This is a genomic window from Gordonia sp. PDNC005 (assembly GCF_016919385.1).
Classification (GTDB): domain Bacteria; phylum Actinomycetota; class Actinomycetes; order Mycobacteriales; family Mycobacteriaceae; genus Gordonia.
On sequence record NZ_CP070351.1, the window covers coordinates 1,026,931 to 1,084,601 of the forward strand.

General features: G+C 65.4%; 50 protein-coding genes and 1 tRNA gene (2 of these 51 only partly in view). 38 read left to right on the forward strand and 13 right to left on the reverse strand.

Features of this window, described 5'->3' with window-relative positions:
* The 5 genes in view from JVX90_RS04855 to JVX90_RS04875 are tightly spaced (at most 49 nt apart) and all read left to right on the forward strand, a layout consistent with a single transcriptional unit that may run on beyond the window.
* A protein-coding gene (locus JVX90_RS04855) for an extracellular solute-binding protein (protein ID WP_240194059.1) crosses the window boundary here: on the forward strand, positions 1-86 show its 3' portion. It extends 1,339 nt beyond the left edge of the window; 86 of the gene's 1,425 nt are visible here — the last part of the coding sequence; its start codon lies off the left edge, out of view; it ends in the stop codon at positions 84-86.
* The gene (locus JVX90_RS04860) at positions 83-1,519 is read left to right on the forward strand and encodes an ABC transporter permease subunit (RefSeq protein ID WP_275889943.1); all 1,437 of its coding nucleotides are present in this window, start codon (positions 83-85) and stop codon (positions 1,517-1,519) included. The genes JVX90_RS04855 and JVX90_RS04860 overlap by 4 nt, the downstream gene beginning before the upstream one ends.
* 7 nt (positions 1,520-1,526) lie before the next feature.
* Complete coding sequence (locus JVX90_RS04865; protein WP_205331304.1) at positions 1,527-2,357, forward strand: carbohydrate ABC transporter permease; 831 nt, start codon at positions 1,527-1,529, stop codon at positions 2,355-2,357.
* Positions 2,358-2,360: 3 nt separating this feature from the next.
* The gene (gene ugpC, locus JVX90_RS04870) at positions 2,361-3,575 is read left to right on the forward strand and encodes a sn-glycerol-3-phosphate ABC transporter ATP-binding protein UgpC (protein WP_205331305.1); all 1,215 of its coding nucleotides are present in this window, start codon (positions 2,361-2,363) and stop codon (positions 3,573-3,575) included.
* 49 nt (positions 3,576-3,624) lie between these two features.
* Complete coding sequence (locus JVX90_RS04875) at positions 3,625-4,215, forward strand: suppressor of fused domain protein (protein WP_240194060.1); 591 nt, start codon at positions 3,625-3,627, stop codon at positions 4,213-4,215.
* Between the two features lie 67 nt (positions 4,216-4,282).
* Here JVX90_RS04875 and JVX90_RS04880 read toward each other — a convergent pair whose 3' ends face one another.
* Positions 4,283-5,398 (reverse strand): magnesium and cobalt transport protein CorA, encoded by a 1,116-nt coding sequence (locus JVX90_RS04880; protein ID WP_205332278.1) that lies wholly within the window; start codon positions 5,396-5,398, stop codon positions 4,283-4,285.
* A 58-nt stretch (positions 5,399-5,456) separates the two neighbouring features.
* Between JVX90_RS04880 and JVX90_RS04885 the strand changes: the two genes are divergently transcribed.
* Positions 5,457-6,071 carry a MarC family protein gene (locus tag JVX90_RS04885; RefSeq protein ID WP_275889944.1) on the forward strand — a complete coding sequence of 205 codons (615 nt, stop codon included), beginning with the start codon at positions 5,457-5,459 and terminating at the stop codon, positions 6,069-6,071.
* Positions 6,072-6,093: 22 nt separating this feature from the next.
* Positions 6,094-6,957, forward strand: coding sequence for a glycine betaine ABC transporter substrate-binding protein (locus tag JVX90_RS04890; RefSeq protein WP_205331306.1), 864 nt, complete (start codon positions 6,094-6,096; stop codon positions 6,955-6,957).
* Between the two features lie 3 nt (positions 6,958-6,960).
* Here JVX90_RS04890 and JVX90_RS04895 read toward each other — a convergent pair whose 3' ends face one another.
* On the reverse strand, positions 6,961-7,794 hold the full coding sequence (locus JVX90_RS04895) for an SDR family NAD(P)-dependent oxidoreductase (RefSeq protein WP_205331307.1): 834 nt from the start codon (positions 7,792-7,794) through the stop codon (positions 6,961-6,963).
* Between the two features lie 31 nt (positions 7,795-7,825).
* Positions 7,826-9,343 carry an NAD(P)/FAD-dependent oxidoreductase gene (locus JVX90_RS04900; RefSeq protein ID WP_205331308.1) on the reverse strand — a complete coding sequence of 506 codons (1,518 nt, stop codon included), beginning with the start codon at positions 9,341-9,343 and terminating at the stop codon, positions 7,826-7,828.
* 79 nt (positions 9,344-9,422) lie between these two features.
* On the opposite strand from JVX90_RS04900, the gene JVX90_RS04905 reads away from it, so the two are divergent.
* Positions 9,423-10,025: a TetR/AcrR family transcriptional regulator gene (locus tag JVX90_RS04905; protein WP_240194061.1), complete on the forward strand. Its 603-nt coding sequence runs from the start codon at positions 9,423-9,425 to the stop codon at positions 10,023-10,025.
* 225 nt (positions 10,026-10,250) lie between these two features.
* Here the strand turns inward: JVX90_RS04905 and JVX90_RS04910 are convergent, their stop codons facing one another.
* The 3 genes from JVX90_RS04910 to JVX90_RS04920 form a co-directional block, all read right to left on the reverse strand.
* Positions 10,251-13,994, reverse strand: a complete 3,744-nt coding sequence (locus JVX90_RS04910; protein ID WP_205331309.1) for a multifunctional oxoglutarate decarboxylase/oxoglutarate dehydrogenase thiamine pyrophosphate-binding subunit/dihydrolipoyllysine-residue succinyltransferase subunit — start codon at positions 13,992-13,994, stop codon at positions 10,251-10,253.
* A 154-nt stretch (positions 13,995-14,148) separates the two neighbouring features.
* Positions 14,149-17,748 (reverse strand): ABC transporter ATP-binding protein, encoded by a 3,600-nt coding sequence (locus tag JVX90_RS04915; protein ID WP_240194146.1) that lies wholly within the window; start codon positions 17,746-17,748, stop codon positions 14,149-14,151.
* An 8-nt stretch (positions 17,749-17,756) separates the two neighbouring features.
* A complete protein-coding gene (locus JVX90_RS04920) occupies positions 17,757-18,518 on the reverse strand; it encodes a hypothetical protein (protein ID WP_240194147.1) in 762 nt (253 codons plus the stop codon).
* 227 nt (positions 18,519-18,745) lie between these two features.
* On the opposite strand from JVX90_RS04920, the gene JVX90_RS04925 reads away from it, so the two are divergent.
* Positions 18,746-20,239, forward strand: coding sequence for a DHA2 family efflux MFS transporter permease subunit (locus tag JVX90_RS04925; protein ID WP_205331311.1), 1,494 nt, complete (start codon positions 18,746-18,748; stop codon positions 20,237-20,239).
* On the opposite strand, the gene JVX90_RS04930 is transcribed toward JVX90_RS04925, so the two are convergent.
* Entirely contained in the window at positions 20,231-20,896 is a 666-nt protein-coding gene (locus JVX90_RS04930; protein WP_240194062.1) for a TetR/AcrR family transcriptional regulator C-terminal domain-containing protein, read from the reverse strand. The two genes, JVX90_RS04925 and JVX90_RS04930, sit on opposite strands and share 9 nt — an antisense overlap.
* Positions 20,897-21,022: 126 nt before the next feature.
* Here JVX90_RS04930 and JVX90_RS04935 point away from each other — a divergent pair, with 126 nt between their 5' ends.
* The 3 genes from JVX90_RS04935 (at position 21,023) to JVX90_RS04945 (ending at position 26,123) form a co-directional block, all read left to right on the forward strand.
* Positions 21,023-22,189: a serine hydrolase gene (locus JVX90_RS04935; protein WP_205331312.1), complete on the forward strand. Its 1,167-nt coding sequence runs from the start codon at positions 21,023-21,025 to the stop codon at positions 22,187-22,189.
* An 83-nt stretch (positions 22,190-22,272) separates the two neighbouring features.
* Complete coding sequence (locus JVX90_RS04940) at positions 22,273-23,535, forward strand: metallophosphoesterase (RefSeq protein ID WP_205331313.1); 1,263 nt, start codon at positions 22,273-22,275, stop codon at positions 23,533-23,535.
* Positions 23,532-26,123, forward strand: a complete 2,592-nt coding sequence (locus JVX90_RS04945) for an AAA family ATPase (protein ID WP_205331314.1) — start codon at positions 23,532-23,534, stop codon at positions 26,121-26,123. Before JVX90_RS04940 ends, JVX90_RS04945 begins: the two co-directional genes overlap by 4 nt.
* An 8-nt stretch (positions 26,124-26,131) precedes the next feature.
* Here JVX90_RS04945 and JVX90_RS04950 read toward each other — a convergent pair whose 3' ends face one another.
* Together JVX90_RS04950 and JVX90_RS04955 are read right to left on the reverse strand one after the other, a co-directional pair.
* Positions 26,132-26,572, reverse strand: coding sequence for a hypothetical protein (locus JVX90_RS04950; protein ID WP_205331315.1), 441 nt, complete (start codon positions 26,570-26,572; stop codon positions 26,132-26,134).
* Positions 26,573-26,601: 29 nt separating this feature from the next.
* Positions 26,602-27,864, reverse strand: a complete 1,263-nt coding sequence (locus JVX90_RS04955; RefSeq protein WP_240194063.1) for a DUF6745 domain-containing protein — start codon at positions 27,862-27,864, stop codon at positions 26,602-26,604.
* 106 nt (positions 27,865-27,970) lie between these two features.
* Here JVX90_RS04955 and JVX90_RS04960 point away from each other — a divergent pair.
* Positions 27,971-28,043: transfer RNA gene (locus JVX90_RS04960), tRNA-Arg, on the forward strand.
* A gap of 209 nt (positions 28,044-28,252) precedes the next feature.
* On the opposite strand, the gene JVX90_RS04965 is transcribed toward JVX90_RS04960, so the two are convergent.
* Complete coding sequence (locus JVX90_RS04965; RefSeq protein WP_205331316.1) at positions 28,253-28,621, reverse strand: VOC family protein; 369 nt, start codon at positions 28,619-28,621, stop codon at positions 28,253-28,255.
* 183 nt (positions 28,622-28,804) lie between these two features.
* On the opposite strand from JVX90_RS04965, the gene JVX90_RS04970 reads away from it, so the two are divergent.
* The 5 genes from JVX90_RS04970 to JVX90_RS04990 all read left to right on the forward strand — a co-directional run bounded on the left by JVX90_RS04970 (position 28,805) and on the right by JVX90_RS04990 (position 32,691).
* The gene (locus JVX90_RS04970; protein WP_205331317.1) at positions 28,805-29,845 is read left to right on the forward strand and encodes an FAD-dependent oxidoreductase; all 1,041 of its coding nucleotides are present in this window, start codon (positions 28,805-28,807) and stop codon (positions 29,843-29,845) included.
* Positions 29,842-30,702, forward strand: coding sequence for an RNA polymerase sigma-70 factor (locus JVX90_RS04975; protein ID WP_205331318.1), 861 nt, complete (start codon positions 29,842-29,844; stop codon positions 30,700-30,702). The genes JVX90_RS04970 and JVX90_RS04975 overlap by 4 nt, the downstream gene beginning before the upstream one ends.
* A 79-nt stretch (positions 30,703-30,781) precedes the next feature.
* Entirely contained in the window at positions 30,782-31,612 is an 831-nt protein-coding gene (locus tag JVX90_RS04980) for a shikimate 5-dehydrogenase (RefSeq protein ID WP_205331319.1), read from the forward strand.
* Between the two features lie 9 nt (positions 31,613-31,621).
* Positions 31,622-32,008 (forward strand): DUF1304 domain-containing protein, encoded by a 387-nt coding sequence (locus JVX90_RS04985; protein ID WP_205331320.1) that lies wholly within the window; start codon positions 31,622-31,624, stop codon positions 32,006-32,008.
* The gene (locus JVX90_RS04990; protein ID WP_205331321.1) at positions 32,005-32,691 is read left to right on the forward strand and encodes a haloacid dehalogenase type II; all 687 of its coding nucleotides are present in this window, start codon (positions 32,005-32,007) and stop codon (positions 32,689-32,691) included. Before JVX90_RS04985 ends, JVX90_RS04990 begins: the two co-directional genes overlap by 4 nt.
* Positions 32,692-32,701: 10 nt before the next feature.
* Here the strand turns inward: JVX90_RS04990 and JVX90_RS04995 are convergent, their stop codons facing one another.
* Positions 32,702-33,289: a maleylpyruvate isomerase family mycothiol-dependent enzyme gene (locus JVX90_RS04995; protein ID WP_240194064.1), complete on the reverse strand. Its 588-nt coding sequence runs from the start codon at positions 33,287-33,289 to the stop codon at positions 32,702-32,704.
* Between the two features lie 127 nt (positions 33,290-33,416).
* On the opposite strand from JVX90_RS04995, the gene JVX90_RS05000 reads away from it, so the two are divergent.
* From JVX90_RS05000 to rho, 7 genes are all read left to right on the forward strand, one after another.
* On the forward strand, positions 33,417-34,772 hold the full coding sequence (locus JVX90_RS05000; protein WP_205331323.1) for a hypothetical protein: 1,356 nt from the start codon (positions 33,417-33,419) through the stop codon (positions 34,770-34,772).
* Between the two features lie 49 nt (positions 34,773-34,821).
* Entirely contained in the window at positions 34,822-36,474 is a 1,653-nt protein-coding gene (argS, locus tag JVX90_RS05005; RefSeq protein ID WP_205331324.1) for an arginine--tRNA ligase, read from the forward strand.
* Positions 36,471-37,895, forward strand: coding sequence for a diaminopimelate decarboxylase (gene lysA / locus JVX90_RS05010; protein WP_205331325.1), 1,425 nt, complete (start codon positions 36,471-36,473; stop codon positions 37,893-37,895). Before argS ends, lysA begins: the two co-directional genes overlap by 4 nt.
* Complete coding sequence (locus JVX90_RS05015; protein WP_205331326.1) at positions 37,892-39,202, forward strand: homoserine dehydrogenase; 1,311 nt, start codon at positions 37,892-37,894, stop codon at positions 39,200-39,202. The genes lysA and JVX90_RS05015 overlap by 4 nt, the downstream gene beginning before the upstream one ends.
* Positions 39,195-40,280, forward strand: a complete 1,086-nt coding sequence (gene thrC / locus JVX90_RS05020; RefSeq protein ID WP_205331327.1) for a threonine synthase — start codon at positions 39,195-39,197, stop codon at positions 40,278-40,280. Before JVX90_RS05015 ends, thrC begins: the two co-directional genes overlap by 8 nt.
* A 5-nt stretch (positions 40,281-40,285) precedes the next feature.
* On the forward strand, positions 40,286-41,251 hold the full coding sequence (gene thrB, locus JVX90_RS05025) for a homoserine kinase (protein WP_205331328.1): 966 nt from the start codon (positions 40,286-40,288) through the stop codon (positions 41,249-41,251).
* A 164-nt stretch (positions 41,252-41,415) separates the two neighbouring features.
* Complete coding sequence (rho, locus tag JVX90_RS05030; RefSeq protein WP_205331329.1) at positions 41,416-43,395, forward strand: transcription termination factor Rho; 1,980 nt, start codon at positions 41,416-41,418, stop codon at positions 43,393-43,395.
* Positions 43,396-43,495: 100 nt separating this feature from the next.
* On the opposite strand, the gene JVX90_RS05035 is transcribed toward rho, so the two are convergent.
* The gene (locus JVX90_RS05035) at positions 43,496-44,389 is read right to left on the reverse strand and encodes a hypothetical protein (protein WP_240194065.1); all 894 of its coding nucleotides are present in this window, start codon (positions 44,387-44,389) and stop codon (positions 43,496-43,498) included.
* A 156-nt stretch (positions 44,390-44,545) separates the two neighbouring features.
* The gene (locus tag JVX90_RS05040) at positions 44,546-45,727 is read right to left on the reverse strand and encodes an FAD-binding protein (protein ID WP_205331331.1); all 1,182 of its coding nucleotides are present in this window, start codon (positions 45,725-45,727) and stop codon (positions 44,546-44,548) included.
* Positions 45,728-45,877: 150 nt separating this feature from the next.
* Here JVX90_RS05040 and rpmE point away from each other — a divergent pair, with 150 nt between their 5' ends.
* The 13 genes from rpmE to atpA all read left to right on the forward strand — a co-directional run.
* Positions 45,878-46,090 carry a 50S ribosomal protein L31 gene (gene rpmE, locus JVX90_RS05045; RefSeq protein WP_008381510.1) on the forward strand — a complete coding sequence of 71 codons (213 nt, stop codon included), beginning with the start codon at positions 45,878-45,880 and terminating at the stop codon, positions 46,088-46,090.
* Positions 46,091-46,208: 118 nt separating this feature from the next.
* Complete coding sequence (gene prfA, locus JVX90_RS05050; protein ID WP_205331332.1) at positions 46,209-47,282, forward strand: peptide chain release factor 1; 1,074 nt, start codon at positions 46,209-46,211, stop codon at positions 47,280-47,282.
* The gene (prmC, locus tag JVX90_RS05055) at positions 47,279-48,124 is read left to right on the forward strand and encodes a peptide chain release factor N(5)-glutamine methyltransferase (protein WP_205331333.1); all 846 of its coding nucleotides are present in this window, start codon (positions 47,279-47,281) and stop codon (positions 48,122-48,124) included. Before prfA ends, prmC begins: the two co-directional genes overlap by 4 nt.
* Positions 48,125-48,693: 569 nt before the next feature.
* Complete coding sequence (locus JVX90_RS05065; protein ID WP_205331335.1) at positions 48,694-50,208, forward strand: asparagine synthase C-terminal domain-containing protein; 1,515 nt, start codon at positions 48,694-48,696, stop codon at positions 50,206-50,208.
* An 805-nt stretch (positions 50,209-51,013) separates the two neighbouring features.
* Positions 51,014-51,673, forward strand: a complete 660-nt coding sequence (locus JVX90_RS05080; protein WP_205331338.1) for an L-threonylcarbamoyladenylate synthase — start codon at positions 51,014-51,016, stop codon at positions 51,671-51,673.
* A complete protein-coding gene (locus JVX90_RS05085; protein ID WP_205331339.1) occupies positions 51,670-52,893 on the forward strand; it encodes a serine hydroxymethyltransferase in 1,224 nt (407 codons plus the stop codon). Before JVX90_RS05080 ends, JVX90_RS05085 begins: the two co-directional genes overlap by 4 nt.
* The gene (locus JVX90_RS05090) at positions 52,890-54,047 is read left to right on the forward strand and encodes an MraY family glycosyltransferase (RefSeq protein WP_205331340.1); all 1,158 of its coding nucleotides are present in this window, start codon (positions 52,890-52,892) and stop codon (positions 54,045-54,047) included. Before JVX90_RS05085 ends, JVX90_RS05090 begins: the two co-directional genes overlap by 4 nt.
* A 26-nt stretch (positions 54,048-54,073) precedes the next feature.
* On the forward strand, positions 54,074-54,562 hold the full coding sequence (locus JVX90_RS05095; RefSeq protein ID WP_205331341.1) for a hypothetical protein: 489 nt from the start codon (positions 54,074-54,076) through the stop codon (positions 54,560-54,562).
* 338 nt (positions 54,563-54,900) lie between these two features.
* Positions 54,901-55,599: a F0F1 ATP synthase subunit A gene (gene atpB / locus JVX90_RS05100; RefSeq protein ID WP_240194066.1), complete on the forward strand. Its 699-nt coding sequence runs from the start codon at positions 54,901-54,903 to the stop codon at positions 55,597-55,599.
* 112 nt (positions 55,600-55,711) lie between these two features.
* Positions 55,712-55,957, forward strand: a complete 246-nt coding sequence (locus tag JVX90_RS05105) for an ATP synthase F0 subunit C (RefSeq protein WP_205331342.1) — start codon at positions 55,712-55,714, stop codon at positions 55,955-55,957.
* Between the two features lie 11 nt (positions 55,958-55,968).
* On the forward strand, positions 55,969-56,526 hold the full coding sequence (locus tag JVX90_RS05110; protein WP_205331343.1) for a F0F1 ATP synthase subunit B: 558 nt from the start codon (positions 55,969-55,971) through the stop codon (positions 56,524-56,526).
* 99 nt (positions 56,527-56,625) lie between these two features.
* Entirely contained in the window at positions 56,626-57,447 is an 822-nt protein-coding gene (locus JVX90_RS05115; protein ID WP_205331344.1) for a F0F1 ATP synthase subunit delta, read from the forward strand.
* Positions 57,448-57,493: 46 nt separating this feature from the next.
* Positions 57,494-57,671, forward strand: the beginning of a protein-coding gene (gene atpA, locus JVX90_RS05120) for a F0F1 ATP synthase subunit alpha (RefSeq protein WP_205331345.1). It continues 1,457 nt past the right edge of the window; only the first 178 of its 1,635 coding nucleotides appear in the window; the start codon lies at positions 57,494-57,496; its stop codon lies off the right edge, out of view.

The following is a 57,671-nucleotide window of genomic DNA, read 5'->3' on the forward strand; positions in this document are numbered from 1 at the left end:
TGGGCCAGTGGGATCCCGAGAGCAAGGCCGATGAGCTGGCGAAGGTCGCTCAGACCGCCATCGACGGAGAGGGGATCGTCCCGTGACCGACGACGACAACACTCACGGCCAGAACGCGGGCGGTCTGACACCGCACGGTGACGGCCCGGACATGACGCCGGGTCGTCATGCCAGGCCCGAGGACCGCGTTCCGGAGCGACCAGTCGAACAGACCGGTCCCATTCCCACAGTTCACTCAGACGAGTGGGTTGCACCCGGGGAACCACCGGTGGAATCGGCCCAGACGCACACCGTCACTCCGACTCCGCGAGAGCCCTCGAGCGATGCTTTGCCCCCGATGGAGGTTCGGCAGTCGCCTGACTCCTTCGGGTACACACCCGCATCGCGGGAACCGCAGTCGACGCCCGAACCCGACTCCGGCACCCTGGCTCCGGAGCCCCGTCCGAGCGAGCCCCTGCTGAAGACAGAGACGCCGGCGCCCGCGCTCGAGAGGCCCGCGGCCTTCGCGCCGGCACCCGAGCGGCACCGCGCTCCGGTGCCTGCAGGGGGATCGATGTCGATGTCGGACATCCTCGACGAGCATCCCGGCCCGTCGGCGCCGGTCGCCACGGCCACGGCGACCAAGGTCAAGACCAAAGCGACTGGTCGTCGTTCGTCAGAGCGTCGCCTCGCGCTGATCCTCGCCGGACCGGCCGCGCTGGTCATGCTGATCGTGACCGGATACCCGATCGTCTACTCGTTCTGGCTGTCGTTGACGTCGGCGAACCTGCGTGAGCCCGGCAACGAGAAGTTCGTCGGTCTCGACAACTACTCGACTGTCCTGAGCAGCAACTACTGGTGGACCGCACTCTGGGTGACGCTCTACATCACGGTCATCTCAGTGATCATCGAGTTTGTCCTCGGCATGGCGATCGCCCTGGTGATGCACCGCGCGATGTTCGGCAGGGGACTGGTCCGTACCGTGGTCCTGGTTCCGTACGGCATCGTCACCGTGGCCGCCGCGATCTCGTGGAAGTACGCGTGGACGCCCGGCACGGGCTACCTCGTGAACTTGCTGCCGGACGGATCGACTCCGCTCACCGAGCAGTGGTCGGCGCTGTCGGTGATCATCCTCGCCGAAGTATGGAAGACGACGCCGTTCATGGCGCTGCTGCTCCTCGCGGGTCTGGCGCTGGTGCCCGACGACCTGCTCAAGGCCGCACAGATGGACGGTGCCGGCCCGTGGACCAGGCTGATCAAGGTGATCCTGCCTCTGATGAAGCCCGCGATCCTGGTGGCGCTGTTGTTCCGCACGCTCGACGCGTTCCGCGTGTTCGACAACATATACGTGCTGACGTCGGGCAATCACGAGACCGGTTCGGTGTCGATGCTCGGCTACAACAACTTGTTCAAAGCGTTCAATCTCGGCATCGGGTCGGCGATCAGCGTGCTGATCTTCCTGTGCGTCGCACTGATCGCTGTTGTGTTCATCAAGGGGTTCGGCGCTTCGGCCCCGGGTTCCGACGACGAGGGGAGGTAGCGCGAGTATGAATGCTCTCAATCGTCGCCGCGCCGGATGGGTGATCGCGAACACGCTGGTCGTGTTGTATGCGGTGATTCCGCTGTGGTGGATCGTCAGTCTGTCGTTCAAGAGCACGGGAACCGTCACCGACGGCAACTTCATCCCGACATCGTGGACGCTCGACAACTACCGCAACATCTTCGACACAAGCTTCTTCACGTCGAGTCTCATCAACTCGATCGGCATCGGCCTCATCGCGACACTGATCGCCGTCATCCTCGGCACGATGGCCGCCTACGCCATCGCACGCCTGGAGTTCCCCGGCAAGAAGGTGCTCGTCGGGGCCGCACTGCTGATCGCGATGTTCCCGCAGATCTCGCTGGTGACGCCGCTGTTCAACATTGAGCGTCGTCTCGGCCTGTTCGACACGTGGCCGGGCCTGATCCTGCCGTACGTCGCGTTTGCACTGCCTCTGGCGATCTACATTCTGTCCGCGTTCTTCCGGGAGATCCCGTGGGAACTGGAGAAGGCCGCTCAGATGGACGGTGCGACGCCGGCCCAAGCGTTCCGTCGGGTGATCCTGCCCCTCGCGACGCCCGGTGTCGTGACCGCCGCAATCCTCGTGTTCGTGTTCGCCTGGAACGACCTTCTCCTGGCACTGTCGTTGACGTCGACCGAACGGGCCCAGACCGCGCCGGTCGCGATCGCCAACTTCACCGGTGTCAGTCAGTTCGAAGAACCGACTGGCGCCATCGCGGCCGCGGCCGTTGTCATCACCATTCCGATCATCATCTTCGTGCTCTTCTTCCAACGCCGTATCGTGGCCGGCCTCACCTCCGGCGCCGTGAAGGGATAACCCATGGCCGACATCGTTCTGGACAACGTTTCCAAGCAGTACCCGGACGGCTCGACTGCCGTGCACGGCATCGACCTGCACATCGCCGACGGGGAGTTCATCATTCTCGTGGGACCGTCGGGCTGCGGAAAGTCGACGACCCTCAACATGATCGCCGGTCTCGAAGACATCACCGGTGGTGAACTCCGCATCGGCGGGCAGCGGATGAACGAGACCGCTCCCAAAGACCGCGACATCGCGATGGTGTTTCAGAGCTACGCGCTGTACCCGCACCTCACGGTGCGCGGCAACATCGCGTTCCCGCTCACCCTGGCGAAGGCGCCGAAGGATGAGATCGAGGCGAAGGTCAACGAGGCGGCACGCATCCTCGATCTCACCGAGTTCCTCGACAAGAAGCCGGGCAACCTGTCCGGCGGTCAGCGGCAGCGCGTCGCGATGGGCCGTGCGATAGTGCGATCGCCGAAGGCGTTCCTCATGGACGAGCCGCTGTCGAACCTGGACGCGAAGCTGCGCGTGCAGATGCGTACGGAGATCGCGACCCTGCAGGCGCGACTAGGCACCACCACCGTTTACGTGACGCACGATCAGACGGAGGCGATGACTCTCGGCGACCGTGTCGTCGTCATGCGGGCCGGCTACGTCCAGCAGGTCGGCTCGCCGCAGGAACTGTACGACAGCCCGGTCAATCTGTTCGTCGCAGGCTTCATCGGCTCGCCCGCGATGAACTTCATTCCCGGGCGGCTCACCGCGACCGGCGTCGACACTCCCATCGGGCACATCGAGTTTCCCGATCACCAGGAGATCACCGGGCGCGCCCGCGGCGTGAACAGCAGCGGTGACGTCCTCCTCGGAATCCGGCCCGAACACCTCGTGGACGCGGCGCTGACGCACCCCGCCGAGCTGCAACAGTTCCTCACGTTCGGCATCGACGTCGATCTGGTCGAGTCGATGGGCTCGGACAAGTACGTCTACTTCGGCCTCACCGCACCCGACGCAGCCAACGCGGTACTGACGAAGCTCGCCGAGGATCTGGGATCGACAACGGCGGGCGGCCAGAAGGTCGCGCGCCTCACGCCCTACACACAAGCTCGTCGCGGGGGCAACCTCACGTTGGCGTTGAACCCGCAGCGTCTACACGTGTTCGACACTGCGAGCGGCGTGGCGTTGCGAGGCGGTCAACCTGAGGGTCGTCCGGTCGTCTACGCCGACCACGCGTAGGGCTCGGCCTTCCGGTTTGCACTCACCCCACCCGTGATTCACTGGTGGGGTGAGTTCTTCTTCGGGGTCGGTCGCCGACCGGGTGGTGGCGCACGTGTCCAGCAGCGTCGGTTCAGAACCGCAACGGGCGTCGGTCACGTTCCTGGGCGTCGAGCCGATCGACGTCCTCCGGTTCGTCGACGGCGACGACCTCGTTTTTGTGACCGTCGGCTGTTCGCGCCACCCGATGCACGATCCGAACGACTTCGCTCCTGATCCGGTCCGCGGACCGAGGGCAGAGGCGATCGTCCGAATGAACGCGGTGTCGCCGCTCCCAGGCTTACACAAGTCTCTCGCCATGCTCGCGGCGGCGCCTGCCGTCGAGGGCCTGATCTTGGCGGAGGATTCGCTCGTCGACTTGCAGGAACCATTGTGGGCGGGAGCGATCTGCTCAGCATTTCTGCTGACTTCTGACGGTGCGGTCGCCGACCTCCCGCTCGACGATCCGGCCGAACCGGTTCACTTCCTGCGCGCGGTCCCGATCACGGCGAACGAGGCTGCATGGGTTCGTCTCAAGGGCGCCGATGCGCTCCGCGACGCGTGGGCCGAAGCCGGGGTCGACATCGCCGACCCCACCCGCTCCGCCGTCGCCCCCTCCTGACACGCGCCGTGGCCGACTCGGGTCGTCATAACCGGAGAGCAGTCGTGTAGGACTGGCGCAGCGTGGGTCAGAGCCAGTGGCTCTTTCGGAGGAGTCGCCAGACGAAGATGCAGACCGTGACGATGAACAGCAGGACGATCGGGTAGCTGTACTCCCAGTGCAATTCAGGCATGAAGTCGAAGTTCATGCCGTAGATGCCTGCGACGGCGGTGGGGACCGCGGCGATCGCAGCCCACGACGAGATCTTGCGCATGTCGCTGTTCTGCTGGATGCCGACCTTCGTGGCGGCAGCGTTGAGCAGCGTGGTGAGACGCTCGTCGTACTCGGCGATCAGGTCGGTCGCGGTGGTGAGGTGATCGGCAACGTCGCGGAAATGACGTCGGATCTCCTTCTCGTCCGATGACAGGTTGTTCTGCTCGAACCGGATCGGGGAGACGTCGAGAGTGTCCTTGTGCCCGGACAGCCTCGCCATCGGAATCCCCAATGGGAACACCGCGCGACGGAGCTCGAGGACCTCGCGCTTGAACAAGTAGACGACGTTGATGTCCAGATTGTTGGCCGACGACGAGAACACCCGCTCCTCGATCTCGTCGACGTCCGACTCCATCTCCGAGGCGACCGCGAGGTAACTGTCGACCACCCGGTCGGCCACAGCGTGGACGACGGCGGCCGGCCCGAGCTTCAGATGGTCCGGCTGGTGCTCGAGGCGCTGACGGACACCGGTGAGATGAGTGTGATCGCCGTGGCGGACAGTGATGACGAAGTCTCGGCTCGCGAGCACCATGATCTCGCCGGACTCGACGATGTCGTTCGCGACCTCGATGGACTCGTGCTCCACGTAGCTGATCGAGCGCAACACCAAGAAGACAGTGTCGTCATACAACTCGAGCTTGGGGCGCTGATGTGCGTGAACGGCGTCCTCAACCATGAGCGGATGCAGTCCGAACGCTTCGGCGACGTCGTTCATCTGGCGCTCGTCCGGCTCGTGTAGACCGAGCCACACGAACCCCTTTCCAGCCTCGCGCACCACAGACAGGGCGCGACGGAAATCTTGCGAACAGTCCTGCCGAACACCGTCGACGTAGACGCCGCAGTCGACGACGGCGCGCGCAGCCGGGACCGGTGGCGTCACCGGCCCAGGTCGTCCCGGACCCCGACTACCGGGCTGCAACATGCGAGGCATCGAAGGCACTCGGGTGATGATACCGACGCGAGGTGCTCTTCGCCCTTACACTCAGTCAGTGTTCGATGTCTCTGTTTACACCGCTACGGCGATCACTCTGATCGTCATCATGGACCCGCCGGGTCAAGTCCCCGTGTTTCTGTCGTTGGTCGGCAGGCGCGACGAGGCGTATCGACGGCGGGCCGCGTGGCAGGCGCCGCTGGTATCGCTGTTTGTGGTTTCGGTGTTCGCCATCGGCGGCAAGGCGATCCTGGGCTATCTCCACATCGGGATCCCCGCGCTGCAGGGAGCTGGCGGCCTGCTTCTGCTGCTCGTCGCGCTTCAGTTGCTCACCGGCACCGGGGAACCACCGACGGGGAAGGCGACCGAGGACGTCAACGTTGCGATCGTTCCCTTGGGGACTCCACTGCTCGCAGGTCCGGGCACCATCGCGGCCGTGATCGTGGCGGTGAGTCAGGCGAACGGTGAGGGCAGTGCGTACCTCGCGATCGCCGCAGCGATCGTCACCGCGCATGCTGTGGTGTGCCTGGCGTTGCTCTACTCGACGACGGTGGTCCGAGTCCTCAAGATCAGCGGCATCACGCTGCTCGCGAAGATCGCAGGTCTCCTGCTTGCGGCCATCGCGGTTCAACTGATCGCGACGTCGGTGATCGGCTTCGCCGCCACCGCGTGAGCGTCGACTAACGTTGGCTGCGATGCGCACTCAACGACGAATCCTGACGGCTCTCCTCTCGAGCGTTCTTGCGGCAGTCCTGCTGACCGCGTGCTCCGATGACGAGACCACGGTTATCGTCGGGCACGACGGAACTCCGGAGATGCAGGTCGCGGCAGCGGTGTATGCGGGCGCACTCGCGCGCACCGGAGTCGCGGTGGACACCCGCGACGGAGGAGAGTCGCAGCCTCGGCTCCTCGACGCAGTCGCCTCGGGCGACCTCGGGCTGTTCCCCGCGTTCACCGGCAGCCTGCTGGAGGAATTGACTCCGAAGCCGTCCGCCGTGACGTCGGAGGACGTGCTCGCCGACGTGAACCGATCACTTCCGCAGCAGGTGTCCATCGGCGACCCTGCGTTGGTCAGCAACCGTTGGCAGGTGCTCGCACGCACCGACGAGATCGAGCGACGGGGAGTGAAAGATCTTGCCGATTGTGGTCGCTTCGGCCGTGACGACGCGGCACTGGTGGTGACGACCAACCCACCGGTCTCGGTTCGGGAGGCGGTCGCGCCTTGCCGCACTAGGGCGGTGACTTCGGTCGGCTCCGCAGACGAACTGGTAGCCGAGGTGCGGACGGGTGGCGCGTTCGGTCTGACGACGGCCATCGACCTCGCCACCGTCGAGGACCTCGCCGACGTCCAGGCGATCCCCTCGAAGGGCACCCCGATCGCACAGGATCTCGTGCCGGTGTTCGCTAGTGGTCTCCTGGGGAAGTCACAGCTCAAAGCACTGAGCAGAGTGGCCGGTGAACTGACGACTGCGGACCTCGCGCAGATGGTGCGCGAGGTCCGCAGTGGATCGTCTCCGCGTGCGGCCGCCGGGCAGTGGTTGGCGACGCACAGCGTGTGATTCCTACTTGCTGAGCTTGGCCAGGCCCCAGCCGGTGATCCGAGCGCTGATGCCCTGGTACTTCGAGGCGACCAGTCGAACACTGAGGTCGAGGATTTTGGCATCGGCGCCGACGAGCACACGGGCCTGATTGCGTTCGACACCCTTGATGATGACCGCCGCGGCCTTCTCCGACGTCATGCGGGCGAGGTACTTGTCGAACAGTTCCGCGGTGGCCTTCTGATCGTGGTCGCCCGACGTGGTCGCGTTCCGGGCGATCGCCGTCTTGATGCCACCCGGATGCACACAGGTCACCTTGACCGGGTGCTTCGCGATGATCATCTCCTGATTGAGCGCCTCGGTGAAACCGCGAACGGCGAACTTCGCCGAGTTGTAGGCCGCCTGACCGGGCTCGGACAGCAGACCGAACAACGACGACGTGTTGACGATGTGACCGTCGCCCGACGCGATGATGTACGGCAGGAACGCCTTGGTGCCGTTGACGACGCCCCAGTAGTCGATGTCCATGACACGCTCGATGTCTTTGAACTCCGTGTGCTCAACCTCGCCGTGGTGCGCGATGCCTGCGTTGTTGAAGATGACGTTCACGGTGCCGAAGTGCGCCGCGACGGTGTCGGCGTAGGTCAGCACAGCTTCGCGCTCGGCGACGTTGAGGAGCTGCGCGTGCACCTCGGCGCCAGCGTCTTTGACGAGGCGTTCGGTCTCGGCGAGACCGGCCGGGTCGACGTCGGAGATGGCGATCTTGGCGCCGCGCTTGGCGAGCTGCACGGCCAGGTCACGGCCCATGCCCGATCCTGCGCCGGTGATGACGATGACCTTGTTGCGGAAGTCTTTCACTGATGTCTCGATTCGAGTCGTAGTAAACAGGTCAGGCGCCGGTCGCGGCGGCCTCAGTGGTCTCGACGCGCGGAGCCGACGTCACGTCGTAGGCGGCGATGTCGAACTCGCGGGTCTTGTTGCGGAAGGTGAACGTGAAGCCCGGCCACAGGGAAGTGACGTTGCCGTTGACGTCCTTGTACCAGGATGCGCAGCCGCCGTTGACCCAGACGCTTGTGCGCATGGTCTTCTGCAGGTCGGCGTTGTACCGGTCCTGAGCTTCCTTCTTCACGTCGGTGCGGATGACACCCGCGGCCGTCGTCTTGCGGACATAGTCGACGAGGTAGTTGAGCTGCGACTCGATCATGTAGACCATCGAGGTGTGACCGAGGCCGGTCGACGGTCCGACCAACAGCATCAGGTTGGGGAAGCCGTGCACGAACGACCCCTTGTATCCCTGCATGCCGTCCTTCTCCCAGACCTCCGCGAGGCTCTTGCCGCCGACACCGCGAATGGTGGCGAAAGCGGGGGAGTCGGTGACGTGGAATCCGGTGGCGACCACGATCACGTCGACGTCGCGAGCGGTTCCGTCCTTCGTGACGATGCCCGTCTTGGTGACCTTGTCGATCCCGTCGGTGACGAGGCTGACGTTCGGACGGTCGAGCGTCGGGTACCAGTCGTTCGACTTGAGGATGCGCTTGCAGCCGACCGCGAACTTCGGCGTGACGGCCTCGCGGAGCTTCGGATCGCGGATGCCGCGGAAGATGTTGCCCTTGCAGATCAGTTCGACGGGCTTGAGGGCCTTCGGCGCCCACGTCATACCGGCGGCGACGGTCTCGCTCGCGGTGTAGATGGTGCCGCGGATCGCCGCCTGCAGGCCGGGAACGTTCTTGAACGCCCAGTTCTCGACGGGCAGGTAGGGGCGTTCGTTGCGGGGGATGATCCACGGCGCGGTGCGCTGGTACACGTCGAGCTGGCCCGCGATCTTGCCGAGCTGGGGGACCACCTGGATGGCCGACGCGCCGGTGCCGATGACGGCGATGCGCTTACCTGCGAAGTCGTAGTCCTCGTCCCACTGCGCGGTGTGGACGATCTTGCCGCCGAAGCCCTTGAGTCCGTCGATGTCGGGGAGGTTGGGCTCGCAGAGCGGGCCGATGCCGCCGACCATGGTGCGTGCCCGGACGGTGATCTTCTTGCCGTCGCGCTTGCCCTGGATGATCCAGCGTGCTTCGTCCTCATTCCAGTCGGCACCGGTCACGTCGGTGCCGAACCAGGTCTTGTCGGCGATCTTGTGCTCGTCGGCGACCGCGTTGATGTAGCGGTGGATCTCGGGCTGGTGCGAGTACGACCGCGACCAGCCGGGGTTCTGGGCGAACGAGTACGAGTACAGGTGCGACGGGACGTCACACGCGGCGCCGGGGTACACGTTGTCGCGCCAGGTGCCGCCGAAGTCGTTGCCGCGGTCGAGGACCACGTAGTCGTCGGAGCCTGCCTGCGCGAGCTTGATCGCCGCACCGAGGCCGGAGAAGCCCGCACCGACGATCGCGATCTCTACATCATGCGTTGTCATGGTCACCACCCTAAAGTGGTGTTGAATCGGAGTCAATAGCTAATTGAATCTTGGTCAACAGTCGCCTAGGGTCGAGGGCATGACCGCATCGAGAACACGCATGAGCCCGGAGGCCCGGCGTCGTCAGTTCATCGATCTCGGTGTTCAGATGGCCCGCGAGCAACCGTTGGACACGGTGACGATCGAGGCCGTGGCCGATGCGGCCGGCGTGTCGAAAGGCCTGCTCTTCCACTACTTCGAATCGAAGGCAGACTTCCATCTCGCTGTCGTCCGCGAGCAGGCGCAGGAGATGATCGACCGAACCGCGCCGCGCGAAGACCTGACCGATCCGATCGAGATGCTCCAAGCGTCGGTCACGGCGTACGTCGACTACGTCACCGACATCGGCCAGGGGTTCATCGGAGTCATCCGCGGGTCAGGCAACTCGATAGCCGGCATCCGCGACGTCGCCGAGAGCACTCGTCAGGTGATGTCCGAGAGGATTCTGACCCACACGCCCGCACTCGGCATCGAGCGGACGCCGGCGATCGAACTCGCCGTCGCAGGGTGGATCGCCTACGTCGAAGAGATGCTCGTCCGCTGGCTGGCAGATCCGGTCGTCGACCGCGAGACACTGGTCGCGATGTTCGTAACCGCACTCCCGGCTCTCGCCGGCATCTCGGACGCCTTGACCGACGCCTGATTCGGGCCGCGGCGGCGCGCTCGACCCGACTTCGATCAAAGAGGCTGGGACAGGGAGACCAACGGGCTTCCGCTGCCCTGAGGGGAGAGCACGCGGACGTGGCGAACGGGACAGCGAAGGCCCATCCGCCCTCCCCGTTTCCGGCGTCTTTGACCTGACCCGGGGCGAACGGACCAACGAAAAGCCCGGACCGTCGAAACGGTCCGGGCCTTTTGGTTCAGCGGATCAGGAGAAGGCGCTGTCGATGATCTCCGCCTGCTCGACGGCGTGTACCTTGCTCGAGCCCGATGACGGGGCCGACATGGGACGACGCGAGATGCGACGCAGACCCGACAGGACCTCGGGAAGCAGCTCAGGCAGCCAGAGGCCGAGGAACGGCCATGGGCCCTGGTTGGCGGGCTCTTCCTGGACCCACACGAAGTCGCCCGCGTTGGGGTACTGCTCCAACGTGCGAGCGATGCGACGATGCGGAACCGGGTACAGCTGCTCGACGCGGACGATCGCGATATCGTCGCGTCCGTCCTTCTCCGCGCGTGCGGCGAGTTCGTAGTACAGCTTGCCGCTCACCAGCAGCACACGCTTGACCTTCGACCGGTCGGCGCCCGCCGAAGCGAAACGCGGATCGTCGATGACCGACTGGAACTTGCCCTCCGTGAAGTCTTCGATCGGCGAGACGGCTGCCTTGTTGCGCAGCATCGACTTCGGCGTGAACACGACCAGTGGACGGCTGATGCCGTCGTGGACGTGGCGACGCAAGAGATGGAAGTAGCTGGCGGGCGTCGACGGCAGCGCGACGGTCATCGAACCCTCTGCACACAGCTGCAGGAAGCGCTCGATACGACCGGACGTGTGGTCCGGGCCCTGGCCCTCGTGGCCGTGCGGCAGCAGCAGCACCACATCCGACCGCTGGCCCCACTTGGCTTCACCGGAGCTGATGAATTCGTCGATGATCGACTGCGCGCCGTTGACGAAATCGCCGAACTGCGCCTCCCACAGGACGAGGGCGTCCGGGTTCGCGACGGCGTAACCGTACTCGAAGCCGAGGACCGCGTATTCCGACAGCGGGGAGTCGTACACGAGGAAACGGCCGGGGCCGTCGACGCCGAGATGGTTCAGCGGCGTGTACTCGGAGCCGTTGTCCCGGTCGATGAGGACGGAGTGACGCTGAGTGAACGTGCCGCGTCGCGAGTCCTGACCCGACAGGCGGACGGTGGTGCCCTCCTGCACGAGGGAGCCGAACGCCATCAACTCGGCGAACGACCAGTCGACATCGCCCTTGGTGGGCATCTCGTGGCGACGCTTGATGACGGGCTTGACGCGCGGGTGCGGCGTGAAGTCCTCGGGCAGATTGACGAACGCGTCGCCGATCTGCTGGAGGCGCTCCTGCGGCACCGACGTCACCAGCTTGGTGCGGAGCTTCTGGTCGCCCTCGACCGACGGCGAGGCCTCCGGGGTGAAGCGTTCGAGCTCCTTGACCTCGACGAACACCCGCTCCAGCTGGCCCTGGTAGTCGCGCAGAGCGTCCTCGGCCTCCTTCGTCGAGATGTCGCCACGGCCGATGAGAGCCTCGGTGTAGCTCTTGCGGACACCGCGGATGTTGTCGATCACGTCGTACATCGCAGGCTGCGTCATCGACGGGTCGTCGCCCTCGTTGTGGCCGCGGCGGCGGTAGCAGACGAGGTCGATGACGACGTCGCGGTTGAACGCCTCGCGGTAGTCCACGGCGAGCTTGGCAGCCCAGACGCAGGCTTCCGGGTCGTCGCCGTTGACGTGGAAGACCGGTGCGCCGATCATCTTCGCGACGTCGGTGCAGTACTGCGTCGAGCGCGAGTACTCCGGCGCCGTGGTGAAGCCGACCTGGTTGTTGACCACGATGTGGACGGTGCCGCCGGTGCGGTAGCCGTTCAGCATCGACATGTTCAACGTCTCGGGCACAACACCCTGGCCGGCGAACGCGGCATCACCGTGCAGCATCAGCGGCAGGATGGCGAAGTTGTGGTCTTCGCCGAGCAGGTCCTGCTTGGCGCGGACGATGCCCTCCAGGACCGGGTCGACGGCCTCGAGGTGGCTGGGATTGGCGGTCAGCGAGACGTTGATCTCGTTGTCGCCGAACATCTGGTAGTACTTGCCCTCGGCTCCGAGGTGGTACTTCACGTCGCCCGAACCGTGCGACTGCGCCTCGCCGAGGTTGCCCTCGAACTCGGTGAAGATCTTCGAGTACGGCTTGCCGACGATGTTCGCCAGGACGTTCAGGCGGCCGCGGTGCGGCATCCCGATGACGACTTCCTGCACGTTGTGGTCGGCGGAGCGGTCGATGACGGCGTCCATCATCGGGATGACGGTCTCGGCGCCTTCGAGCGAGAAGCGCTTCTGCCCGACGTACTTGGTGGCGAGGAACGTCTCGAAGGCCTCGGCGGCGTTGAGCTTGCTCAGGATGTACTTCTGCTCGGCCACCGGCGGCTTGACGTGCTTGATCTCAACACGTTCCTGCAGCCAGCGCTGTTGCTCGGGATCGAGGATGTGGGTGTACTCGACGCCGACGTGGCGGCAGTACGCGTCACGCAGGATCGACAGGACGTCGCGCAGCTTCATCGTGTCCTGGCCGTGGAAGCCGCCGACGGTGAACGACCGGTCGAGATCCCACAGGGTCAGGTTGTACGTGAGGACGTCGAGGTCCGGGTGCGCGGCGCGTGCGTCGCTGTCCATGGCCAGCGGGTCGGTGTCGGCCATGAGGTGACCGCGGCTGCGGTATGCGGCGATGAGCTCGAGGACGCGGGTGTTCTTGTCGACGAGGCCTGCGGGCAGGTCGCGCCGCCAGCGGATCGGCTCGTACGGGATGTGCAGTGCCGTGAAGATCTCGTCGTAGAACGCATCGTCGATCAGCAGATTGTGGATCGTGCGCAGGAAGTCGCCCGACTCGGCGCCCTGGATGATCCGGTGATCGTAGGTCGACGTGAGCGTCATCAGCTTGCCGACGCCCATGGTGGCGAGCTGCTCCTCGCTCGAGCCCTGGAACTCGGCGGGGTACTCCATCGCGCCCGCACCGATGATCGCGCCCTGTCCCGGCATGAGTCGGGGGACGGAGTGCACGGTGCCGATGGTGCCGGGGTTGGTCAGCGAGACGGTGACGCCCGCGAAGTCGGCTGCGCCGAGCTTGCCGTCACGCGCACGTCGGACGATGTCCTCGTATGCGGCGACGAACTGTGCGAAGTCCATCGTGTCGCATTCCTTGATGGCGGCGACGACGAGAGTGCGCTGACCGTTCTTGCCGGGCAGGTCGATGGCCAGGCCGAGATTGGTGTGCGCGGGAGTGACGACGTTCGGCTTGCCGTCGATCTCCTCGAAATGGTTGTTCATGTTCGGGAACGCCTTGATCGCCTGGACGATCGCGTAGCCGAGGATGTGGGTGAAGCTGATCTTGCCGCCGCGCGTGCGAGCGAGGTGGTTGTTGACGACGATGCGGTTGTCGATCATCGCCTTGGCCGGGACGGCGCGGACGCTTGTCGCGGTCGGGATCGTCAACGACGACGTCATGTTGCGGACGATCGCGGCGGCCGGACCACGGAGGATCTTCGACTCGTCGGTCGCATCGTTGCTGGCGGGTTTGGAGGCCGATGCGGCGCGGCTGGTGCCGGACGCCGCTTTGGTGGCTGCGGCTTCACGTGCGGGGGCCGGACGGGCGGGCTGCGCTGTGCGTTCCGGCTCGGCGTCGAGGGTGACCGGCTGCTTCGGCTGAACCGGTGCAGCAGGCGCGGCCGGGGCAGCAGGTGTGGAGGGCGCGGCAGCGGGTGCTGCGGGCGCCTTCGGTGCTGCGGCGGCAGGAGCTGCGCCGTTCGAGGGGCTGTAGTTCTTCAGCAGGTCATGCCAGCTGGGATCCACAGAGTCGGGATTGGTCAGGAATCGCTGGTACATTTCTTCGACCAGCCATTCGTTCTGTCCGAAGTCGGACTCAGAAATCGAACTGCTCACAGCGTTGTCTCGCCTCAATTCACCCAGTGCTTTGTAGTCTCGCCGACGGGTTCGTGCAGTCTTGTGGACCGCTACGCGCCAGCCAATCCTCAACCCTACGCGGACCGCGTCGCCGCCGTAGTGTTCATCGTGACGTTCGCGCTGAATACAACTTTCATGTGGTGGAAATCATACGATCTCCGGCGTCCCAGAGACGGCGGTAAGACCCTTGAGCTTCGTACAGGTCGTCGTGAGCGCCGAACTCGACGATGCGGCCGTCGTCGACCACCGCGATCGCGTCGGCCCGGGCGGCAGTGCCGAGGCGGTGCGCGACGATCACGGTGGTCCGCCGCCGGGCGAGGGCCGCCCCCGCGGCGAGCACGTGCGCCTCCGTCGCCTGGTCGAGCGTCGCGGTCGCTTCGTCGAGGAGAACCAGATCGGGTTCGACGAGTTCGGCGCGCGCGAGCGCGATCAGTTGTCGTTGACCGGACGACAGACTCCGACCGCGCTCGCTCACGGTGAACTCCATGCCTCCGGGCAGGCCCGCGATCATCGTCGCCGCACCGACTCGACGGGCGGCGTCGGCGATCTGTTCGCGGGTCGCGTCGGGTCGCCCGTAGGCGACGTTGTCGGCGACCGTGCCCGCGAACAGGTGCGGTTCCTGCGGGACCACTCCGAGCCGTGAGCGGTACCGGCGCAGCGTCACGTCGCGGAGATCGCGACCGTCGACGGCAACCGTTCCCGCTGTCGGATCGTAGAAGCGTGCGAGCAGTTTGACGACGGTCGACTTGCCCGCGCCCGTCGCCCCGACGAGGGCGAGAGAAGTGCCTGCGGGGATGTGCAGATCGAGGCCGGTGAGTGCATTTCTGGATGCTCCGCTGTATGCGAAGTCGACACCGGTCAGACGCACGTCGCCGTCGAAGGCGATCGGTCCGGTGTCGGCGACGTCGACGATCGACGACTTGGTGGTGACGAGGTCGCGGATCCGGCGCAGACCGACGGCGGCCTGCTGATATCCGTCGAACACCTGGGTCAGCTGTTGAACCGGGCCGAACAGCATCGCCAGGTACAGCACGAACGCGACGAGCGTCGCGGGATGCAGGTCGCCTCGGGCGATCTGGTGCGCGCCGACCCCGACGGCCACCGCTGTCGCGAGATCGGCGCAGAACGTGATGAACGGAAAATAGGTCGCGACCGCGCGCTGGGAGGTCATGCGCGCCGAGTACCACGCGTCCGATCGCGCGCCGAACGCCTCGGTTGCGACCGTGACGTGGCGGTACCCGCGTGTGGTGGACAACCCGGCGATGTTCTCCTGGAAATCGGCGTTGACTGCGGAGATCAGTTCCCGAGCACGGGTGTACGACGCCGACGAGATCCGGCGGAACACGACCGTCGCGACGATCAGGATCGGGAAGATCGGCAGCACCGCCATCGCCACTCGCCAATCCGTCAGCAGGAGGGCGGCGAGGACCCCACCGAGCGTGAGAACCGACACGACCGCCGATGACATGCCGGTCTGCAAGAACCCGGACAGTGCGTCGACGTCGGTCGTCATGCGCGTCATGATGCGCCCCGAGAGTTCCCGCTCGTAATAGTCGAGACCGAGCCGCTGCAGGTGGGCGTAACTGCGCACACGCAGCGAGAACAAGACGCGTTCGCCCGCTCGCGCGGCGAAGATCGTGTTCATTCGCGACGCCAGCCACGAGACGGCGATCAAGCCGAGGCCGATGGCCGTGACGGCGACGATCACTCCGGTGTCGTCAGCAGCGAGCACTCGCTGCGCCAACGTCGGGAACGCCAGACCCACCAGGGTGTCGACACCGATCGTCACCACAACGGCCGCAAGCAGCAGGCGAACCGGCCGGACGATCTGGCGGAGGCCGAAGTCCGGTCGTTCCCGTCGTGCTGCGGTGACGTCCACCTTCGGGTCCTCGGTGGCGGGCGGAAGCGAGGCGAGCGCATCGGCCAGGGCCGGGGACGCGGCGGCGGCGCCGAGGGCTCCGGCCGCGTCGGTGCGATCGACGCCCGGCCACAGCTTCTCGATCGTCTCCGGGGCGGAGTCGTCTTCGTCCGTCGTGGACATCAGACGGGAGAACTCGGGACTGCGCGCGGCCAATTCCGCGGGTGTGCCGATGTCGACGATGCGGCCTTGCGCCAGGACCGCCACACGGTCGGCGACGGACAGTGTCGAAGCCCGATGCGCCAGGACCAACATCGTCGAACCCTGCTCGCGGAGACGGTCGAGGATGCGGGATTCTGTGGAGGCGTCCACCGCAGACGTGGCGTCGTCGAGAACAAGAATCGGAGTGTGTGCGTGCAGGGCCCTTGCCAGTGCGACTCGCTGTCGTTGGCCTCCGGACAGAGTCAGGCCTCGTTCGCCGACGCGGGTGTCGTATCCGTCGGCGAACGTCTCTGCGAAGTCGGCGGCTGCGGCTCGTGCGGCCATCTCGACGGCCGGGCGGTTGAGCTCGGCTCGGTCACCGAGTCCGATGTTCGCCGCGATCGAGTCGGAGTAGAGAAACGGTTCGTCGTCGACTGTCGCGACGGCGCTGTGCAGCACATCGGGAGCGAGGTCTGACACGTCGACGCGGCCGTTCGCACCGACGATCCGCACGGCGCCGGACTGCGGCCGATACACACCGCTGAGCAGATCGGCGAGGGTCGACTTTCCCGAACCCGGTCCGCCGATCACCGCTACACATTCGCCGGGTTCGATCGTCAACGACAGCCCGTCGAGGATGCGACGGCGATCGTGAGCGAACGTCACGTCGTCGAACCGGATGCCCAGCGGCCCGCGTGGGAGGGAGCCGTTCGACGTGTACGCGGCGTCACGCGGATGGTCGATCACGTCGAACACCCGCGTGGCGGAGGACGCCGCGAGCTGCGCGTTCACCACCAGATTGGTGAGGACCCGTGCGAGTCCGGTCATTGTCGCGAGGTACGTGGAGAACGCCAGGAAGGTGCCCGCGGTGATGTCGCCGCGGGCCGCGAGCCACCCTCCGAGGCCGATGACGCCGATCATTCCGATCTGGGGGATCGAGGTCATGGTCGGGGTGAACCAGGCGGCGAGGCGCGCTGCGCGCAGCTTCTTCCGATAGAGGCCGGCGCCTAGGTCGGCGAGCCGATCGGTTGCTCGATCCTCCTGCCCGAATCCCTTCACCACGCGGACGCCCGTGACCGTCTCCTCCACGTGGCTCGCGACATCGGCGGCCGCCTGTTGCGCCGACCAGGTGGCGGCGAACATCCGCTTGCGGCTGATGTACACGAGGAGGACAAGCAATGGGATCGTCCCGACGGCCACAAGAGTGAGGACGGGGGAGAGGAAAGCCATCACGGCGAACGCGAGCACCGCTTGCACGGCACCGCCGATCGCCAACGGAGTCATCGCGAGAAGGCCTTGCACCACCTGCAGGTCGCTGATCGACCGTGACACGATCTGACCCGTTCGGATGGTGTCGCGCGAGGGACCGTCGAGGTGAAGCAGAGTGTCGAGAATGCGTCGTCGGAGGCGGTCCTGGACGCCGACGGCGAGCGCGCCCGCAGTCATCCGACGCCCGAACTGGCACGCGTACCGGATGACGGCTGCCAGCACGAGCGCCACAACGATCGTGCTGAGCGCGATCGCCGGGGCGCCCCGGTCGCCGGTAGCGACGTCGATCGCGGCTTTGACAAGGAGCGGCGCCGTCAGATCGACGGCGACCGCTCCCAGTGTCACTGTCAACGTTGCGGCGGCGAGACCGCGGCGTCGGACACATTCGGCGCCGAGTGACGCGATCCAGCCGCTCAGTTGGACTCCTGCGCGGTGCCTCGCTGGCTCGATGCCAGACCCTTGCGGCGTGCCGACGACGGCGTCGCAAGGCTGCCCTCGATGACGGAGGCGCCGTCGTGCCAGAAGGTCGGTGGAGTGCCGAAGGCCTCACGTGCGTTGCGGACCACCGCGCTGCCGAGTGCGCGGTTGCCGACACCGCCGATCACCGCGCCGATGCCGCCGGGCAGGATCTTGCCGAACATGACCGGGGCCTTGCCGAGGGTGAACTTCTTGACGAAGCGGTTGGTAAGCGTCTTGTTGATCGTGGCCAGATTGACTCCCGGAATCCCGGGCACATTGAGCTGCGTCATCGCCGACTTGCTGCGTGCACCGATCGCCTTGCCGATCACTGCGGTGCCTTCTTCGCCGAGTGCGACGCCGAGGACCAACATCCGTCGACGTTCGGTGTCGGCGGGGCTGATCCCGTGGACCTCCGCTATCGCGAGGGCGAGCAGGGCCGACGCCTCGATGAAGAAGACGGTCTCGGCCGACATCGCGCCGATCGCGGTCACGGTGCCGACACCCGGGACGGCGGCGGCGGCGCCCACGGCTCCGCCCGATGCGGTCACCGTGTTGATGTACTGCTTCTCCAGACGCCTGATGATCTGCTCCGGCGTCTCGTCGGGGTGGCGGCGTCGAATGCTCGCGACGTACTTGGTCACGGCGGGTCGCTGGAGCCGCTGAGCCTTGTCGACGAGAGTGCTCACGACGAAGCCGGACGACTTGCCGCGCGGCACCTCGACGGCCCCGCCGGGCTGAGCCGGAAGTGCGGGGGCGGACTGGGGAGCGGACTGCTTCTTACCGAACACGTCGTTTCTCCGTTCTGTGCGGCGGTTGGGCCGGCGGTTCGGAGCGAACCACCTTCGTTCAACCACGTCCTGACGCCATTATTCCCGCCCTTCGGGTGTCGGTGAACGGTGATAACCTTCACTGCTGTCCAGCCGCACCACAGGGGGAGTCAGATATGTCAGTTCCAGGCGGATCGACGTTCAAGCCGGTCACCGACCGCCCGTGGGCGGCGCTGATGGCGCTGTGCATCGGCTTCTTCATGATCCTCGTGGACATGTCGATCGTGGCCGTCGCGCAGCCGCAGATCAAAGACGCGCTCGACGCGAGCGTCAGCGGAATCGTCTGGGTGACCAGTGCGTATCTCCTCACGTACGCGGTGCCGCTGCTGATCGCCGGGCGGCTCGGCGACAAGATCGGGCCGAAGAAGGTGTACCAGGCGGGCCTGCTGGTGTTCACTCTCGCGAGCCTCTGGTGCGGCCTCGCTGATTCCATCGGGGAACTGATCATCGCCCGCGGCGTGCAGGGACTTGGCGCGGCTCTCATCACGCCTCAGACGATGGCGTTGATCACGCGCATCTTCCCGCCTGAGCGTCGAGGTGCAGCTATGGGAGTCTGGGGAACCGTCGCAGGCGTCGCCACCCTCGTCGGCCCGCTGCTCGGCGGAATCCTCACCGACTCGTTCGGTTGGGAGTGGATCTTCTTCGTGAACTTGCCGGTCGGTCTGATCGGCCTGGTTCTGGCGCAGATGCTGGTGCCCGACGTCGAGACACACGACCACAAGTTCGACTGGATCGGAGTGATCCTGTCCGCCGCAGGACTCACGGCCATCGTGTTCGGCATTCAAGAAGGAGAGAGTTACGACTGGGCCGCATGGATCTGGGGTCTGATCGGCGGCGGCATCGCCTTCATGGTGTTGTTCGTGGTGTGGGAGAGCAAGATGCGCGCCGAACCGCTGGTGCCGCTGAGTCTCTTCCGAAACCGAAACTTCACCCTGTCGAACATCGGCATCATGTCGATGGGCTTCGCAGTCTCGGGTTCGATGATCCCGATCATGTTCTTCCTGCAACTCGTCGGCGGCATGTCGCCGACGAGGTCTGCGCTCATCATGGTCCCGATGGCGGTCTTGACGGGCATTCTCGCGCCGATCGTCGGACGAATCCTCGACCGGGTGCACCCCAGCCTGATCGTCGCGACCGGACTGCTCGGCTATGCGATCGCCACCGCGTGGGCGGGTTTTGTGTTCCACCCGGACACACCGGTCTGGCTCCTTCTGCTGCCGACGATGCTCATGGGTGTGTCGAGCGCCGGAATCTGGGCGCCCCTCGCGGCGACTGCGACCCGCGACCTCCCGTGGCACCAGGCGGGCGCCGGTGCCGGCGTCTACAACACGACACGTGTCGTGGGGTCGGTCATCGGCGCGTCGGCCATCGGCGCACTGATGATGTCTCGTCTCGCAGCCAACGTCCCGGGTGCGGACTTCGATCACAGCGAAGGCGGCGCGACCGGGCAACTCCCCGAGATGATCCGCGGCGGATTCGCCGACGCCATGGGCCAGTCGATCTACCTGGCCGCGGGCATGCTGCTCATCGGTTTCGTCGCGACGCTCTTCCTCAAGCGGCCAGCTCACCAGGGCGCACCCGCCCCGGCTAAGGACTCGCTCTCAGCGTGACGCGCGGACCTCGATCGCGTCGATGAACAGACCGAGCGCGACCTCGAACTGGTCTTGGTCGTCGACGTCCGGGAGATGTTCCGAGACGGATGCCAGGTTGGGGAAACGGTCGGGGTCCACCGACTGGTATTCGCGACTCCACGCGAGACGATCGGCGGCGAGATCGTCGGCGGGAAGGGTGGCGATCGCCGCTTCGAGCGCGGCGTAGGAGAGTGCGACGTCGACCAGTGCGCGATAGTACGACGCCGCTTCGGCGCCCTCGATTCCGGCGGACAGCAATGCCCCGATGACGAGGTCGGCTCCGGCGAACTCGGCTTCGCTGCGGACAGTTCGGCCGGCGACGGCCACCGCCACGTGTGGGTGTGTCCGGCAGGCGTTGCGGACGCTGTGGCCGAGTACGCGGAGTGTCTCGCGCCAATCCTCCGCCGGCTCGATCTCTCCGACAGCGTCCTTGAGCAGACGGTCGGCGAGGGCGAGGAGCAGGTCGTTCTTGTTTCGGAAGTGTCGGAGAACTGCCGTGTGGTCGACGTCGAGCGCCCGACCGAGACTCCGGAATGTCAACGCATCGGCGCCGTCGGCATCCATGATCGCCACAGCTGCGTCGATCACCCGACCGCGTGTCAGTCGGGGGCGCGGGGCGTCTGGAGTGGTCGGCACACCGCTGATCCTACGTGCCGGAGTGGCACCGGTTCTGCAATGTCACCACTGTTGACAACTGTGGTGACCAAGTGGTTGCATTCGAGTCGTTCCACTCGAGCAGATTCCCTCCCAAGGAGTTCAACCATGCTCATTCGTCATCGCGCCGCCGCCGTCCTTGCGGTCGTCGTCTCACTCGGACTCGTCGCGCCGCCGGCGGGCGCGGTGCCGGAGCCGGAGTCTCTGCCGGTTCTGCCTCACGTGATCTTCTACAAGACGACGACCATGGCGCCGTCGTCGAACCCTGTTGCACTCCCGCGAGTCTCCGGCCGACTCGGCGCGACGTACCGCTACCAGGGCAAGACGCGGACCTTCGACGACTACCTTCGTCGCACGTCCGCCCGCGCGCTGGTCGTGCTGCACGACGGCGAGCTGCTTGATGAGCGCTACTTCGCGGGCTACACGATGAACAGTCACTTCAACTCGTGGTCGGTGGGCAAGTCGATCACCTCGACGGCGGTCGGCATCGCGGTCGGCAAGGGCCTCATCAAATCGGTCGACGATCCGATCACGAAGTATCTCCCGGAATTGAAAGGCTCCGGATACGCCGGAGTGCCGATCAAGCACATCCTGCAGATGTCGTCCGGCCAACGCTACGACGAGTCGAGCTACGCCAACGTCACAGACGGGGCCACCGGCACCACTATCCGGATGGTGCTCGGGCAGCCGCTGATCGATCAGGCCCGACAGTCGGTCCGGAAGATGCCGTCGGGGAAGCAGTTCAACTACGCGTCGCTCGACACTTTTGTCCTCGGCCGTCTTGTGACCAAAACCAGTGGTCAACCGCTCGCAACGTTTGTGCAGAACAACATCTGGAAGCCTGCGGGAATGAAGAACCCGACTCCGGTCGGCGAGGACTACTACGGTTCGTCGATCGCGTACGCCTCCTATCACGCGACGACGCGCGACTTCGCACGCTTCGGTCAGCTGTTCATGAACGGCGGTGTGGTGAACGGCCGCCAGGTGGTGCCCGCCGCATGGGTGAAGGAGGCGACGTCGGTGCAGTCGGCCCAGGTCGCGAATGGTGCGCTGCACGACGGTTCCGTGTACGGCTACGGCTACCAGTGGTGGCTCGGCGACGGTGATCGCGGTGACTTCCTGGCCGTCGGCATCCTCGGTCAGTACGTGTACGTGTCGCCTCGGGACAGAGTTGTGATCGCGCAGAACAGTGAGGACCTTCAGGCCGACACGAACATGGAAGAGGCGTTGCCCGCATTCCGCGCGATGGCCGATCGGATCACTTCTCGCGGCTGACCGCGTGCCGGAATCGGGAATTGTCAGACCCCGCTCGTAGTATTTCAGGCGAGTCGATCGCTGAGATCAGGAGAGGGGGAGCGATGAGCCGGCCGATGTACGAGATGGAGCCTCTCTTCGAGCTCGATCTCCCCGAACCCCCGCCTGCTCCGACGAAGAAGGCGACGCCGAAGCGCCGAGTGGAGCCTGCTCCGCCCGCCCCTGCCGTCGATCCGGAAGTCACGTTCCTGCACACCGCCGACTGGCAGCTCGGGATGACCCGCCGTTTTCTACCGGGCGAGTCCCAGCACACCTACGCGGCGGCCCGCGACGCCGCGGTCGTCCGCATCGGCGAGGTGGCCGTGGAGACCGGCGCCGAGTTTGTTGTGGTCTGCGGTGATGTGTTCGACGATCCGCGGGTCTCCACCCGCATCATCCGTAGGACACTCGATTCGCTCGGCGACTATCCGGTCCCCGTCTACCTGCTGCCCGGCAACCACGACCCACTCGACGCGACGAGCGTGTACACGTCGGCGGAGTTCGTGCGTGCCTGCCCGCAGAACGTCCACGTACTCGACAAGCCAGGTGTCGTCCGCATCCGCGATGGTGTGAGCATAGTGGCGGCGCCGTGGCACACAAAGCATCCGTCGTCCGATCTGATCGCCGACCAGTTGGCCGTTCTCGGCCCGTCCGACGACATCAGGATCGTCGTCGGTCACGGCGGCATGGACAGCCTCAGTCCCAACCCCGACCCGTCGATCGTCGCCAGTGCGGGCGTCGACGCCGCAACTGCGGCGGGTCTCGTCGACTACGTTGCGCTCGGCGACCGTCATTCAGTCACGTCCGTCGGCGACACCGGACGGGTCTGGTACTCCGGTGCCCCCGAAGTCACGGCGTTCGACAACGTCGAGACCGAACCCGGCCATGTGCTGCAGGTGACGCTGCGGCGAGGCGGGGACCGGTCGATCGACGTTCAGCGGCACCGTGTCGGCCAGTGGGCGTTCCGCACGCTGACCCAGGACATGAACTCGATCGCCGACGTCGACCGGCTGCGGGAAACGCTGAGCGCGCTCACCGACAAGCCTCAGACCGTGGTCCAGCTCGGTCTCGTCGGCACCCTGACCGTGGCGGAGAACGTCGCTCTCGACGAACTGTTCGACGAGTTCGGCGACCGTTTCGCGGGGCTCACGACATGGGACCGGGAGCACAACCTCGTCGTGGTGTCCGACGACGCCGATCTCGACACCCTTGATCTGCAGGGATACGCCGCGCGTGCAGCCGCGGAGATCGCCCAACGGGCGGCCGACGAACCCGAGGCGCGGTCGGCGCTGTCGTTGCTTCTGCGTCTGGCCGGGAGCCGAGCGTGAGGGTTCATCGGCTGAAGGTTGTGAACTTCCGCGGTGTTGTTGAACGCGAAGTGGTCTTCGCCGACGTCGGCGTGACCGTGATCGAAGGCGAGAACGAGGCGGGGAAGTCGTCGATGGTCGAGGCTCTCGACCTGCTGCTGACGACGCGCGACAAGAGCAGCAAGGCGAGTGTGCGTGCCGTGCAACCGTCTGGTCGAGACGTCGGCAGTGAAGTGACTGCCGAGATCTCCTGTGGGCCATGGCGTTTCGAATATTTCAAACGCTTCAACAAAGCGCCCGAGACATCACTGACCATCCTGGAGCCGAAACCCGAACAGTTGACCGGCCGGGCGGCGCACGAGCGCGTCGAGCAGATCCTCGATGCGTCTCTCGACCGCACGCTGTACCGGGCATTGAGTCTGCTGCAGTCGACTGACCCTGAGCTCGGCGCGCTGACCGACAGCTCGGCGCTGTCCAGGGCGTTGGACCGGGCCGCGGGCGACGTGGACGTGGAGCAGGCGGGGGAGAGCCCGCAGACTCAGGACCTTCTCGCCGCCGTCACCGCTGAGTATCAGCGGTACTACACCGCTGCACAGGGCAGGCCGACCGGGGAACTGTTGGCCGCCGAGCGGGCGGCGGTCGAGGCTTCGAACGCGGTTGCCGAACGAGAACGGATCCTCGCGACCGTTCAAGAGGCGACAGACCGACTCCCGGGTGTCGCCGACGCCATCGCCGAACTCGCTGAGCTGGAGTCCGAACAGCGCGTTGAGGTGGCCAGGCTGGCCGCCGAGGTGGCCCAAGCCGACGCCGTCGTCGAGAAGCTCGACAAGGCGAAGGCGGTCGTCGCTCAGCGGCAGGCCGAGGCCACAACAGCGGTGAAGGCCGTCAACGAACGCAAGGGCCTGCGCGCTCGTCTTGGGCAAGCCGAGTCGGACGTCGCGTCCGGCCGTGCGGCTGTAGAGTCGTCGCGGAATGACGCTCGCACGGCGGCTCAGCGGGCCGATGAACTAGGTATCGAGGCGACCGCGGCGCAGGAGCGGCTGGCTGCCCTGCGCGAGCGGATAGTCGCAGCCGAGGCGGCAGAAGTTGTCGCGCGCGACCGCCGGCGCCGCGCCGAGCTCGACGCGACGATCGGCGCGGCCGCTCGGCTGCGATCTGAGTTGTCCGAGGCGGAGAAGGTTGCGGCCGACCTTGTGGCGACCGACGCCGACGCGGCTCGCGCGGTGAATTTGGACCGCGCGATCGCCGCAGCTCAAGCGCGTGTGGACGCCGGAGTCCCGACAGTGATCGTGACTCCACTGGGCGGCGGCGTGACCGTCGACGGCCAGGCGGTCACCGGCGAGACAACAATGAAGGCCGGACATGCGGTGTCTGTCGACGCGGCTGAGGTCCGGGTGCGGGTAGTGCCGGGAGACGACGCACAGGCGTTGGCAGGCGAACTCGAGGCGTTGCGCGATGAGGCGACCGCCCTCGTCGATCGATGCGGTGTCCAGCGACTGTCGGATGTCGTCCCGGTCGCCGCGCGACGCACCGAGGCGCTCGGACGGATCCGCGAGGTGGAGCGTGCGCTTCGGCGAGAACTCGGTGAGCGCAGCGTCGACGATCTGACCTCCGAGAGAGACGCGGTCGACGCGCGGATCCCGGACGTCGAGCCGGAAGACGTCGACGACCTCGGTGCCCTCCGTGTTCGGGAGCGGGATGCCGCGAACGCGTACGCCGCCGCTGAGCGGGCTCGTGACGTGGAATCTGCGCGTGCTCGTGAACACACGAGCCGTGCTGAGGTCTGGGAGAAGTCCGGCGAGAGGGCAGCCGAGACCGCGGTCGCCCTTCGTGAAGAAGTGATGCGGGCAGTGGCGGAGGCCAGTGATGCAGATTTGGTCTCGGCGGCATCGGCTGCAGCGCGAGACCTGGAGGACGCGCAGGTCGCGGCGTCGAAGGTGGCTTTGGACGCCGCGCGTATGGATGTCGCGGGCGTGCGCGCGCGTTACGACGAAGCCGAAGCGGCGCTCGACCGCACACGCTCGAAGATCGCTGACGAGCGCAAGACTCAGACGGAACTGACGACCCGACTGGAGGTCTGCCGGAGCGACGGCCGCTTTGACGAATTGTCCGACGCTGTTGCAGAGAACGATGCGGCTGTCGCAACGCTGCGCCGAGTGACCGAGCGTGCGGCCGGTGCGCGGGTGCTCTTCGAGACGTTGCAGCGAAAGCGGACCGAGAGTCGAGCCAGGTACGTCGACCCGTTCACGCGCCGCCTCGAGGAGCTGGCCGGCCCCGTGTTCGGAGACGGCGTTCGGTTCGGAGTCGCTGACGACTTCCAGATCCAGACGCGCACCCTCGACGGGGTGACCGTCGATGTCGAGTCGCTGTCGGGCGGGGCCCGCGAGCAGCTTGGCCTGCTCGCGCGGCTCGCATGTGCGTCCCTCGTCGACGAGGCCGACGGCGTGCCGGTGATCCTCGACGACGCTCTCGGGTACTCCGACCCGAAACGACTCACCTCTATGGCGCAGGTCCTCGGACATGCGGCAGGCGACTCCCAGATCATCGTCCTGACCTGCACGCCTGACCGATACCGCGACGTCCGTGACGCGACGTTGATCGCCGTCTGATCTGGCTGTCAGTCGACGACATACCCGTTTCGCCCGCTGCGGTCGCGTTGCCGCCGGATGACGTAGCGACCGGGGGCCATTCCCGTGGCACCGTGCTCCGGATGGATCAGGTATGCGGTCACGGTGGTCTCAAGCAGGCCGAGTGCGAGCCGAAACGAGTCTCGGACCTGCGGATTCCACCGGCAGAGACCGACGTCGGAAACTAGGACGTGTGGGTTGCCGCCTGACTCGCTCCGCAGCAGTTCGATCCCGGCACCGCGCACCTCGAAAGGCCGGTCGGCGAATGTCCTGACTTCTGGCACGAGGTCGGCGGGGATCACGATGAGGTCGCCTTGAGCCTGTATCCCACTGATGACTGGGACATGAACCTGTTTGTCGAGATGGTCGAGGACGTCGATGCCCGCGCGGACTGCGAGGTGGGCGAGTGTGGTTGGGCTGTCTGTGATCATGTTGTTCACCTTGGTAGTCGTTGAGTCGGTCAGGTTCGGCGCTGGAGGCGCGCGTACACATTGCCGGGAAGTCCGTACGTCCATCCCGCGGCATCGAGGGCTGTCGACGCCCATCCGGGGACACTGAGTCCGTATCGGCGGTGGGTTCCGTCTCGCTCCACGGATCCGTTGACAGCGAGGAGGATGCGAGTCGGCATAGACCACCTGGGTGGCGTCTCGTACAGGTCGAGGCGTGCCCCGAGGTTGCCCGGGTCGTCGCTGCTGTCGATCAGGCGGATGCCGGACTGTTCGATGAACTGCTCCCACCCGATGTGTTCGATCGCGATCCGACGAACCTCGACGTTGGGTTCGTTGACGATGCGGTCGACTGTCGGGTCGGTGACGACCCACTCGGGGACGAGAGTGCCGTGGATTGCGAACACGCGGCCTCCGTCACGGAACTCGATGGCGGGGCTGTCGACGTTGTGCAATCGGCGTTCGCTGTTGACTGCGGCAGGCGTCGGTTCAGTGCTGAGGGCGCACGGCCGATCGGAGACGAAGCAGACGTCGTCGGCAGGCCACCACCAGCCGCACGAGGACACCATCGCTGACTGAAGGTCGAGAACGGCGTCGCATGCGGGTGTGAGGTCGGCGAGGCCGAGCTCTCGGATGATGCTGAAGTACGCGACCCGGTAGGCCTCCTGTTGGCCTAGCCAGGTGACCACGCCGGTCTGAGGCTCTACGAGGCGCTTGATCCCGGTGACCACACTGTCGACGAGCGTGGTGCGTAGGCTCTCCCAGATCGATTGTCTGAGCAGCGTGTAGACGTCTGGGTCCGGGATGTACGGCTCGTAGGACGCGTAGCGCCAAGTGGGCGTGTTGCCCGGCGGATAGAACTGGCTGGGAAACGGATCGGTGTCGGCACGACGCCTGATCCGAGCCTTCATCGTTCGATGCGACGCACTGAACAACTCAGTGACGCCCGACGTCATGGACTCCGGACCTTCGTGCAGGGTCCGCATGATGTCGAGAGCCGCGCCGGGCGACGGGGTCCAGATCACCTCCGGCCGGCGAAGACCCGCGAGAGCGTAGATGTCGCCGATCGCCGCCTCGGCTGCCGACACGTCGGCAGGGTCGCAGGAGAGACCCCGCTGGAGCCAAGGTTCGCGCAGTGCCTTCGCGGACTCGACGAGGTCGTCGGTGCGGTCGACACGAGGCGGTCGGGATGCTGCGCGGCGTCGTGCGCCGCGGCCGGAGGTCACGCCTGTGAGGCGGTGGCCGCCTTTCCACTTGAGATCATGGTGAAAGACCATGACACGGATTCGTAAGAAGCGCAACGGCTTGCTCGCGTGACCGCTTCGGAAGCCCCGGTGTTGGGGCGTGCGGGGCAGGTGCGCTAATGTTGCTCTCGCTTGACCCGCCCCCCTAGCTCAGGGGATAGAGCGTCTGCCTCCGGAGCAGAAGGTCGCAGGTTCGAATCCTGCGGGGGGCACTGTGACATCCTCGCCGACTTCCGGTCGGTGTGCGCCCGATTGGTTTGAACCACTTCACGTGGACGCACCAAGTATCTGTCCAGCCCACGCCTCGTGCGTGGGTTTTTCAGTTGGCCTGGGCGCGCTCCCAAACTCAGTACTGAGATGAGTACTCGAGGGCAATATTCCCTCGAGCGCCGATATCAGTACTGAGTTTCGGAGAGTCGGCTCAGAGATACGGCTGCGTCAGCATTTCCAGCAGATGGCCTGACGGATCCTTGAAGTACACGCGCTTGCCTTCGTCCGTGGAGATCTCGCCCGGGCGCGTCATCTGCGGGTCGGCCCAGTGCTCCACAGCGAGCGTCGTGAGGGCGTTGTACCCGCGGTCGAACTCGTCGTCGTTCATGAGGAACGCCATGTGAATCGGATCGTTGACCGGTGCTGGCGCGAACTGCAACAACGTGTCGTCGTCGAGTTGAATGTTGATGAACGGGCCCCAGTTCGGAGCGGGCCGCGCGCCGAGAACGGCGAGATAGAAGTCGGCAGACAACGCGGGGTCGTGCGCGCCGATGATGGTGTGATTGAAACTGACTGGCATGGTGAGACTTTTCGTCTACGGCACCTCCATGTCTGACGCAGTCCGTCACCGACACGCGATGCTGACGCCGACGTTATCAGGCCGTGACTGCTGTGATCCACTGCATAGTGGAGGGGTGTCACAGGCAGGCACCGGGCGGTGTCCCATGTATGTCAACCACCGACGCTTAAGGGAGGCCACACCATGGACATCGTGATCGCAGGGGCCGGATACGCAGGAACTGTCGCGGCGAATCTGTTGGCACGCAAGGGAAACGGATTGACGGTCACAGTTGTCAGTCCGCACTCCGAATTCGTCGAGCGAGTCCGGCTGCACCAGGAGATCGCCGGAAGCGGACCGGCGACGCGGCCGTTGTCAGAGATGCTCGACAGCCGTGTTGTGCACCGGAAGGCCGCGGTGGAGAAGGTCGGCGACGGTGTCGTCGAGCTGTCGGACGGCACGTCGCTCGACTTCGACCGAATGATCTACGCGGTCGGAAGTTCGGCCACTGCACCCGAGGGAACCCTCGCGGTCGGAGACGTTGAACAAGCACGCGAGGCCGCTCGACGCCTACGTGCCCTCGAAGAAGGGGCGACGGTGACGGTCGTCGGGGCCGGACTGACCGGAATCGAAGCGGCGTCCGAGGTCGCCGAGCAGCGACCCGACGTGGCCGTTCGGCTCGTCGGCGACGAGCTCGGCGCGTCGCTCGGAGATGCTGCGCGGCGCAGAGTCTCCGAGGTGTTGTCGTCTCTGGGCGTCGAGGTCGTCCGCGGGACTTGGACGACTGCCGACAACTCGGACCTCACACTCTGGGCGGTGGCCGCGCAGGTCAGCGACCTGGCCGCGCGCAGCGGCCTCGACACCGACGAGATGGGCAGAGTGCGAGTCGATCCACAGCTTCGCAGTACGAGTCACCCGAACGTGTACGCGGTCGGCGACGCCGCCGCGGTAGCGGGAACACGGGCCAGCTGTCAGGCCGCCCTGCCGCAGGGCGCGCACGCTGCGAAGAACGTGCTCCGGGAGCTCCGCGGCGATGAGCCGAAGCGGTTCTCGATGTCGTTCGTCGGGCAGAACGTGTCGCTCGGGCGCCGGAACGCAGTGATTCAGCACGCGCACCGCAACGATGAGCCGACGCGCATCTGGTTCGGAGGTCGGCCGGGCGCGTATTTCAAGGAGCAGGTCTGCAAGTTCGCGGCGACATCGGCCCGCAAGGGTTCCGCGGTGGCGATTCCGGGTCCACGATGACCGACGAGTTCGTAGAGAATCGGCCCCTGCTGTTCTCGATCGCGTACGAGATACTCGGCTCGGTGGCCGATGCGGAGGACGTCGTCTCCGAGAGTTGGCTGCGGTGGCGTGACGTCGATCAGGCGAGCATCGCCAACCCGCGCGCGTACCTGGCGCGGATCGTCACTCGGCAGGCGTTGAACGCGGCGCGGTCGGCTGCCCGTCGGCGTGAGGACTACGTCGGGCCGTGGTTGCCGGAGCCTCTCGAAACGGCATCCGGCGATGCCCTCGACCACGTTTTGACGGGAGAAGCTGTCACCACCGCGATGCTGCTCGTCCTCGAATCGTTGACTCCCGCCGAGCGGGCGGTCTTTGTGCTTCGCGAGGTCTTCGCGTTCGAGTACAGCGAGATCGCGGCGGCTGTCGACAAGTCGGAGCCCGCGGTCAGGCAGATCGCCAGTCGCGCGCGAAATCACGTGCGCGCGAGGCGAAGCGCGGCTGTTGCGGAACCGTCACAGGCGCAAGCCGTCGCCGAACAGTTCCTCGCGAGCGCCATCACCGGCGACGTTCAGGGGCTTATGGACACACTTGCTCCGGGCGCGGTGTTCCTCGGTGACGGCGGCGGGGTCGTCTCGGCTGCGCGACGCCCCGTGCACGGAGCCGACCGAGTCGCACGACTGCTCGTCGGTCTGCTCGCGAAGGGGGCGGAGATGGGCGAGATGGGCTTCCGGGTGACCGTCGTCAATGGAATGCCCGCGGTGATCTCGTCGATAAATGGCGTGATCGACAATGTCACCTGTATCGAGGTCGTCGAGGATCGAGTCACCGCGGTGTACGCCGTCCGAAACCCGGCGAAACTCAGATCTCTGAGCCTCTGACGGCAGAAGGTGTGGCTGCCGTGGCCGCGGTCGCGACGAGTGCGGCGGGCGCGCTCGCCGTCCGCCTACGATCGAAGCCATGAGCGCACCCCACTCCCGAACGCTTGATCGCGACACTGTCCTCTGTGTCTCGCTCGCCGCCCGGCCGTCCAACATCGGGACGCGGTTTCACAACTATCTGTACAACGAGCTCGGTCTCAACTACGTCTACAAGGCGTTTGCGCCCGCCGACATCGAGGCGGCGGTCACCGGGATCCGAGGTCTGCCGATCCGCGGTGCGGCGGTGTCGATGCCGTACAAGGAAGCGGTGATTCCGCTGGTCGACGTCCTCGAGAGGTCGGCTGCGGCGATCGATTCGGTGAACACGATCGTGAACGACGACGGCGTCCTCCGGGCGTACAACACCGACTACCAGGCGGTGGCGGACCTGCTCGCGGCCTCGTCGTTCGATCGGGCGGCCCCGGTCGCAGTGGCGGGCAGCGGCGGTATGGCGAAGGCCGTCGTCGCCGCGTTGCGTGACGAGGGGTTCACCGATGTCACGGTCGTAGCGCGAAACGTCGAGACCGGCGGTGCCCTCGCCGCCAAGTATGGATTCACGCACACCGTGGAGCTGGGCGATGCCCGCCCGACGACGTTGGTGAACGCGACACCGATCGGAATGGCCGGCGGACCGGCAGCGGAGGATCTCCCGTTCCCGCAGGACGCGGTTGATGCCGCGCACGCCGCACTCGACGTCGTCGCGATGCCCCCGACCACGCCGCTGGTCCGCGCCCTCCGTGCCCGTGGTGCGGAGGTCATCAGCGGTGACGCGGTCATCGCCGGTCAGGCGGCGGAACAGTTCACGCTCTACACGGGGATCGCGCCGTCGCCGGATCAGGTTCGTGCGGCGTCGGAGTATTCGCGGGCCTAAGCTGTCAGAGTGCTCATCGCAGGTCTCGTCTTCGCCGCAGTAGCGGCCCTCGTCCACGTCTTCATCTTCTATCTCGAGTCCATCGCGTGGACGACGCCTCGGGCGCGTGCCGTGTTCGGGACCTCCGAGCCTGAAGCGGAAGCCACCAAGGCACTGGCGCTCAACCAGGGCTTCTACAACCTCTTCCTCGCGGTCCTCGTCGGTGCAGGCATCGTCGTGCTCGCCGCGGGGCAACAGGCTGTCGGTGCGACGCTGGTCTTCGCGGGTGCGGGAAGCATGGTGGCGGCAGGCATCGTGTTGATCGTGTCGGACCCGTCGAAGACGTCGGCCGCCCTCAAACAGCTCGTCCCGCCCGCGATCGGCGTGCTGCTCCTCGCGATCGGAGTGATGGCGTGATCAAGGTTCTCGCCTTCGACACCTTCGGGACGGTCGCCGACTGGTACACCGGTGTGTCGACGACCCTCGCGGATACCTTCCCCGATCTCGACGCGTCCAAACTCGCGCTCGACTGGCGACGCACATACGTTCCGGGCCTGCTCGAGGTCGAGTCCGGTGAGCGTCCGTGGACGCTGCTCGACGACCTGCATCGCGAATCGCTGCAGCGTCTGCTCGCCGACTCGTACGGTGTCGCCCCGACCGCCGCGCAGCTCGATGCCGCTGTCCACGCGTGGCACGTCCTGCCGGGATGGCCGGATTCGTCTGACGGGCTCCGTCGACTCAAGACTCGCTTCACGATCGGGGCACTCAGCAACGGCAATGTCGCATTGCTGACTGAGATGGCTAAGAACGCCGACTTCCCGTGGGACTTCGTCGGTGGCGCCGACCTGTGGCGGCACTACAAACCCGCGGCGGAGGTGTACCTCGGCGTAGCGGAGCTCATGCAGGTGCGGCCGGAAGAGGTCCTGATGGTCGCGACTCACGTCTCCGATCTCGCAGCGGCCCGATCGTTCGGACTTCAGACCGCGTACATCGAACGGCCCCGCGAGTGGGGACCGGAGCCGAAGCCCGCCGAACGCAATCCGCTCGACCTGTTCCACGTCGCCGGCATCGATCAACTGGCTGACGCCCTCGGCTGCTGAGGTCAGTGCACTAGTCGATCCGGCGGCCGGAGATCGTCAGCAGCAGGTCGAGGGCTGTTCCCTCCACGTCCCGACCCTCACCCGCCACGTATTCGCAGTCGGTGGCGATCAGACGCAGCCCATCGGCGCGCTCGGCTCCTCCTCCCCAGCTGACAGCGGTCTTCAATTGATAGTCCAGTGCGTCGAGGACGGCGTCCACTGGGTAGTCGCCGACGAGCCCGAGGGGCCGCCGGACGTCTTCGCCGTGGACGATCGCCTCGACCAACCGGGTTGCGGGCGGCGCCGGGGGAGTGCGAGTGAGCTCGGCGGCGGCACGGAGGTCGGCGACAAGGTCTGCCGGTCGGCGACGGAGACGTCGCCGAACCCCGAGGTCGTTGGCCCGGTCGAAGTCGAAACGTGCGAGCACCATGTCGCGGACGAACGTGAGACGACCCATGTGTGCGGTGTCGACGATGTGCGCGACGACGTCGGCGACATCCCAGCCGGGGCACAGAGACGCTGTCTGCCACATCTCGTCGGGGATCTCTGCGAGGTTGTCGGCGAGTCGCCGACGTTCGTCGTGGACCGCCGTCCACACATCCCGGCGGTTGAGTCTCATTGATGGGCCCATGCCGTCCATTGTCGACCGAACAGATCAATCGCGAAGGCATTCGCGGAGTCTTGTCGTGTTGTCGACGTCCGTCGGACGACCGAACTGTGCCTTTGCCGCCGATACGATGCGAATCGTGAGCACACCCGGGAGAGCGGACGAAGCGTCAGGCGAAGCGCGGCTGCACACGTCGGTCGTGGGTGGGGTGATCGCGCTCGCGCTGACCGCCGTCGTGTCGGCATTGGCGGGTTCGGTGACCGCGGCGGATGTTGTCGAGCCGCTCCCGGTGCTGGTGTGGCTTCCGGTCACGTCCTGTGTCATCTCGGTGCTGGCGATTCTAGCGGCGGGATGGGACCTCACGGGTCGGGGAGCGTCGTCCGCACTTCGGGCCACGGCAGTTCTCGCAGCATTCGCACCCTTGGCTGTCGTGGCCGCCGCCTCAGGCGACTGGAGTGGCGCCCGATTCGTCGATGAGGCGGGCTCGGTCGTCTGGACGCTCACTGGGGTTGTCGCGTCGTCGTCGGCGTTGCTCGTGTGGGCGGGGGCACCGCGTCGAGGACCTCGCGGATCCGTGGGCCTCGGAATCGCGAGCGGAGCGGGCTGCGCGATGCTTGTCGTGCTGCTGGCGACTGCAGCCGCTGTGCCGTACCTCCAGACGACGGAGGCGGTGGTTCTCAGCGAGGGCTCGCAGACGTCTGAGCCCGCAGACGTGGGGACACCCGGATACCGGCTGTCCGTCGCCGGACCGATCCATGCGGTCGGCCCGGGGTTCGCTCATGTACGCGGCTCGACCCTCGAGGTGATCGACGGGCCGGCCGGGACACCGGTGTGGTCGTACGACCTCGGCGAGGTCACGGATTCCAGCCCGACAGCGGTCGTCGATGCGTCGACGAATCGGACCCCGACGGTGACTGTCCAGCGAGGACACTTCGTCGCGGTGCTCGACTCGTTCTCCGGCCGGGTCGAAGACACTCGATGGGCGGGCGACTCGGCAGTCGACGACCGCGCCTCGTACAGCGACCTCGTCTACAACGGCTCTCAGCTGGAGGTGTCGACTCTGCCCGGCGAGTCGGTGACCGAAGCCGTCATCCGCGACCCGCACGGGGTGAGGATCGACGCGTTCACGATTCCAGGTCCTGTCGAAGCAACCGCGCAGACGAACGATCGCCGGGTCCTCATCCAGTTCTCGCAGCAGGCTCCTCTGATTCGCATCATCGGATCTCAGACGACGATCCCGGTTGCACTTGCGCAGGGGCCCGACGGGCACCCACAGGACGTCGTCGCGATTGCATCCCTGCGGGATCGATTTCTCATCGCGACGCACCGTGAGATCTTCACTGTCGACTCGGGTTCGGCCGCGATAGTGACGACAACACCTTCCCCGTGCGCAGCGAACGCGGCGATTCGGGCTCTGACGGTGGTGCGCGGAGCCGTGATCGTCACGTGTTCCGATGTCGCCACTGGTCGCAGCGAAGTGGTCGGGATGCGCTGACCCCTGCCGATTGTCCAGAACCGCGTCGGGGCCAATAGGATAGGGACCCGTGACTCCCACCGAACTCGCTGCTCTGCTGCGCGCTGCGACGCGCACCGTGTTCGCCGCCCACGACCTGGACGTCGACCTGATTCCGGAGACCGTCGTGGTGGAGCGTCCGCGCAGTCCCGAACACGGCGACTACGCGACGAACATCGCGCTCCAACTCGGCAAGAAGGCGGGCATCAACCCGCGCGAACTGGCGGGCTGGCTCGCCGACGAGTTCGCAGCCGATCCCGGCATCGACTCCGCGGAGATCGCCGGTCCCGGTTTTGTGAACCTGCGTCTCGCCGCCGCCGCCCAGAACCAGACCGTGGCCACCGTCCTAGCCGACCGTGAGAACTACGGCCGCGGTGACGAGCTGTCGACTCTCGTCGTGAACCTCGAGTTCGTGTCGGCCAACCCGACAGGGCCCATCCACCTGGGTGGGACGCGTTGGGCCGCAGTCGGCGATGCCCTCGGGCGGGTGCTCGCGGCGCGAGGCGCGACGGTCACCCGCGAGTACTACTTCAACGATCACGGCGAGCAGATCAACCGTTTCGCTCGGTCGCTGCTGGCTGCCGCGCTCGACCAGCCTGCCCCTGAGGACGGTTACGCGGGCGAGTACATCAAGGAGATCGCCGCCACCGTCGTCGAGAATCATCCCGGTGTGCTCGAGCAGTCGGAGGACGACCGGCTGGAGACGTTCCGCGCCGACGGCGTCGACCTGATGTTCGCACACATCAAGAGCACCCTCCACGAGTTCGGCACGGACTTCGACGTGTACACCCACGAGAACTCGATGTTCGATCGGGGTCTCGTCGACGCGTCGATCAACGAGCTCAAAGCAAACGGCAACCTGTATGAGGCGGACGGCGCATGGTGGCTGCGGTCGACGAACTACGGTGACGACAAGGACCGCGTCGTCATCAAGAGCGACGGCAACCACGCCTACATCGCCGGCGACATCGCGTACCTCAAGGACAAGCACGACCGCGGCGCCAACCATCTGATCTACATGTTGGGCGCCGATCACCACGGCTACGTGGTGCGCCTGAAGGCCGCCGCCGCAGCGCTCGGATACGACCCGGAGTCGGTTGAGGTGCTCATCGGCCAGATGGTGAACCTCGTCAAGGACGGCACACCGGTCCGCATGAGCAAGCGTGCGGGCACGGTCATCACTCTCGACGATCTCGTCGAAGCCGTCGGAGTCGACGCGGCCCGCTACGCTCTGATCCGGTCGTCGATCGACGTCAACATCGACATCGACCTCGACCTGCTGCGCAAGCAGTCCTCCGACAACCCCGTGTACTACGTGCAGTACGCGCACGCTCGACTGTCGGCGCTGTCGCGTACGGCTGCCGAGTTGGGGCTCTCCCCTTCGACCGAGCACCTCGAACTGCTCGACGACGACGCCGAGGGCGACCTCATCCGCACGATCGGCGATTTCGCCGAGATCGTCGCCACGGCCGCGACACTCCGCGAACCGCATCGGGTGAGCCGCTACCTTGAGACTCTCGCGGGCGCGTACCACCGCTTCTACGCTCGTTGCCGAGTCCTGCCGCAGGGCGACGAGGAGCCGGGCGACGTCCACGCGGCGCGTTTGGCGCTGTGCGAGGCGACCCGCCAAGTATTGGCCAACGGGCTCGACCTCGTCGGCGTGAGCGCACCGGAGCGTATGTGATGGCCCACCCAGCAGGTCCGCGTCACGCGGACATCCTCGCAGCTCCGCACCTCGCGGAACGCCCGAACAGTCCTGCCGAACTGTCGCGGATCCCCGCCAACGTCTACCCGCGTGGCGCGGGCCGCAACGGCGACGAGGTGCTGGAGATCGGCGGCGTCGCCGTCGACGAACTCGCTCAGACCTATGGCACGCCGCTGTTCGTCTACGACGAGGCGGACTTCCGGTCCCGCTGCGCAGACATGCAGGCGGCCTTCGGAGCTCACGGCCGTGTGCACTACGCGTCGAAAGCGTTCCTCTCGTCCGAGGTGGCCCGGTGGGTCGATTCGGAGGGACTCTCGCTCGACGTCTGCACCGGCGGTGAACTCGCGATAGCGCTGCGTGCGGGCTTTCCGGCGGAGCGGATCGCGATGCACGGCAACAACAAGAGCGAAGACGAACTCGACTACGCACTGGAGTCGGGCATCGGCCACGTTGTACTCGACTCGATGTACGAGATCGAGCGTCTGGACCGCCTCGCCGGCGCGCGCGGTGTGGTCGCCGACGTCCTGATCCGCGTCACCCCCGGCGTTGAGGCGCATACCCACGAGTTCATCTCGACCGCGCATGAGGACCAGAAGTTCGGGTTCGCTCTCGCCGGCGGAAAGGCGATGGACGCTGTCCGTGCCGTCTTCGCCGCCGACAGCCTTCGGTTGGTCGGCCTGCACAGTCACATCGGGTCACAGATCTTCGAGATCGACGGCTTCGAGCTGGCGGCGCACCGCGTCCTTGGCCTCCTGGCCGAGGTCGTCGCCGAGTTCGGTGTGGAGAAGACCAAGCAGATCGAGGTCCTCGACCTCGGTGGTGGCCTCGGCATCTCGTACATCCCGTCGGAGGAGCCGCCGCTGGTCGCCGACCTCGCTCGTTCTCTCGTCGACATCGTGCGCCGTGAATCCGAGCGCCTCGGACTGCCGATGCCTGCCATCGCGGTCGAGCCGGGTCGCGCCATCGCCGGACCTGCCGGTGTCACCGTCTATCGTGTCGGCACCATCAAGGACGTCGACCTCGACGGGGCCGCGACCAGGCGATACGTGTCCGTCGACGGCGGTATGAGCGACAACATCCGTACTGTCCTCTACGACGCCGAGTACGACGTCCGTCTCGCGAACCGACTGTCCGACGCACCCGCCGTGGTGTGCCGCGTCGTCGGAAAGCACTGCGAGAGCGGCGACATCGTCGTCCGAGACTGCTGGCTCCCGTCGGACCTGACCCCGGGTGACCTGCTGGTGGTCGGAGCGACGGGCGCATACTGCTATTCGATGTCGAGTCGCTACAACATGGCCCCGCGCGCCGCGGTCGCCGCTGTTCGCGATGGACAAGCACGTCTCATCCTGCGACGGGAGACCGTCGAAGACTTCTTGAGCCTGGAGGTGGATCCCACATGACCGCAGAATCACCCCGTCCGATCGGCGTAGCCGTCCTCGGCATGGGCAACGTCGGAGCCGAAGTCGTCCGGATTCTCGCCGAGAACGCCGACGATCTTCGTTCTCGTGTCGGCGCGCCGGTCGAACTGCGCGGAGTGTCGGTCCGTGATCTGAGTCGGCCGCGTTCGGGTGTGCCGTCAGCGCTGCTGACCGACGATGCGGCGGCCCTTGTGGCGCGCGACGACGTCGACATCGTCGTCGAGTTGATCGGTGGCATCGAACCGCCGCGCACGCTGATCCGCACTGCACTGCAGTCGGGCAAGTCCGTGGTGACCGCCAACAAGGCGCTCATGGCGGTCCACTCCGGCGAACTGTCCGAGGCCGCCGCGACAACCAACTCCGACCTGTACTTCGAGGCCGCAGTCGCCGGCGCGATCCCGGTGATCCGGCCCTTGACGCAGTCGCTCGCGGGCGACCGCGTGACCCGCGTCGCGGGCATCGTCAACGGCACCACCAACTTCATCTTGTCCGCGATGGAGGAGACCGGCGCCGACTATGCCGACGTTCTGGCCGAAGCGGGCCGACTCGGGTACGCGGAGGCCGACCCGACAGCCGACGTCGAAGGTCACGACGCTGCCGCCAAGGCCGCGATCCTCGCGTCCATCGCATTCCACTCGCGTGTCACCGCGAGCGACGTGTACTGCGAGGGCATCTCGTCGATCACGTCCGACGACCTCGCGGCGGCGAAGAAGTTCGACTGCACTGTCAAGCTCCTCGCCATCTGCGAGCGCATCGAGGCGGACGGTGTTGAGAAGATCTCCGCCCGCGTCTACCCGGCGCTGATCCCGTTCGAGCATCCGCTCGCGACGGTGAACGGCGCATTCAACGCCGTCGTCGTCGAAGCCGAGAACGCGGGACGTCTCATGTTCTACGGCCAGGGTGCAGGCGGGGCGCCGACCGCGTCCGCCGTGCTCGGCGACCTCGTGATGGCGGCGCGCAACCGCGTCTACAGCGGCCGCGGACCGCTGGAGTCGACCTACGCGTCGCTGCCGATCGCCCCGATAGACGATGTGCCGACCCGCTACTACGTGTCGATGCAGGTCGCCGACAAGCCTGGGGTGCTTGAGCAGGTCGCCGCGGAGTTCGCCAAGCGCGACGTCAGCATCGCAGCCGTTCGACAGGAGGGCGCGGGCGAGAACGCGCGCCTGATCGTCGTCACACACCGCGCCTCCGACCGCGATCAGTCGGAGACAGTCGCCGCAATCGAGAAGATGGACTCCGTCATCAAGGTGTCCAGCGTGCTCCGCCTGGAGGGAACCAATGACTAACGCCGCACATCAGCCCGTTCACCAGGGCTGGCCCGGACTGATCGAGGCCTACCGCGATCGCATGCCCGTGCAGGACGACTGGAAGATCGTCACCCTGCACGAAGGTGCGACGCCGCTCATCGCCGCGCCCGTTCTCTCCGAGATCACCGGCTGCGAGGTGTACCTCAAGGTCGAGGGCCTGAACCCGACCGGTTCGTTCAAGGACCGTGGCATGACGATGGCCGTCACCAACGCCGTCAACAACGGCAAGAAGGCCGTCCTGTGCGCGTCGACCGGCAACACGTCGGCTTCGGCCGCCGCGTACGCGACTCGCGCCGGAATGACCTGTGCCGTTCTCATCCCCGAGGGCAAGATCGCGATGGGCAAGCTCGCTCAGGCGGTCATGCACGGCGCCCAGGTGATCCAGGTGCAGGGCAACTTCGACGACTGTTTGGAGCTCGCCCGTAAGGTGACCGCTGAGTTCACCGAGATCGAACTCGTGAACTCGGTGAACCCGGCACGTATCGAGGGCCAGAAGACGGCGTCGTTCGAGATCGTCGACGTGCTCGGCAAGGCTCCCGACATCCACGCACTGCCGGTCGGCAACGCCGGCAACATCACCGCGTACTGGAAGGGTTACCGCGAGTACTACGCGGACGGCATCATCGACACGCTCCCGCGCATGCTCGGAGTGCAGGCCGCGGGTGCCGCGCCGCTGGTCAACGGTGCGCCGGTCAGTGACCCGGAGACCATCGCCACCGCGATCCGCATCGGTTCGCCCGCCAGCTGGAATCAGGCCGTCGCAGCCAAGGACGAGTCGAACGGACAGTTCCGCGCCGCCACCGACGAGAAGATCCTCGAGGCTTACCGCCTGGTGGCGGGCCGGGAGGGCGTTTTCGTCGAGCCGGCGTCGGCAGCCAGCGTTGCCGGGCTGCTCGCCGCGCACGAAGAGGGCTGGGTCACTCCCGGTTCGACTGTCGTGTGCACCGTGACCGGCAACGGTCTCAAGGACCCCGACACCGCGCTGCTCGGCATGCCGAAGGTCGACGCCATCCCGGTCGATCCGGTGGCCGTCGCTCGTGCCCTCGGCGTCAGCTGACATTCATGGAGAACGCTGTGACCGCTGTGACGATCGGTGCGCCTGACGCCGAGTTGGTGCTGACCCCCGGAGTGACCGCACGCGTGCGGGTTCCCGCGTCGAGCGCCAATCTCGGCCCCGGCTTCGACTGCCTGGGTCTGGCACTCGGGCTGTACGACGAGGTCAGCGTGACGGTCACGGAGCCGGGCACCGGTGTTGTGGTGACCGCGGAAGGGGAGTCGGCGGGTGACGTCCCCCTCGACGAACGCCATCTCGTGGCACGCGCAGTGATCCGCGGCCTCGAAGCGGCGGGCGTCGCGGCGCCGGGTATCGCGCTGCACTGCGTCAACGCGATCCCGCACTCCCGTGGTCTCGGCTCGTCCGCGGCAGCTGTCGTCGGCGGACTCGCCGCTGCGTCGGGCCTGCTCGTCGCCGATGCGCGCCGCCCTGCGCTGACACAGACTCAGCTGGTCCAGTTGTCCAGCGAGTTCGAGGGTCACCCCGATAACGCTGCGGCATCGGTGCTCGGATCGGGTGTTGTCACCTGGACCCATGGCGACACCGAGTTCTTCGCGCGCAAGCTGCCGCTGCACCCGTCGATCAAGGCGACATCCTTCGTACCGCAGACGCAGTCGTCGACCGCCGAGACGCGTGGACTTCTGCCCGACGCCGTTCCGCGGGCGGATGCCGTGTTCAACGTGAGCCGCGTGGCGCTCGCAGTTGTTGCGCTCACCACCGACCCGACGTGCCTGATGGATGCGACGAGCGATCGTCTGCATCAGACCTATCGCGCATCTGCGATGCCTGCGTCGAGCGGTCTGATGAGCGCACTGCGCGACCGCGGGCACGCTGCAACCGTGTCGGGTGCGGGGCCGTCGGTGCTGGTCTTGGGCACAATCGACCTCGGAGATGCCGAGGCCCAACTTGCCGCCGAGTACGGTTTCGAGATGCTTCCGCTGGACATCGCCGGTGGTGTCGAGATCCTCCCTTAGGGTCGGGTTCCGCTCTACTTGCCTTACCCGGTGGTACGCTGTAGGCGCTGCGCTACGAAAGTCCACGATCTAGTGGCTTTCCCTTCTTCGGCGCATTGACATACTCCCGCTCTGAATCCGAGTGGACGCCCCGGCCTCTGGTGTCGGGGAACGAAAGGATATCCGTGACCGAAACGGACCTGCAGGCTCCTAAGCGCGCACGTACCGGGCTGTCCGCGATGCTGCTCCCCGAACTGAAGTCGTTGGCAGGTGAGCTTGGCATCAAAGGGACCTCCGGCATGCGCAAGGGCGACCTGATCGACGTCATCCGTGCACATCAGCAGGGTGGCCGTCCCGAGGCTGCGAAGAATGCGGCCCCGAAGGTCGAAGCTCCCAAGGCCGAGGCGCCGAGGACTGACTCGACTAAGAACGAAGCTCCCAAGGCGGCGCGAACGGCCGAGGCGCCTAAGCGGGACGCTCCGAACGCCGAGGCCCCCAAGAACGACTCGCCCAAGAACGACGCTCCGGCGGCGCATAAGCCAGCTGTCGAGAAGTCCGCAGGTGAGAAGCCTGCGGGTGAGAAGTCGGGTGACCAGCAGTCGGGTGAGAACGTCTCGGGCGACCGTCCCGCACGCAATCGCGATCGGGACCGGAACCGGAATCGAAACCGCGATCGCGACCGCAATCAGGGCGATCAGGCCCAGTCCGGCGAGAAGCCCGCAGGCGACAAGCAGTCCGGTGACAGCGCGCAGGGCGACAGGTCGCAGGGTGAGAAGTCCGAGAACCAGGGCGACAAGAACCAGGGCGACAAGAACCAGGGCGAGAAGAATCGCGGCGGCCAGAACCAGGGTGGCGGCCAGAACCAGGGCAATCGCCAGAACAACAACAACGATGACGACGACGACGGAAACGGACGTCGGCGCGGGCGTCGGTTCCGTGAGCGTCGTCGTGGACGTGACCGCGGGGGCGACGGCAACGGCGCGGAGCCGCAGGTCAACGAGGGTGACACCGTTGTTCCCGTCGCAGGCATCCTCGATGTTCTCGACAACTACGCATTCGTCCGCACCTCGGGATATCTCGCCGGGTCGAACGACGTCTACGTGTCGATGAACCTGGTCCGTCGGAACGGTCTGCGTCGTGGTGACGCGATCACCGGCGCGGTCAAGGTGGCCAAGGACGGCGAAGGCCAGCAAGCGGGTCAGGGCAACAATCGCCAGAAGTTCAATCCGCTCGTCCGTTTGGACACGGTCAACGGCGCGCCCGTCGAGGCTGCACGGAATCGTCCCGATTTCTCCAAGCTCACGCCGCTGTACCCGAACCAGCGTCTGCGCCTGGAGACGACTCCGGAACGCCTGTCGACACGCGTGATCGATCTGATCATGCCGATCGGCAAGGGCCAGCGTGCGCTGATCGTGTCGCCGCCGAAAGCCGGTAAGACGACGATCCTGCAGGACATCGCCAACGCGATCTCGACCAACAACCCGGAATGCCACCTCATGGTGGTGCTCGTCGACGAGCGTCCGGAAGAGGTCACCGACATGACTCGATCGGTGAAGGGCGAGGTGATCGCCTCGACCTTCGACCGCCCGCCGTCAGATCACACGAGCGTCGCCGAACTCGCGATCGAGCGTGCCAAGCGTCTCGTCGAGGGCGGTATGGACGTCGTGGTGCTCCTCGACTCGATCACTCGCCTCGGTCGCGCGTACAACAACGCGTCGCCCGCTTCGGGCCGCATCCTGTCCGGCGGTGTCGATTCCCAGGCTCTGTACCCGCCGAAGCGTTTCCTCGGCGCGGCCCGCAACATCGAGAACGGCGGATCGTTGACGATCATCGCGTCTGCACTGGTCGAGACCGGTTCAACGGGTGACACGGTGATCTTTGAGGAGTTCAAGGGCACCGGCAACGCCGAGCTCAAGCTCGATCGCAAGATCTCCGAGCGTCGAGTGTTCCCCGCGGTCGACGTCAACCTGTCGAGCACACGCAAGGACGAGCTCCTGCTCTCGCCCGATGAGTTCGCGATCGTCCACAAGCTCCGACGACTCCTGTCGGGCCTCGATTCGCAGGCCGCGATCGACCTCCTCGTGAGTCAGTTGAAGAAGACGCGCAGCAACGTCGAGTTCCTGATGCAGGTCAGCAAGAACGCTCCCGTCGCCGGCGACGACTAGTCACTCAGCGCAGAATCACGTAATGCCGCAAAAGTCACGCGGTGGTTTTGGTACTAACGAGACCACCGCGTGACTTTTCTGCCATGTCGTGAATCCCGTGTCAGAGGACGCCGCCTGCGGTGAGCGTGGCCACCAGGCGCGGGATCATGCGTCGGCTTTCGAGGTCTGCCCAATCCCAACGAACCACGATGATGCCGGCGTCGACCAAACGTGCGTGGCGACGCTTCTCTCGGCGTACCGCGTCGAGCGCGGTCTCTGCGCCGTCGAGGTAGTCCACGTACTTGCCGTATCCGTCGAACTCGCCGATCACGACGCCACGCCAATCGAAGTCTGAGCGGCCGATGAATCGGCCGTCCTCGTCGTAGAAGCGATACTGAAGGCGAGGAGCAGGGAGACCCGCCTCGATCATCTGAGCACGACTCCACGACTCGCCGGGATTGGTGGATTCCGGGTCGGCGAGTTCCAGCGCCCGCCGCGCGATTCCCACGCCGGGGCGTGAGCGTTCAAGCAGGCCGCGCATCACCGTCGGCGATGCGCCGATCCGCAGTGCTGAATCGAAAGCGGTGAGCGCTCCGGCGAAGCCCTCCGATGTGGTGCATGCCGCGTCGACCGCGGTGAGCTCGAGGGACGTGACTGGGAGACCGTCGAGCACCACACGATGCTCGGCGGGAATCTCCGGGCGATGGGAGCTCAGGTGCCGACCGCGAACTCGGTTCTCGACGACCACGGCCACGCGGCGTCGATCCGGTTTGAGCAGAGGCAATCCGTGGACGACCGCTGCAGTCTCGTGGCTGAGTATCGCAGTCGGATGAGCTCGTACGGCGGCACGTGCCCGAAGCAGATGTGTAGCCAGCGGTGTCCGCCTCGCCGCGGGGACCAGAACACCGGGATCCAGACGTTCGAGGATACCCGCCTCCACAGCTCGCGAAAGCTGCATCGCAGAGCATCCGACATCCAGGGCACGGTCACGGTAGACGATGCCGTACTCGTCCATGGGAAAACTATTCAGGTTCATACCCATTGGACGCACAGAACAATCAAGCGGTTCCGCACGAATTCCACAACCGTCACCCGATGCCGCAGAAGTCACGCGGAGGGCGGGTACATACCGCACCCCGGCGCTACTTCTGCGGCACCACGTGACAAAAGATCAGTACACGTCGCGGAGGTAGCGGCCTTCGGAGCGGAGGCGGTCGATTTCGGCTCGGGCGTCGTCGGGGTCCACTTCGCCGTGCTCGGCGATGATCGCGGCGAGCGCGTTCTCCACGTCGGCGGCCATTCGGTCGGCGTCGCCGCACACATAGAGGACCGCGCCGTCGCGGAGCCAGGTGTAGATGTCCTCGCCGTGGGAGTCCATGAGGTGCTGCACGTACACCTTGTCCTCCTGCTCGCGGGAGAAGGCGACGTCGAGGCGATCGAGGCTTCCGTCGTGGTGCATCTGTACGATCTCGTCGCGGTAGAGGAAGTCGTGATCACGCTTACGGGCGCCGTGGAACAGCCAGTTGCGGCCTGAGCCCTCGTCGTTGGCGCGTTCGTGGACGAACGCACGGAACGGTGCGATGCCGGTGCCGGGTCCGATCATGATGATGTCGGTGTCGGGCTCCGGAAGTCGGAACGCTTTGTTCGGGGTCAGGTAGATGCCGACGGTGTCTCCGGGTTCCACTCGATCGGCCAGGTACGTCGATGCGGCGCCGCCCCGGTCGCGGCCGTCACCCCACTCGTCTGTCGCGAAATGGCGGATCGTCGCAGGGGTCAGGTGGATGGAGCCCTCATGAACGGTCGGCGATGACGAGATCGAGTAGGTCCGCGCGGTGAGTGGCTTCAATTCGGCCAGGAACGCCTCGGGAGTGGGGAACCAGTCGGGGTCGAGGTTCAGCAGGTCGAGTACATCACGCCCGCGTGCCCAGGCTTCGAGTTCCGCGCGGTCGCCTGCAAGGAGTGCGGCGACGTCCTCGCGTCCGCGGGCGTTCGCCAAGTGATCGAGCAGGTACGGCGAGACGGACGTGATCTCAAAGCCGTGAGTGAGCGCCTGCGCGAGCGTGCGGTCGCCCTTGCGGTCGGTGATCAGCGTGTCGGCCGGCACCCCGAGCCGATCGATGAGCGCGGCTACGAGGGCGGGCTCGTTCGCCGGAGTGACGTTCACTGCGTCGCCGGGCTGGTAGTCGAGGCCCGAACCGGCGATGTCCAGCACCAGGTGCCTCACCTCCTTACTGCTCTCCGGTGCTGTGAGCAGAGTGTTCTCCACGACTGTGGCCGGGAACGGATTACGCCGTGACCAGCGCTGACGCTTCGCTTCGCGGGTGGGGCGTCCCTCGGTGCTGCCTTCGCTCATATGATCAGGTTAGGCCACCCCAACGAACCCGGTTCGGGGAGGATTGGCAGCGGCCGACGATCTTGTGGAATAATCGATCGGTCAGTCCGGTTCCGGTTCACACCGCGGCAGCAGCCCGGTGACCCGGCGACCACCTTCGAAAGGGACGTAATGAAGCAGGGAATCCACCCCGACTACGAGGTGACCACCGTCAACTGCGGTTGCGGCAACGAGTTCACCACGCGCAGCACCGCCAAGGGCGGCCACATCACCGTGGAAGTCTGCTCGCAGTGCCACCCGTTCTACACGGGCAAGCAGAAGATCCTCGACACCGGCGGCCGCGTCGCTCGCTTCGAGAAGCGTTACGGCAAGCGCACCAAGTAGCTCGCCTCCGACGCCCGACTCCGAGATCCTCACCGGTCTTGGTCTCGGGCGTCGTTTCGTTTTCCACCACGCCGCTCGACACCGAGCGGGCCACTCTTTGACGGGGAAGTGAACTCAGGTGAGCATGCAGGGACCGTCCGCGATCGACGACATCCTGGCCGAGCACGCGGGCCTCGAGCAGCAGCTGTCCGATCCGGCACTCCACGACAACGCCGCCAACGCCCGCCGCGTCGGCAAGCGGTTCGCCGAACTCGCGCCGGTGATGGCGACCTACACGAAGCTCGCGTCCGTCCGTGACGATCTCGCCGCGGCCCGCGAACTCGCAGCGGACGACCCGGCGTTCGCCGAGGAGATCCCCGCTCTCGAAGAGAGCGAAGCCGAGCTCGACGCCCAGCTCACCGACCTGCTCGCGCCGCGCGACCCGCACGACTCCGACGACGTCGTCCTCGAAGTGAAGTCGGGTGCGGGAGGCGAGGAGTCCGCGCTGTTCGCCTCCGATCTCGTCCGCATGTACCTCAAGTACTGCGAGCGCCAGGGCTGGAAGGCGCTTGTACTCGGCGTCACCGAGTCGGACCTCGGCGGATACAAGGATGCGACCCTGTCGATCAAGGCACGCGAATCTGTGCGTGACGGCGTCTGGTCCAAGCTCAAATTCGAAGGCGGTGTGCACCGCGTGCAGCGTGTGCCGGTCACCGAGTCGCAGGGCCGCATCCACACGTCGGCCGCGGGGGTGCTGATCTACCCCGAGCCCGACGAGGTCGCCGAAGTGCAGATCGACGAGTCGGACCTGCGTGTCGACGTCTACCGAAGCTCCGGAAAGGGCGGCCAGGGCGTCAACACCACCGACTCCGCGGTCCGCCTCACCCACCTGCCGACCGGGGTTGTGGTCACCTGCCAGAACGAGCGCTCCCAGCTTCAGAACAAGGCGCGTGCAATGCAGGTGCTCGCGGCACGCCTTCAGGCGTTGGCCGAGGAAGAGGCCGCTGCCGAAGCGTCGGCGGGCCGCGCAGCACAGATCCGCACAGTCGACAGGTCCGAGCGGATCCGCACCTACAACTGGCCGGAGAACCGGATCACCGATCACCGGATCGGTTACAAGGCGAACAACCTGGACGCAGTCTTGAACGGTGAGATGGACAGCCTGATCGGCGCCCTCGTCGACGCCGACAAGCAGGCACGACTGCAGCAGTGACGTCGGCCGACGCACTGAGACGTCGCGCCGCCGCCGAGTTGACGGCGGTAGGCGTGGAGTCGGCGGCGCACGACGCTGCCGAGCTTCTCGCCCATGTGCTCGCCGTCGAGCCGGGGCGATTACTGCTGATCGACGACGTGGACGCAGAGGAGCAGGACCGCTTCGCCGAGGCGGTTCGACGCCGTGTGGGACGCGAACCGCTGCAGCACATCACCGGCACGGCGCACTTCGCGGGCCTCGAACTGTCAGTGGGGCCGGGAGTGTTCGTCCCGCGCCCAGAGACCGAACTGATAGTCGAATGGGCCGCACGCGTGGTCGCAGGCCGCACGGCGGTGGTGGCGGACCTCTGCTCGGGCAGCGGTGCGCTTGCGCTCGGTATCGCAGTGCACTCGCCGAACGCGCAGGTTGTCGCCGTTGAACGGTCGCCGGAAGCGCTCGGCTACCTGCGTCGCAACATCGCGGGCGCCGGGCTGGAGCGTCGAGTCACCGCAGTGCAGGCGGACGTCACCGACGCTGCGGCGATGAAGAATGCGCTCGGGGTGTGCGACGTCGTCGTCTCGAATCCGCCGTACGTCCCGTCGGCGTCGCCGGTGTCTCCAGAGGTCGCACACGACCCGTACGACGCGGTGTTCTCCGGGGACACGGGGATGGACGTCATTTCGGCGATGATCCCGATCGTCGCCGACACACTCGTCGGCGGGGGAGCGTTCGCCGTCGAACACGACGACGAGACGTCTGACGCCGTTGTCGCCGCGCTGCATGCCGACGGCCGATTCTCGTCAATCGAGGCCCACGCGGACCTCGCCGGGCGACAGCGTTTTGCGACGGCTTTCCGCACGTGAACCTGAGTCGAAGGCTTGCCGCAGAACCTCCTCCAACTGCTCTTCAGTTCTAGCCTCTCGACCTCGCAACGACAAGCGATGAAGTTTCATGTTACGGTCGGAATGAGTCATCGACCGATGACTCGAAAATGGATCGAAAGGGTAGCATGTACCAGTCGCCAACGCTCGTTGAAATCGGTAACTTCGAAGAGTTGACTCATGGCCTCCCGTGGGGCAGCTGGCATGATTCGTGGGGCAACAATTGGTACCCGCACATCTAAGTAGGTAACGCTGGATCTGGTCTGGCTAGTAGCGGTGGGTGACTAGCCAGGCCAGGCCCTTTCTTGCAAGCTGGGGCCGCCCGCGATGCGAAACTGAAACACCATCCGCGAACGATCCTGGCCGGGTTTGTTGGGCATCTTAAAGACGGCGGGGGATGAATGAAAGCTGAGACTATATGGGTCGGGATCGATCCATCTGACGATCTGGGTGAGGGGAGCGGCTGCCATCCAGCGATTCAGGAACTGGCTTCGTTGGAGATCGTGGGTGCTCCAGTAGGTCGAGGTGCACCTGGAGGGCCGTCTTCACTCATGGTTGATGCGAACTGCAGTCAAAAACTCTACTGGGCGAAGAGCGGCAGTGGATACGCCTATTCGCTGACTCAGGCCAGCCTTGCTCGTCTGACTAATCGAACGGTCGACAGGTCAAGTCTCCTGGCTTCCCTGTGTGGCGGCTTGCCATACTCGATGAGAAACAAGTCCGTGTGGGCGGGCGTAGGCACAATCTTTCCGGGGCAACTCTTTGATCCGTCGATGCCCGACGTCGGTGTGGAATTCATTGAGCCGGAGACTGTGTCTAACGACTATGACCGCAAAGCCGTCACGAGCCGTCTGCGCGCCGCACTTGAATCTGCTACTGCGCGTCCATCGTTGCAAGGGCGGGCCGCGGGGTGTGACCTCTCCGGTGGGCTTGATTCGACCTCAATAGCGTATCTCCTCGACAGGCAAGGAATCGAACTTTCGCTCGCACACGATGTGTGCCCAGATCCGCGAAACGATGACTATGAGTATGCGCGTATTGCGGCCAATGATCTTGGCAGACCGATCGACCAGTTGGGTGATACAAGGACGGACCGAGATGCGTTCGACGCAGTCTTTGGGGGCAACCCGGCAGGTCTGGACGAGGCTATTCCGACCTGGATCGGGTTCGGAGGGCGGGCGACGAGATATTCTATGTATGCGCGTGCCTCAGGATACTCAGACCATTTTATCGGTCTTGGAAGTGATGACCTGTTCTCCGGACATTTCTCCGCTGTTGCGGAGATTGCTAGATCGTCTCGAGTTCCTGAAGCCAAACGTGCGTTGGAGCGGTATCGAATAGCTGCGCGTGCGTCGAAGAGGGAACTCCGGAAGTTCCTGTCTTCCGAAGTCTCGTACAGTGATTCATTGCGAGCGGCCGTTTCCGACTTGCGCAACGGGGTCGATGCGGACATTCGGATTTCTAGCATCCTCGGTTGGTGTCCGGGATTGCGGGTCAATAGCGTGTTATCGGCAGAAGCGACAACCAAGGTCTTCGAAGAGATTGATCTTGCGGCGAGAACAACTGCACCTCTCGATGTGCGTGCAAATGTCCACGTGATGAAAGCATGTCTCTTGACGCAGGCTGATCTCGTTCGGTCTTTGAATGCCACATTCGGGTCCGAGGGCTTTAGATTCAACGCGCCGTTTCTCGACTCCGGGTTGGTGGAACTGGTTGCCGGCCTTCCGTCCATCGCCTTTCTTGGATCTGACACTTCGAAGCCCTTACTGGTTGATGCAATGGAGGGAATTCTTCCTGAGTCAATCCGACTTCGGCGGTCTAAGCCCGATTTCAATCAGGATGTGTTCACGGATTTTCAGAGGAATCGCGAACGACTTCGAACGGAGTTCCGGGCGAGCATCCTAGGGCAGATGGGAATTATCGACGTTGATAAGGTTTGTGAGATCATAGATAATGATTTCGTCACAATCCGTCAAATAGACGATATACTCGCCGCCTACAATACCGAGAAGTGGCTGAGAAATATTGATGACGGTTGGGTTTTCGACGGAGATGGACTTGCATAATGGTTACGAAGTATCGACTTAGGAACGATGTTCAAGAGTGGAATGGGGAGGGCGATTCAGTCATTTTATTTTCGCCTTCGAGCTCGAAGTACTTTGGCACAAATAAGGCTGGAATCTGTCTAGCACGGAGGATGTCAGATTGGTGCCGAGTCGAAGATCTTGCTGACGTGCTCGAAGCGGAGTATGGCGTAGAGTACTCTACCGCGATAAGCGATTCAAGTAGCTTTCTGAAGTTGATTTTGGCCGCGGGAATTGCGCAGAAGCGGAATTGGATTTGGCGTTGAGTTCGCCTGGCGAGGGCATAGCGGCCGATTTCGAGAGGTGAAATGTATACTAGATTCATTGTAGCGGTTGCGGATTTGGTTTCTAGGCGATCGTTTCGCGTGCAGAAGGCGTTTCTGTCTGTACTGCGGACCGTTCACCGGGTCAATCCAATGGGCTTATCGAGCGCGGAGGAATTTCGCTGGCTCGCTGACTGCCGTGAGAACTTGTGTGTTCTTGACCCACGTTGCGCCGCAGTTCAAGGTTGTCTGACTCGTTCGCTATCTATTGCCATCGCGGCCACGTTCCGTGGAGTAAATTTTGCATGGGTCACGGGATTTAGTCCGTCACCATTCTATGGCCATGCTTGGATTGAGCATGATGGATCTCCAGTCGGAGAGTCGCTGGATGTAGGAGAATTCAACCGAGTAGCCGTGGTGAAATTCGCTTGACGTAGGACCAGGTCGGCCCGGCATGGCGTTGCCAAACGAGTGATGACGATGTGGTGGCGCGTCGGGTCGGTGACACGTGCAAGGATGGAACAGTGAGTGTCGTCTTCGATTGCAGTGACCCGTCCGAGCGTTCCGCAGGCTTGAGCGCCGCGGTCGGAGCAGCCCGCGGCGGCCGCCTCGTGGTGCTGCCGACCGACACCCTGTACGGCATCGGCTGCGACGCATTCGACAGTGAAGCGGTCTCGTCTCTGCTCGCCGCCAAGAACCGCGGCCGGGACATGCCGGTGCCGGTTCTCGTCGGCTCCTGGCAGACCGTCGACGGACTGGTCCGTTCGGTGTCGCCGCAGGCCAGGGAGCTCGTCCAGTCGTTCTGGCCGGGTGGTCTCAGCCTTGTCGTGGAACAGGCACCGTCGCTCGCATGGGATCTCGGAGACACCGATGCGACTGTGATGATCCGCATGCCGTTGCATCCAGTGGCGATCGAACTGCTCCGAGAAGTCGGCCCGATGGCGGTCTCGAGCGCCAACGTCTCCGGTCAGCCGCCCGCCACCACCGTCGGCGCCGCGCAGGAAATGCTCGGCGACCTGGTGTCGGTGTATCTCGACGGTGGGCCCGCGGCGAAGGCCGTCGCGTCGACGATCGTCGACCTGAGCGGAGTCACCCCGCGCATTCTCCGGGAAGGCGCGATCAGCGCCGAGGAGATCGGCGAGGTCCTCGACATGGATCCCGACGAGCTGAGGACGCGTCCGTGACCGGGCCGCTCGACGCCGTCGACCCACAGATCAGTGAGCTGATCAGCCGCGAGGCCGCACGCCGTGCGGGCAGCCTGCAGATGCTCGCCGCCGAGACGATCGCGACACCCGCGGTCCGCGCCGCAATGGGTTCGGTGCTCGCTGACAAGTACGCCGAGGGGTACCCCGGCCGCCGCTATCACGGCGGCTCCGACGTCGTCGACGACGTGGAACGACTCGCCGTCGACCGCGCGCACACGCTGTTCGGCGCGGACTACGTGAACGTTCAGCCGCTGTCGTGGGCGCTGGCCAACTTCGCCGTCTACGCGGCGTTCGCACAGCCGGGCGATCAGGTCATGTCCCTGAGCCTCCGCCACGGCGGACACCAGTCGCACGGATCGCGGGCGAATCTGTCCGGCCGTTGGTTCAGCGTGGTGAACTACGAGGTCCGGCACGACACGGAACAGGTCGACTACGACCGCATCCGCGACATGGCGCTCATCCACCGGCCACGCATCCTGCTCGCCGGCGGTACCGCCTACTCGCGGACCTGGGACTACGCAGCGATGCGGACCATCGCCGACGAGGCCGGTTGTGTGCTCTGGGTGGACGGCGCGCACGTCATGGGCTTGGCGGCAGGCGGAGTGATCGAGTCTCCCGTCCCGTACGCCGACGTCGTCTCCGTCGCGACCAACAAGGTGATGCGCGGACCGCGCGGTGGACTGCTCCTCGCCCGCGGAGAGCACGCCGAGGCGCTGTCTCGGGCGGTATACCCGTTCTTGCAGGGCGCGCCCGCGATGCATTCGATCGCGGCCAAAGCGGTTGCGTTCGGAGAATCCTCCACCGAGACGTACAGGCAGTACGCGCGAGACGTCGCCGCTCTGGCATCCGCCCTCGCGGATGACTTCACCGCTCGCGGACTGCAGGTGGTCAGCGGCGGAACAGACACGCACATCGGAATCGTCGACGTGACTCCGCTCGGTGTCACCGGACGTGAAGCGACGCGACGCCTGGCTGCCTCGGGCATCGTCGTCGACAAGGCGATCACGCCCTTCGACCGTGCAGCGGTCTCCGAGGGCTCGGCGATCCGTTATGGAACAGCCGCCGTCACCGCCGGTGGGATCACGCCGGCCGATGCTCCCGCGATCGCAGATCTCATGATGATCGCGATGACGTCCGACGACGCCGCCGTGCACGCCGACGTGGCCGCCTCGGTCGCCCGCCTCGGAGCGTCCGAATGAACCTGCTGGCCCTCGACGCCGGGACCGGGGGAGCGGGTGTTCCGTTACGCGAGCTCGCGCTCGTCGGTCTCACGGCGGCAGGCGTCACCTACCTTCTGACCTCTCTCGTCCGTGTGTTCGCGGTCAAAGCCGGCGCTGTCGCCGTCCCTCGTGAACGCGACGTGCACGTGATCCCGACTCCTCGCCTAGGCGGAGTCGGCATGTACTTCGGCGTTGTCTGCGCCATCGGTCTCGCCGCCCAGTTGCCGGCCCTGAACAGGGGATTCGCGTACACCCACGACATGCTGGCCGTCATCACGGCAGGACTGGTGATCGTGCTGGTCGGCGTCATCGACGACAGGTGGGGGCTCGACGCCCTCACCAAGTTCGTCGGTCAGCTGACCGCTGCCGGTGTCCTGGTCATCATGGGTGTCAGCTGGTATCTCCTGTACGTGCCGTTCGGCGACATCGGCACGGTGGTCCTCGACCCCCTGCAGGCCGGGCTGTTGACGGTCGCGATTACTGTCACGACGATCAACGCGATGAACTTCATCGACGGGCTCGACGGTCTGGCAGCCGGACTCGGCCTGATCGCGGCCGCCGCGATCTGCCTCTTCTCGCTCGGACTGCTGCACGACCAGGGCGGAGATGTGAGCTACTACCCGCCGGCCCTCATCACGACCGCGCTCGCCGGAGCGTGCCTCGGCTTCCTGCCGCACAACTTCTCGCCCGCACGTATCTTCATGGGCGACTCGGGCGCCATGCTGATCGGCCTGATGCTCGGGGCTGCGTCGACCAGCGCCTCGGGTCGCGTCGCCCGCAGCGCGTACGGACCCGCCGACATGTTCACGCTGCTCTCCCCGCTGATCTTGATCGCGGCAGTGATGTTCATCCCGCTGCTCGACATGGTCATGGCAGTCATCCGGCGCACGCGTTCGGGTGTCGGTTTCTACACGCCGGACAAGATGCATTTGCATCACCGTCTTCTGGAGATCGGCCACACTCAGCGCCGAGTCGCACTGGTCATCTACCTGTGGGTCGGTCTGCTGGCGTTCGCCGTCGCGGCGTCCACACTCGTCTCGCCCGCCGTGGTCGGCCCCGTGTTCGTCGTCGGAGTGGTGCTTGCGCTGATTGCGACCTTCGCACCGCGTCTACACCGCCGGTTCGCTAGATAGCTGTATGCCTCGATAGCCTGGTGGGCGTGTCTGTGAATGATGAGAACCCGCCTACCGACGACTCCGCACCGGACGAACAAGCTGTGAAGCACGAATGGGACGATCCGGCCGCACCGCTGTGGAACGGTTTGAAGTACGGCGTCACCGGACTCGGCGTGCTGCTGGTAGCCGGCCTTCTGCTCTTCTGGCCATGGAAGGGCACACCTGGACTGTGGGGCGTGCTGATCGGCGCGGGGATCGGCGGAACGTTCATTCTGATCACCGTCATCACGATCCTACTGACCCGCACGGCACCGCCGACTGTTGTGATGGGCGCGCTGATGGGGTCGTATCTGGTCAAGGTGGTGGCGGCGATCGTGGTGACCGCTCTCATCAAGGACATGGACTTCTACCACAAGGGCGCGCTCGCGACGACGCTGATCGGCGCGATCATCGCCGTTCTCGGCGCTGAGCTGTGGGGTGTGATGTCGACCCGACAGACATATACAGACTCCAACGGCACTACTGCCCAGTAGGTGTGACCACCCTCACTGTGGCTACCCTGAGCAGCTACTACACTCGATAGTAGGACGACGAACCGCTACACGGCTCGTCCCTGATTCGCCGCCGAAGGTCAAGACTTGCTAATCTGCTGCACGCAGGCAGATTCAGGTGACGTGCGCCGTGTAGCGATGTCCGAATCGCCAAATGACAGTAGGACCCCCGCAGACCGTGAGGTCGGTGGGCCCGAGAACGGGAGAGAACGCTGAGCGCCACCCTCATTGCCGGAGAGTTCCACACACCGAGTCTTAACGACTTCTTCCCGGAGATGCTCTTCGGCGGCAACACCGCGCAGGACGCGGAGTGGTGGGGCATGGATCGCCTCATGCTCATCCGCGTAGTGGTGTCCGTTGCTGTGGCACTCGGGTTCCTCATCGCGATGCGCAGCCCGAAAATCATTCCGACTGGCGCCCAGAACGTCGCGGAGAGCTTCCTCGACTGGGTCCGGACGAACATCGCCGAAGAGATTCTGGGCAAGGAGAACGGGCGCAAGTTCCTCCCGATCATCGCCTCGATCTTCTTCGCGACGATCTTTCTCAACCTGACGTCGATCATCCCATTCATGAACATCTCGTCGAACGCGCGTGTCGGTATGCCGCTGGTGATGGCTCTCGTCGCCTACATCACCTATTGCTGGGTCGGTATCGCCAAGTTCGGGTTCTTCGGATTCATCAAGTCGTCGATCGTGCTTCCGGGTGTCCCGCTGCCGATCCACTTCCTCCTGGTGCCGATCGAATTCCTGTCGACCTTCATCCTGCGTCCGTTTACGTTGACGATTCGACTCATGGCCAACATGCTCGCCGGCCACATCATGCTCGCGCTGTTCTTCGCCGCGACCCAGTACTTCATCATCGACCAGAGCGGCATCTGGACGCTCGCCGGTATCGGCGGTCTGATCGCCGCGATCGGCTTCACCTTCTTTGAGCTTCTGGTCATCGCCCTGCAGGCGTACATCTTCGCCCTGCTCACAGCCGTGTACATCGATCAGTCAATCCACGCGGACTCGCACTGACGTTCGACTGTAAGACCAACTGAATCATCGGGTCCGAGACCGCCTCGAATCCGTCACGAACTGACTCACTCGCCCGACCGGGCGGGGAGCCATTAAGAAAGGGAATCGCAAGATGAGCATCGCCCAGACTCTGGCTGCAGACTCGACCATCACCGGTGCGGGCTTCGGCGCGATCGGTTACGGCCTCGCAGCCATCGGCCCCGGCATCGGTGTTGGCATCGTCGCCGGTAAGGCAATCGAGGGCATCGCACGCCAGCCCGAGCTCGCCGGCCAGATCCGCACCACAATGTTCCTCGGTATCGCACTCTCTGAAGCACTGGCGCTGATCGGTATCGTCGCTGGCTTCATCTTCGGATAGAGGTCTGACACATGATCACCACCAGCATGATCCTCGCGAACGAGGGTGAGACGGCGGATGCGCCTAATCCGCTGCTCCCGCTGTGGTTCGACATCACCTGGTCGCTGGTCGCCTTCGCTGTCGTCCTCTTCGTCTTCTGGAAGTTCGTCATTCCGAAGTACCGCCAGGTGCTGGACGAGCGTCGCGACACGATCGAAGGCGGCATCGAGCGCGCTGAGGCTGCACAGGCCGAAGCCGCCGCGTCGCTGAAGGCGTACCGCGAGCAGCTCGCAGGCGCTCGTGAAGAGGCAGCCGGAATCCGCGAAGAAGCCCGCAACCAGGGCACCCAGATCATCGCGGATCTGAAGGCTCAGGCGACTGCCGAGAGTGACCGGATCATCGCCAACGGACACACCCAGCTCGACGCGCAGCGTCAGCAGGTCGTCTCCGAACTGCGCGGTGACCTCGGAAAGATGTCGGTCGACCTGGCCGAGAAGCTCGTCGGAGCTTCGCTGCAGGACGACGTCAAGCAGGCCGGAACTGTTGACCGGTTCCTCGCCGAGCTCGACGACGCGGCAAGCGCCAAGTAATCCAGGCAGCGACGGTGAGGAACGTGGGACGGCGAGCGGGCATGGACATGCCCCTCGCGCCCACTGACCCGCCCAGCGGAGAAGAAGGAATGCAGATAGATGTACGCAGCGTCTAGCCGTGAAGCCCTCGAAGGGGCTCGCGTCGAGCTGGAGACCGCATTGCGCGGTTCGTCCGCACCGGCCACCGACTCGGTGACCGTCGGCGACGAACTGCTGTCGGTCGCCGAGACCGTCAACGACAATCGCTCGCTGCGCACCGCGCTGGCCGACTCGGCCACCGCTGCGGATGAGCGTGCGAAGATCGCCGACACCGTGCTGACCGGCAAGGTGTCCGATACCACGCGCGCTGTCGTCTCGTCGGCGGCCGCCCGAAATTGGTCGAGCGACGCCGACCTGCACCGCGCACTCCAGTCCCTCGGTATCGAGGCTCTGCTGTTCGCTGCCAAGGAGACCGGTCGCATCGACACCGTCGAGGAGGAACTCTTCCGCCTCGCACGGATCGTGAAGGGCGACAACGCCCTCGAACAGGCTCTGTCCGATCGCACTCGCAGCACCGCCGATCGCTTCGGACTGCTTCGCAAGCTGATCAACGGCAAGGTCGACACGGTCACCGAGAAGCTGGCCGTCTACGGCGTCAGTCGTACCGATGTCCAGCCGGGCGACGCGATCGACGAGCTCTCGCAGCTCGCCGCCGCAAGCAACGGCCGCAAGGTCGCTTATGTGACCAGTGCAGGGGAGCTCTCCGCAGATCAGCGCACCACGCTGTCGGCGAAGCTCGCCGCCATCTACGACGCGCCGGTCACCCTGCACGTCGACATCGATCCGGAACTCCTCGGTGGGGTCGTCGTCCGTGTGGGCGACGAGCGCATCGATGGCAGCCTGTCCGGCAAGATCGCAACGCTGCGCAGCGGCTTGCGCTAACCCATACGATTCCCAGATCACTTAGACAGCCAGGAGAAGCAGGAAAATGGCGGAGTTGACCATCTCCTCCGATGAAATTCGGAGCGCGATCGCAAGTTACACCCAGGAAGTGGGCAGCCAGGCCACTCGCGAAGAGGTGGGCACTGTCACCGACACCGGTGACGGCATCGCTCACGTCGCAGGCCTGCCCGGTGCCATGGCCAACGAGCTCCTCGAGTTCGAGG

Bases quoted from the DNA above. Each gene is read 5' to 3' on its own strand.
- JVX90_RS04865 (WP_205331304.1), top strand. From the start codon at position 1,527: ATGAATGCTCTCAATCGTCGCCGCGCCGGATGGGTGATCGCGAACACG.
- ugpC (WP_205331305.1), top strand. From the start codon at position 2,361: ATGGCCGACATCGTTCTGGACAACGTTTCCAAGCAGTACCCGGACGGC.
- JVX90_RS04880 (WP_205332278.1), bottom strand. From the start codon at position 5,398: ATGCCTCGCATGTTGCAGCCCGGTAGTCGGGGTCCGGGACGACCTGGG.
- JVX90_RS04890 (WP_205331306.1), top strand. From the start codon at position 6,094: ATGCGCACTCAACGACGAATCCTGACGGCTCTCCTCTCGAGCGTTCTT.
- JVX90_RS04900 (WP_205331308.1), bottom strand. From the start codon at position 9,343: ATGACAACGCATGATGTAGAGATCGCGATCGTCGGTGCGGGCTTCTCC.
- JVX90_RS04905 (WP_240194061.1), top strand. From the start codon at position 9,423: ATGACCGCATCGAGAACACGCATGAGCCCGGAGGCCCGGCGTCGTCAG.
- JVX90_RS04925 (WP_205331311.1), top strand. From the start codon at position 18,746: ATGTCAGTTCCAGGCGGATCGACGTTCAAGCCGGTCACCGACCGCCCG.
- JVX90_RS04935 (WP_205331312.1), top strand. From the start codon at position 21,023: ATGCTCATTCGTCATCGCGCCGCCGCCGTCCTTGCGGTCGTCGTCTCA.
- JVX90_RS04940 (WP_205331313.1), top strand. From the start codon at position 22,273: ATGAGCCGGCCGATGTACGAGATGGAGCCTCTCTTCGAGCTCGATCTC.
- JVX90_RS04950 (WP_205331315.1), bottom strand. From the start codon at position 26,572: ATGATCACAGACAGCCCAACCACACTCGCCCACCTCGCAGTCCGCGCG.
- JVX90_RS04955 (WP_240194063.1), bottom strand. From the start codon at position 27,864: ATGGTCTTTCACCATGATCTCAAGTGGAAAGGCGGCCACCGCCTCACA.
- JVX90_RS04965 (WP_205331316.1), bottom strand. From the start codon at position 28,621: ATGCCAGTCAGTTTCAATCACACCATCATCGGCGCGCACGACCCCGCG.
- JVX90_RS04970 (WP_205331317.1), top strand. From the start codon at position 28,805: ATGGACATCGTGATCGCAGGGGCCGGATACGCAGGAACTGTCGCGGCG.
- JVX90_RS04975 (WP_205331318.1), top strand. From the start codon at position 29,842: ATGACCGACGAGTTCGTAGAGAATCGGCCCCTGCTGTTCTCGATCGCG.
- JVX90_RS04980 (WP_205331319.1), top strand. From the start codon at position 30,782: ATGAGCGCACCCCACTCCCGAACGCTTGATCGCGACACTGTCCTCTGT.
- JVX90_RS04995 (WP_240194064.1), bottom strand. From the start codon at position 33,289: ATGAGACTCAACCGCCGGGATGTGTGGACGGCGGTCCACGACGAACGT.
- JVX90_RS05015 (WP_205331326.1), top strand. From the start codon at position 37,892: ATGACCGCAGAATCACCCCGTCCGATCGGCGTAGCCGTCCTCGGCATG.
- thrC (WP_205331327.1), top strand. From the start codon at position 39,195: ATGACTAACGCCGCACATCAGCCCGTTCACCAGGGCTGGCCCGGACTG.
- thrB (WP_205331328.1), top strand. From the start codon at position 40,286: ATGGAGAACGCTGTGACCGCTGTGACGATCGGTGCGCCTGACGCCGAG.
- JVX90_RS05035 (WP_240194065.1), bottom strand. From the start codon at position 44,389: ATGGACGAGTACGGCATCGTCTACCGTGACCGTGCCCTGGATGTCGGA.
- JVX90_RS05040 (WP_205331331.1), bottom strand. From the start codon at position 45,727: ATGAGCGAAGGCAGCACCGAGGGACGCCCCACCCGCGAAGCGAAGCGT.
- rpmE (WP_008381510.1), top strand. From the start codon at position 45,878: ATGAAGCAGGGAATCCACCCCGACTACGAGGTGACCACCGTCAACTGC.
- JVX90_RS05065 (WP_205331335.1), top strand. From the start codon at position 48,694: ATGGTTGATGCGAACTGCAGTCAAAAACTCTACTGGGCGAAGAGCGGC.
- JVX90_RS05090 (WP_205331340.1), top strand. From the start codon at position 52,890: ATGAACCTGCTGGCCCTCGACGCCGGGACCGGGGGAGCGGGTGTTCCG.
- atpB (WP_240194066.1), top strand. From the start codon at position 54,901: ATGGATCGCCTCATGCTCATCCGCGTAGTGGTGTCCGTTGCTGTGGCA.
- JVX90_RS05105 (WP_205331342.1), top strand. From the start codon at position 55,712: ATGAGCATCGCCCAGACTCTGGCTGCAGACTCGACCATCACCGGTGCG.
- JVX90_RS05110 (WP_205331343.1), top strand. From the start codon at position 55,969: ATGATCACCACCAGCATGATCCTCGCGAACGAGGGTGAGACGGCGGAT.
- JVX90_RS05115 (WP_205331344.1), top strand. From the start codon at position 56,626: ATGTACGCAGCGTCTAGCCGTGAAGCCCTCGAAGGGGCTCGCGTCGAG.